This is a genomic window from Frigoribacterium sp. 2355 (assembly GCF_054060695.1).
Window position 1 is genome coordinate 110,577 of sequence record NZ_JBSSDL010000006.1, and the last position, 57,671, is coordinate 168,247.

Consider the following 57,671-nt stretch of genomic DNA (forward strand, 5'->3'; position numbering starts at 1 on the left):
GCGCGACCCCCGCATCTCCGGTGAGTTCCTCACCGCGGCCGTCTGTGCCGGGCTCGCCAGCTCGGGTGTCGACGTGCTCGACGCCGGAGTCATCCCGACCCCCGCCGCGGCCTTCCTGGTCGACGACATCGGCGCCGACTTCGGCGTGATGATCAGCGCCTCGCACAACGTCGCGCCCGACAACGGCATCAAGTTCTTCGCCTTCGGCGGAACCAAGCTCCCCGACGAGGTCGAAGACCGCATCGAGGCCGCCATGGCCGATCCGCAGCTGATGCCGATCGGTGGCGACGTGGGCCGCATCCGTCGGTTCGCCGACGCCGAGGACCGCTACGTGCTGCACCTGCTCGGCGCCCTGCCCAACCGACTCGACGGCATCCACGTCGTCCTCGACTGCGCCCACGGGGCCGCCTCGGCCGTCTCGCCCGAGGTGTTCACCGACGCCGGCGCGACGGTCACCCTGATCGGCGCCGATCCCGACGGCGTGAACATCAACGACGGCGTGGGGTCGACCCACCTCGACAACCTCGCGAAGGCCGTCCTCGAGCACGGGGCCGACGTCGGCATCGCGCACGACGGCGACGCCGACCGCTGCCTGGCCGTCGACGCCACCGGCGCCGTGGTCGACGGCGACCAGATCATGGCCATCATCGCCCTGGCGCAGAAAGAACGTGGCGCCCTCGTCGACGACACGCTCGTCGCCACGGTGATGAGCAACCTCGGCCTCATCCGCGCCATGGCCGAGCACGGCATCACGGTCCGCCAGACCAAGGTCGGCGACCGCTACGTGCTCGAGGACATGAACGAGCACGGCTTCACCCTCGGCGGCGAGCAGTCCGGCCACATCGTCTTCGCCGACTACGCCACCACCGGCGACGGCATCCTCACCGGTCTCTCGCTCGTGGCCCGCATGGCCGCGACCGGCAAGAGCCTGGCCGAGCTCGCCTCGGTCATGACGGTCTTCCCGCAGATCATGATCAACGTGCGGGACGTCGACCGCTCGCGAGCCGCGTCCGACGAGGGCGTGGCCGAGGCCGTCCGCCGGTTCGAGGCCGAGCTCGGCGACACCGGCCGCGTGCTGCTCCGCCCCTCGGGCACCGAGCCCGTGGTGCGCGTGATGGTCGAGGCCGCCGACCAACCGACCGCCGACCGCGTCGCCCACTCGCTGGCCGACGTCGTGCGCGAGCGACTCGCCCTCTGACCCGGGCGGCGGACGGGGCGCGACGTCCCGGTGACGTCACCCGCGCCTCCTGACCGGACGCGGTGCGCGACCGGCTGCGGCGCCTGAGCCGACCCGGCGCCTGACCGGACGCGTCGCCTGAGCCGGCCCGGCGTCGCCGCGGCTCAGATCTTGCGCAGCAGGACCGAACTGACCTTGTGGTCGGCCGCCTTCCGCAGGACGAGCGTCGCCCGTGACCGGGTCGGCAACACGTTCTCGATCAGGTTGGGCTCGTTGACCGACTTCCAGATGCCCGAGGCGAACGACCGCGCCTCGGGTTCGCTCATGTCGGCGAAGCGGTGGAAGAACGAGCGCTCCTGGGTGAACGCGCCCTTCTGCAGGGCGAGGAACCGTTCGACGAACCAGTTCTCGATGTCGCCGGTGCGGGCGTCGACGTAGACCGTGAAGTCGAACAGGTCGCTCAGGGCGAGCCGGCCGGCGACGGCGGGCTGCAGCACGTTCAAGCCCTCGACGATCAGGATGTCGGGCCGCCGCACGACGACCTCGGCGCTCGGCATGATGTCGTAGCTGGTGTGCGAGTAGAACGGCGCCCGCACTTCTTCGGCGCCGCTCTTGACCTGCGAGACGAACCGCAGCAGGTGGCGGCGGTCGTACGACTCGGGGAACCCCTTGCGGCTCATGATGCCGCGGCGTTCGAGTTCGGCGTTCGGGTAGAGGAACCCGTCGGTGGTCACCAACTCGACGCGGGGGGTGTCGTCCCAGCGGCTGAGCAGCTCCCGCAGGAGGCGCGCGACGGTCGACTTGCCGACGGCCACCGACCCGGCGACGCCGATCACGAAGGGCGTGCGCTGGGCCCGTTCGCCGAGGAAGTCGCTCGTGGCCCGGTGCAGGTTGCGGGCGCCGGCGGCGTAGAGGTTGAGGAGGCGGCTGAGCGGGACGTAGACGTCCTGCACCTCGCGCATGTCGAGGCGGTCGCCGAGGCCGCGCAGCTGGACGATCTCGGTCTCGGTCAGCGGCAGGCGCGTCGTCGGGGCCAGGTCGGCCCAGGCGTCGCGCCCGATCTCGACGAAGGGGCTCGCGTGCACGGCGGAGGGCGCGGTCGTCGGGTTGGCTTCGGCCATGCGCACGAGGCTACCGGTCCGGGGTCGACGCGAGTCGGCACGGCCCGCCGGGCTCTCGGACGGGAACCTCTAGGATCTACCCCATGTGTGGAATCGTGGGATACGTCGGAACGGGTGACAAGAGCATCGAGGTGCTGCTGGGCGGCCTCAAGCGACTCGAGTACCGCGGGTACGACTCGGCGGGAGTCGCCGTGATCGACGCCGCGGGCGACCTCGGCACCCGCAAGAAGGCCGGCAAGCTGCAGATGCTCGTCGACGACCTCGAGGCGACACCGCTGACCGACGGCACGACCGGCATCGGCCACACCCGGTGGGCGACCCACGGTGGCCCGACCGACGCGAACGCGCACCCCCACCTCGCGGACGACGGCAAGTTGGCCCTCATCCACAACGGCATCATCGAGAACTTCTCCGAGCTCAAGGCGGAGCTGCTCGCCGAGGGCGTCGAGTTCCTCAGCGAGACCGACTCCGAGGTCGCCGCGCTCCTGGTGGCCCGGGCCTACCGTTCCTCCGGCGACCTGACCGAGGCCCTGCGCACGGTCGTCAACACCCTCGACGGCGCCTTCACGCTGCTCGTCGTGCACGCCGACCAGCCGGGCGTCGTCGTCGGCGCCCGCCGCAACTCGCCCCTCGTCATCGGCCTGGGCGAGGGCGAGAACTTCCTCGGCAGCGACGTCGCGGCCTTCGTCGCCCACACCCGTCGGGCCATGTCGATCGGGCAGGACCAGCTCGTGACGATCCGTCCCGACTCGGTCGAGGTCGTCGACTTCTCCGGGGCTCCCGTCGAGACGACCGAGTTCGAGGTCGACTGGGACGCCTCGGCCGCCGAGAAGGGCGGCTGGTCCAGCTTCATGGCGAAAGAGATCAGCGAGGAGCCCGAGGCCGTCGCCAAGACGCTGCTCGGCCGCATCACCGCCGAGGGCGCCGTGACCCTGACCGAGCTCGACGGCGTGCGCGAGCGCCTCCTGACCGTCGACCGCGTCATCGTCATCGCCTGTGGCACCGCCGCCTACGCCGGCATCCTCGGCAAGTACGCCATCGAGCAGTGGGCCCGCATCCCCGTCGAGGTCGAGCTGGCGCACGAGTTCCGCTACCGCGACCCGGTCCTCGACGAGAAGACCCTCGTGGTGTCGATCAGCCAGTCGGGCGAGACGATGGACACCCTGATGGCCGTCAAGTACGCCCGAGAGCAGGGCGCCCAGGTGCTGTCGATCTGCAACACGCAGGGCTCGACGATCCCGCGCGAGTCCGACGCCGTGCTCTACACGCACGCGGGCCCCGAGGTCGCCGTCGCGTCGACCAAGGCGTTCGTCGCCCAGGGCACCGCGCTCTTCCTGCTGGGCCTGCACCTGGCGACCCTGCGCGGCACGCTCAGCGCCGAGGCCATCGCCGAGCAGGTCACCGACCTGCACGAGATCCCCGGCAAGATCGAGCAGGTGCTCGAGTCGTCCGAGCGCATCAAGACCCTCGCCGGCTGGATGGCCGACACCCGGTCGGTGCTGTTCCTCGGGCGTCACGTGGGCTACCCCATCGCCCTCGAGGGTGCGCTCAAGCTGAAAGAGCTGGCCTACATCCACGCCGAGGGCTTCGCCGCTGGCGAGCTCAAGCACGGCCCGATCGCCCTGATCGAGCCCGGTCAGATCGTCTTCGTCGTCGTCCCCAGCCCGCGCGACCCGCGGTCGCTGCACCCCAAGGTCGTCTCGAACATCCAAGAGATCCGCGCGCGCGGCGCCCGCGTCATCGCGATCGCCGAAGAGGGCGACGCCGCGGTGCTGCCCTTCGCCGACGAGGTGCTGCACATCCCGCTGGCGGCCCCGCTCTTCGAGCCCCTGCTGTCGGTCGTGCCGCTGCACATCTTCGGCATGGAGCTCGCCGCCGCCAAGGGCCTCGACGTCGACCAGCCGCGCAACCTGGCCAAGTCGGTCACCGTCGAGTAGCGGGTCGTGCAGCCGGGGCAGGGCGTCAGGCGGGTGAGGACGTGATCGTGGGCATCGGCGTCGACGTCGTCGACCTCGGGCGCTTCGACCGCTCGATCGAGCGCACACCGGCGCTCGCCACGCGTCTGTTCCGAGCTGACGAGCTCGTCCTCCGGGACGGCAGCCCCCGCGGGCGCCCGTCGCTCGCGGCCCGCTTCGCCGCCAAGGAGGCGCTGATCAAGTCCCTGGGCGGCTCCACCGGAGTCCGCTGGCACGACGTCGTGGTCGTCTCCGACGACCAGGGAGCCCCGTCGCTCGTGCTCAGCGGGGGAGCGCGGTCGCTCGCCGACTCGCGAGGCGTCTCGCGCCTCCATCTGTCGCTCAGCCACGACGGCGGGGTGGCGGTCGCCTACGTCGTCGCCGAGGGCGACGGCCGGGCCCCCGTCGAGCACGACGCACACCACGAAGGGGCGGACCGATGACCCACGACGTCACCATCACCGTCGACACGGCCGCGTTGCGCCACAACGTCGAGGTCCTCCGGGCCGCCGTCGCGCCGTCGGCCGTCATGGCCGTGGTCAAGGCGAACGCCTACGGCCACGGTGCCGTCGAGTGCGCCCGGGCCTTCGTCGAGGCCGGCGTCGACTGGCTCGGGGTGGCCGACCTGACCGAGGCCGTGGCCCTGCGTCGAGCCGGTGTCGAGGCGCCGGTGCTCGCGTGGCTGCACGCTCCCGACGAGGACTTCGTCGAGGCCGCGGCGCTCGGCATCACCCCCGCGGTGTCCAGCGTCGACCAGCTCGAGGCGGCCGTGGCGGCCGGCGTCCGCGCGGTCCACCTGGCGATCGACACGGGTCTGAGCCGCAACGGGGCCGTCGAGTCCGAGTGGCCCGAGCTGTTCGACCGCGCGGCCGGCCATGACGCCGTCGTGCCGGTCGAGGGCCTCATGACCCACGTGTCGAACGCGTCGTCCGAGGACGACGGCCTGCAGACGGCCCGCTTCGCCCGGGCGTCCGCGATGCTCGACGAGCGGGGGGTGCGGCCGCCCCTGCTGCACGTGGCCGCCTCGGCGGCGGCGCTCGACTACGTGGGGACACGAGCCACGATGGTGCGCTTCGGCCTCGCGAGCTACGGGCTGAGCCCGTACGCCGACCGCACGTCCGCCGAGCTCGGCCTGCGCCCGGCCATGACCGTCACGGCGCCGGTGACCACCGTCAAGCGCATCCCGGCGGGTGAGGGCGTGTCGTACGGCTACCTCTTCCGTCCCGAGCGCGACACGTCGATCGCCATCGTGCCGGTCGGGTACGCGGACGGCATCGACCGGGCCGCGAGCGAGCGCGCCTCCGTCACGATCGGTCGGCGCACCTACCGCGTCCGGGGGCGCATCGCCATGAACGCCCTGGTGATCGACGTGGGCGACGACCCCGTCGAGATCGGCGACGAGGTCGTGCTCTTCGGCGACCCGGCGCTGGGTCGGCAGTCCGCCGCCGACTGGGCCGAGGCGATGGGCGGCATCACCTACGAGGTCGTCGCCTGCCTGGCCGCCGGCCTCACCCGGAGGTACACCGCATGAGCGCCGCGACGTCCCTACGACGGGCCACGGTCGACCTGGCCGCGTACCGGGCGAACCTCGAGTCGTTGATCGCCCGTCTCGACCCGGTCGAGATCCTGGCCATCGTCAAGGCCGACGCCTACTCCCATGGCGCCCCCGTGCTCGTGCCCGAGGCCGTGGCGGCGGGCATCCGCTGGTTCGGCACGGTCGAACTCGCGCCGGCCCTCGAGATGCGACGGCTGGGCATCGGCGGCGACGCCTCGTTCTTCGCCTGGCAGCTCAGCCCGTCCGACGACCTCGAGGCGGCCGTCGACCTGCGGGTCGACCTGGGGGTGTCGACCTTCGACCAGCTCGACGCCGTCGCGGCGGTCGCACGGGCCCGCGGCGGTGTCGCCCTCGTCCACCTGACGATCGACACGGGCCTGCACCGTGAGGGGTGCCTGCCCTCGGACTGGCCGGCCTTCGTCGCCCGTGCCGTCGAGTTGCGCGACGAGGGGGTGGTCCGCCTGCGGGGCATCTTCTCGCACGTCAGCGAGACGAGCGAGGCCGACGACCAGGCCGCGGCCCGCGTGTTCGAGCAGGCCGTGGCCGAGGCCGAGGCGCTCGGGGCCACCGTCGAGAAGCGGCACATGTCGTCGAGCTCGGCCGCACTCGAACACCCCGAACGACGCTTCGACATGGTGCGCATGGGGTCGAACGGCCTGGGCATCCCCGTGACCGAGGGCGTCACCGCCGCCGACCGGGGACTGCGGCAGGTGCTCACGCTGAGCGCGTCCGTGGTCAAGGTCAAGCGCGTCGCCGCGGGCACCGGCGTCTCGTACGACTACACGTTCCGTGCTCCGTCCGACACGACGCTCGCGCTCGTGCCCCTGGGGTACGCCGACGGCGTCAGCCGGCGGGCACAGGGCACCGTGCACGTCGTCGTGAACGGCGCGCCCCGCCCGATCGTGGGCCGGGTCGCGATGGACCAGTTCCTGGTCGACATGGGCGACGACCCCGTGGCGGTCGGTGACGAGGTCGTGTTGTTCGGGCCGGGCGACCAGGGCGAGATGACCATCGGCGAGTGGGCCGACGCCACCGACACGATCCCCGAAGAGGTCGCCTGCCGCGTCGGAGCCCGGGTGCCCCGCGTCTACGTCGGCGGACGGCCGTGACCGTCCAGGGCGACCCCGTCGAGCTGATCGTCGCCGACGCCGACGCCATGGAGGCGCTGGGGCGTCGGATGGCCGGGTCGCTGCGGGCGGGTGACCTGCTGGTGCTGACCGGACCGCTCGGCGCCGGCAAGACGACCTTCACGCGCGGCCTCGGCGAAGGGCTCCAGGTGCGCGGCCAGGTGGCGAGCCCGACGTTCGTCCTGGCGCGCACGCACCCGACCGCGTCGGGTACGCCCCTGGTGCACGTGGACGCGTACCGGCTGTCGGGCGAGGCCGAGCTCGACGACCTGGACCTCGACTTCGAGGGCTCGATCGTCGTGGTCGAGTGGGGAGCCGGACTGCTGGACGGCGTCGCCGAGTCGTGGCTCGACATCGTCATCGAGCGTCCGACCGGGGCGGCCGAGGCGCCGGTCGTCGACGCGTCGGACGACGGGTCGGCGGGGCACGGGCCGGACGACGAGCAGGAGGCGCCCGCTCCCGAGGTGCTGGACGAGCCGAGACGCGTGACGATCACGCCGCACGGCACCCGCTGGGCCGACACGGCCCTGCTCGCCGACTGACCGTCGCGGGCACGGGCACCCCCTCCGGGGGTCGTGAGGACCTCTCTGCTCCGGGTATGCTCGCCAGGTTCCACCACCTCAACCCGGGAGTGTCCGTTGGATCCTCAGCACTACTGGCGCGCTCTCCTGAAGAGTTGGCCCCTCGTCGTCGTCCTCGCCCTCGTCGGCGGAGGCGCGGGTTACGCGTACGCCCAGACGCAGCCCGACTCGTTCCGGGCCACGAGCAGCGTGTTCGTCTCGGCGACCGAGGGCTCCGACCCCAACGAGCTGTTGCAGGGGTCGTCGTACACGCAGAACCTCGTGCAGAGCTACACGCGTCTCGCCACGTCGTCGGTCGTGCTCGAACCCGTCATCCAGCAGATGGGCCTCGACGTGACCCCGACGCAGCTGGCACGTCAGATCACCGCCGAGAACCCTCTGAACACCGTCATCATCGACGTCGCCGTGGTGGACGGCGACGCGCAACGGGCGGCCGACGTCGCGAACGCGGTCACCATCTCGTTGAGCCGGCAGGCCCGGGCGCTGTCGCCCGAGAACACCGCCGGCAACTCGACGCTGAGCGTCGCGCCGATCGCCGAGGCCACGCCCCCGACGTCGCCCATCAGCCCGAACCGCCGACTGATCGCCCTGAGCGGTCTCGCCGTCGGAACCGTCCTCGGCATCGCCCTGGCGCTGCTGCGATCGGTGGTCGACACCAGGCTCCGCACCGCCCGCGACGTCGAGGACCTGCACCTCGTGCCGTTGCTCGGCAGCGTCACGCGCCGCAACCGTGGTGTGCTGGCTCTCTCCGACGAACCCCAGGGCGCGGCGGCGGACGACTTCCGTCGCATCCGGGCCCAGCTGCAGTTCGCGGACGTCGACCGGGCCACCCGGACCATCGCCGTCTCGTCGGTCGCGGCCGACGAGCGCGAGGGTCGGGCTGCGGTCGCCCTCGACCTCGCGCTGGCCTTCGCCGAGCGGGGCCTCGAGGTGCTCGTGGTGGACGCCGACCTGCGCGGCAGCGGTCTCGCCGAGCTCGCCGCCGTCTCGGACGAGGTCGGCCTGACCGACGTCGTCGTCGGCCGACTCGAGTTCGCCGCCGCCGTGACGTCGTGGCGCGACGGCGTCGACATCCTCACGGCCGGCGACGTGCCGCCGAACCCGAGCCCACTGCTGAGCTCGCGATCGATGGCCCTGCTGCTCGAGACCGCCGGGGAGCGCTACGACGTCGTCGTGGTCGACGCCCCCGCGGTGCTCACGTCGTCCGACACGCTCGAGATCGGTCGCCTGACCGACGGCGTCGTCATCGTCGCCACGGCGGGCCGGTCGACCCGACCGCGGCTCGTGTCGGCCGTCCGCGCGCTGACGAACGTGAAGGTGCGCGTCATCGGCGTCGTGTTCGACGGGGTGGCCCCGGGCCGTCAGCGGGCGTCGCACGACCTGCCGCCGTCGGTGCTCGTGCCCGTCTCGACGTCGTCCGACGAGCAGACCTATCCCTTCGGCTCCACCACGACGGCCGACGCGGCCGCCCCGACGGCCGCCACGACCGACGCGGCGGCCCCGGGCAGGTCCCGCCGCACCGCGGGTCGCCAGGGCGACGCCACGTCGTGAGCCCCACCCGCCCGGCCCGCCCGTCCCGGGGGCGCACGCCGCGCCTCCCGGCGGTCCGCCTCTACGAGTCCGTGCGCACGGCCCACCTCGAGCGGGCGCACGAGCTGGCGCCCGCCAGCATCGTCTACCGCGTCACCCGCTACGACTTCGACGACTCGCTCGCCGCGGGGCTCGACCTCGTGCAGGCCGGTCCGCTCGCCTCGGCCTGGCTGATCGCGCGGTCACGGGTCGAGACGCTCGAGGTGAACGAGCCGCTCATGACGTCGAGCCTGCCGACCACGGCGCTGGTGCTGGCCGCCCTCGCGGTGCGACGCCGGCTGACCGGCCGCCGCACGGTCGTCGTCAGCTACCTGATCGGCAACGCCGACCCCTTCGACGCGGCCACGGCTCCGCGCCTCAGGACGCGACTGCGCCGACGAGGCGAACGCGTGCTGGCACGCGCGGTCTGGCGCCGTCTCGACCGGGTGGTCTTCGGGACGGACGCCGCACGCGAGACGTACGCGCGCCTCCTGGGGGCCGCCTCGCCCCGCGTCACCACGACCACGGTGCCGGCCCTGCCGACCCGGCACGCGGACGCCCGCGGTGGCGGCGTCCGCTCGCCCGCGGTGGCCTTCGTCGGCTCGTTCGTCGAGCGCAAGGGGCTGCGCGTCCTGGCGGCGGCCTGGCCGCTCGTCGTCGCCGCCCGCCCCGAGGCGACGCTGACGCTGCTCGGCAAGGGCGCGCTCGAGCAGGAGGCGCGGGCACTGTCGGTCGCGCAGCCCTCGGTCGCCGTCGAGGTCGACCCACCCCGTCCCCGCATCCACTCCGTGCTCGAGGAGGCGCGCGTGCTCGTGCTCTGGTCGCAGCCCAGCCCGACCTGGCGCGAACAGGTGGGGTTGCCGATCGTCGAGGGGCTGTCGCACGGCTGCACCGTCGTCACGACCACCGAGACGGGGCTCGCCGACTGGCTCGACGCCCACGGCCACGTGGTCGCGTCCGACCCCCGCGCACCACAGGTGCTGGCCGACGCGATCGTCGAGGCGCTCGACGCCGGACGCGCCGCCGACGACGTGCTGGCCGACCTGCCCGACCGGGACGGACGCCTCTCCGCGGACGACCGACTGTTCAGGAGCGCCTCGTGAGCCGGTCGACGACGGGCTCGGCCGGTCGTCCCCGCCGGGGCGGAGCGATGGCCGCCGTGGGCTCGACCGCGGCGACGAAGGTCATCGTGATGGGCCTGTCGGGCGTGCTCGGCATCATCACGAGCCGCATGATCATCCAGAACTTCGGCACCGACGCCTACGCGCAGTACGGGCTGCTCTCGACCTTCCCGACCCTGTTGCCGTTCGCCGACCTCGGCATCGCGGCCATCGTCATCAACGCGGTGGCCGGATCGTCGTCGGTCCGCACCGACGACTTCGTCAAGCGCTCGATCGTCACCGCCTTCCGCGTGCTGCTGGTGTCGGGCGGCATCATGGTCGCGGTCGCCCTGCTCATCACCCTCGCGGGCTGGTGGCCCGTTCTGCTCGGCGAGGGGTTGCTGCCCGACGGTGGCTCGCTCGCGGCGGGACTCTGCCTCGCGGTGTTCGGCCTCGTGATCCCGCTCACGGTCGGGCAGCGCATCCTCGTGGGGCTGAAGAAGACCAGCACGCAGGTCGCCAGCCAGGCCGTCGTGGCACCGTTCATGCTGCTCGCCATCGGTTCGGCCGTCATGTTCAGCGTGCCGGTCGGCAGCTACCTCGCGGTCATCTCGTACGTGGCCAACAGCCTCGTCTCGGTGATCTGCCTGATCGTGGCGGCGCGCGCGCTGTCGCCGCAGATCGGGTCGGCCGTCAAGCTCGTGCCCCGCATCCGCAGCTACCGCGGCGTGCCCGCGCTGGGCCTGGCCTGGCCGATGCTCGTGCAGATGATCGCCCTGCCGGTCGCGATGCAGACCGGCCGCCTGCTCCTCAGCCACCTGGCCGGGCCGGACGAACTCGCGCAGTACAACCTCGCCTCGCAGCTCTTCGGCATCGTGCTGCAGACCGTCGCGGCCGCGGGCATCGCCCTCTGGCCGGTCTACGCCGCGGCCCGCTCGGCCGGGCGGGTGGAGTCGCCGACCGTGCCGACGCTGTGGTTCCTGCTGGGGGGACTCGTGCTGGGCACGGCGCTCGCCGTGCTGAGCCCGTTCCTGGCGCGCTTCGTCTCGGGCGGGGCGATCACGCTCGACGGCTGGATGCTCGTCGGGTTCGTGGTGTTCGTCGGCCTGCAGGCGGCGAAGTACCCGGTCGGCATGTACATGACCGACAAGACCGGGCTGGTCTTCCAGGTGCTGCCGATCGTGCTGATGGTGCCGCTCAACCTGGGGTTGTCGTGGTGGTTCATCGGGCAGGTCGGGGCCGCCGGACCCGTGCTGGGGTCGGCGATCTCGGTGGCGCTCTGCCAGCTCGTGCCGAACCTCTGGTACGTGTCGCGCGACCTCGGTCGCCGTCGGGCGGAGGCGGCAGCGGGCGGAGCGGCCGGCGACGATGCCGACGACGACGGCACGGTAGGCCTCGACGTCGACGAGCAGCGTGGCGACGAGACGGCGACCGACCAGGCCATCGTCGAGCGGGCGGCGGCCGAACAGGCCTCCGACGCACGGTCCGGCGACGGGCGTGGCGACGGACCCGAGGAGGCGCGGTGATCGAGGTCCTGTTCGCGAGCGAACGCGACGTCCCCGGTTGGGCGGCCGACCACGCGGCGGGCCTCCGGCCCGGCCTCTGGCCGTACGGCCTCGAGGCGTTGCAAGACGCAGACCCGGAGGCGCGCATCGCGTCGGTCCCGGAACCCGGCCGCCTGCAGGTGCTGCGCGACCGGGTGGTGCCGCGCCGCGCCTCCTCGTCCGGGGTGCCGTCCGACGACGTCGGGGTGACCTGGGACGAGAACGTCGCGCGTCGGATGCTGCTGGCACGGCCGCACGAGCGCATGTACACGGGCGTCATCTGGGTGACGGACCGGGTCGAGCGCGGGCAGGACGTCGGGCGCATGCGTGACGTGCTGCGACGCATGAGCGGACTCTGGGTGATCAGCCGCGGGCAGGTCGAGCCGTTGCGACGGTTCGTCGGCGAGGACGGCCCACCGGTCGGGTTCTTCACCTTCGGGGTCGACGAGGACTTCTTCGCGGCGCGTCCGTGGCCCACGCGACCGATGGTGCTGAGCATCGGAGGCGACCGCGACCGCGACCCGGCGACCCTGTTCGCGACGCTCGAGCAGGTCCACGCCGAGCGACCGGACGTCGAGCTGGTCGTGCAGACGACGAGCGACGCGGCCCCGCCCGAGGGCGTCACCGTGGTGCCGCACGTCTCGCACCGCGAGCTGGCCGAGCTGTACGCCCGTGCCTCGCTCGTCGCCGTGGCGACGCGCGACAACCTGCACGCGTCCGGCATGACGGTCAGCCTCGAGGCGATGGCCACGGGTCGGCCCGTCGTGATGACGGACACGCCGGGCATCGAGGACTACGTGGTGCACGAACGCACCGGGCTGCTCGCGCCGGTGGGGGACTCGGCGGCCCTCGCCGGGCACGTGCTGCGGCTGCTCGGCGACGAGGCCGAGGCACGCGCGTTCGGCGCGGCGGGACGGGCCCTCGTCGAGGAACGGCTGACGACGCGGCACCTCGCGGCGTCGCTGGCGGAGTTCGTCGGCGCCTGAGGCGACCGCGCACGCATCCGACCGGAGCGGGGCCTGTCAACCCCCCGACGGTGAACGGCGGCTGTGATTTGCATGAACTGCAACCTTGTGATCGGCTATGAGTTCGCCCACACCGCCGTGGCTCAGGAAGGCCGAGATGACGACCGAACACCGCACCCCCACCGAGACACCGTCCCGACGAGGGCTGAGCGCCTTCCTCGCGGCTCCACCGCCCGCACCCCGGCTCGACGACGCGAGCGTCGCCCGGCGCTACCCGCGCCTCCGTCTGCAGGTCTTCATCGGGATCTTCATCGGGTACGCCGCCTACTACCTCATCCGCAACAACGTGCCGTTGGTGTCGACCATCCTCAAGGACGAGAACGGCTTCAGCACGCTCGGCCTCGGCGTCATCACGAACGGCGTCCTGCTGGCGTACGGGTTCAGCAAGTTCCTGAGCGCCATCGTGAGCGACAGGAGCAGCGCACGGTTCTTCCTGCCCATCGGCCTGGCGTTGTCGGCCCTCGCCAACCTCGTCATCGCCTTCGTGCCGGCGGTGGGCGCCTCGGTGGCCCTCTTCGCCGTCGTGATGATCGTCAACGGGTTCTTCCAGGGCATGGGCTGGCCGCCCAGCGGCCGCACCCTGGTGCACTGGTTCTCGACGTCCGAACGTGGTGGGAAGACCGCGATCTGGAACGTCGCCCACAACGTGGGAGGCGCGGGTGCCGGTGGCCTCGCGGGTGTCGCCCTCGCCTCGTTCGGCACCTGGCAGAGCGTGTTCTGGTTCCCCGCGATCGTCTGCCTCGTGATCGCCGTCGTGGCGCTCGTGCTCCTGCGCGACACCCCGGAGTCCGAAGGGCTCCCGCCCATCGAGGAGTACCGGAACGACCCGGCCCCCGTCGAGGCCGACGCCGCGGACGAAGGTGCCTCCACCTGGACCACCATCCGTCGCTACGTGCTGACGAACCGCACCATGGTGAACCTGGCGCTGGCCAACGTCTTCGTCTACACGCTCCGCTACGGCGTGCTCGTCTGGGCGCCCGTGTACCTGTCCGAGGTCCGCGGCGCGAGCCTCGGCGAGGGCATCGCCGGGTTCTCGCTGTTCGAGCTGGCGGGCATCCCCGGCACCCTGCTCTGCGGCTACATCAGCGACAAGGTGTTCCGGGGCCGCCGGTCGCCGACGGGCATCCTCTTCATGAGCGCCGTCGGAGTCGCCGTAGCGGTCTACTGGCTCTCGCCGGTCGAGGGCCCCCTGTGGATCTCGCTCGCCATGCTCGTCGCCATCGGTGGCCTGATCTACGGCCCGGTCATGCTGATCGGCCTGCAGGCCCTCGACCTCAGCCCGCGATCGGTCGCCGGCACCGCGGCCGGGTTCACCGGCCTCTTCGGTTACGTGCTCGGCGCCACGCTCGCCTCCACCGGCATCGGCCTGGCCGTGCACGCGTTCGGCTGGGACGTCACCTTCGTGCTCATCCTCGTCTGCGTCGTGCTCGCGATCGTCCTGCTCGCGATCGTCGGACGCGACGAGCGGGCCCTCAACGAGAGGAAGCGCGCCCGCGAGGCGCAGTCACCGACGGCACGGTGATCCGGTCGCTCCGGGCGGCCGGTCCGGCCATCGTCACGCGGTCGTGGTGGACACGGGCTGCGTGGCGTCGGGTCGGGCCGCCCGGACGACGAGCGCCAGCTGCACGCGGTTGCCGACGTCGAGCTTGTCGTACGCGTGGCCGACGTGGGTCTTCACGGTGGCGACGCTGACGAAGAGGTCGGCGGCGATCTCGGCGTTCGACGCCCCCTCGGCCACCGCGACGGCCACCTCCCTCTCGCGGTCGGTCAGCAGGGCCAGCCGGGCGCGGGCGTCGGCGGCCGAGCCCGCCTCGTCCGCCGCGGTGGTCCGGGTGGCGGCGGCGATGACGCGGTCGAGCACGCTCGGCGAGAGGATGGATCGCCCCCGCGCGACGGCGAGCACGGCCTCGACGAGTTCGTGCGGAGGGGTGTCCTTCACGAGGAACCCGCGGGCGCCGCGCTGAAGGGCCCCCAGCACGAGGTCGTCTGCCTCGAAGGTCGTCAGCACGATCACCCGCAGGTCGGGCCGTCGGACCAGTTCACGCTCGGTCGCCTCGAGCCCGTCGCAGCGCGGCATGCGGATGTCCATCAACACGACGTCCGGTTCCGTGCGGTCGATGACGTCCTCGGCGTCGAGCCCGTCCACGGCCTCGCCCACGACGTCGACGTCCGTGTGTCCGCCCAGGATGAGGCGCAGCCCCGACCGCACCAGGGCGTCGTCGTCGACCACGACGACCCGCACCGGACGCACGACGGTCATCGCGTCCACGGCAGATCGGCCTCGACGACGAAGTCGTCCCCGTCGGGGCCCGCCCGGAACCGGCCGCCCACCAGGCGGGCGCGTTCGGCCAGCCCGGCGAGGCCGTGGCCGTCCCTCGCGGCGTCGGACGGCCCGTGGGGCGCGGGGTTCGTCACGCGGATGCGGACGACGTCCGTCGGAGCCGCCTCGACCGACACCGTCACCCGGACCGGCTGTCCGGGAGCGTGACGTCGGGCGTTCGTGAGGGCTTCCTGGACGATGCGATAGGCGTGTCGTCCGACGGCGGTCGGCACCTCGGCCGAGCGGGCCGCGTCGTCGATCACCGACGTGACCGGTGAACCGGCCTCCCGCGCCTCCTCGACCAGGGCGTCGAGCTCGCGCAGCGTGGGTTGAGGAGGCGCGGTGACCGTGACCTCGGAGGCCCCGCCCGCCTCCGGGTCGCGCAGCACCCCCAGCACGTCCCGGAGGTCGGAGAGGGCCGCGTGGGCCTCGGCCCGGACGACGGCCGCGGCGGCGACGGTCTCGTCGGGGTCGAGGTCGCGGCCCCGGTACTCGAGCGCCCCGGCGTGGAGGGCGACGAGGGAGAGCCGGTGGCCGAGGACGTCGTGCATCTCGCGGGCCAGGTGTGCCCGCTCTCCGTCGCGGGCCCGCTCCTCGCGGAGCACCTGGTCGCGTTCGACGAGGAGGGCCCGTTCGCGCAGCGAGGCGATCAGGGCGCGTCGGGAGCCGACGACCACCCCGACGAGAGCGAGGAGAGCGTAGGCGAGGGCGACGACGGCCAGGGCGACCGCCGCCCACCCGGCGGACCACCCGTCCTCCCACGAACGGAACACGAGGAGTTCCGCGACCACCGTGGCCGCGACGAACACGACACCGGCGGCCACGATCTCGCCGGGCCGTCGGCGCGTGGCCAGCGACACGACGACCAGGACGGCGGCCCCGACCGCGAGCGTCGAGAACGATCCCAGGGCGAGGACCACGAGGCCGACGACGAGCGGTGCCCGGTGGCGGAAGGGGACGAGGGCGAGGGCGGTCAGCCCGGCGAGCACGTCTCCGACCAGGGAGGCCCCGAACCGGGCGTCGCTCCAGCCGCTCACGTCCGTCGACGGCCAGACCACGGCGAAGGAGACCAGCCCGACGAGGACGGCGACGGCGAGGCGCCACGAGCCCGCCCAGAGCCGGCGGGCCCGTGACGGCCCGGCACCACCCGCCGTCGGCGCTCGCCGGTGTCGCGGTCTCGGGTCGTGCGGTGGCTGTGCTCATGGGTCGAGCTTAGGAAGCGCCCAGCCACCGGGGATCGACCGATGGTCGGAGATCGTGGTGGCACCGGTCCCCACCGAGGCGCGACTCCTGGTCGGGGCTCAGGCGGTCCGGGGCCAGTCCGTCGTCAGGTACGCCTCGACGGCACGGTTGCGGAACGCGTACGGCTTGCCCCGGCTCACCACCCCGCGCACCGTGTCGAGCCGTTGCGAGGTGGGCCCGAGCTGGGCGCCCGAGGCCAGGCCCATCGCCTCGGCGATGGCGTTCAGGGTGCGCCCTGCCGGGGGCAGCGACGCCATCGCCCGGAGGAACTCGTGCTCTCGTGGGGGGAGGCGGTTCAGGATGCGCTCGACGTGGGCCGACGCTTCGCCCTCGGCTCCGCGCCAGCCCGCCACGACGTCGTCCTCGGACACGACGGGTGCCGTCCCGACGTTCCACGCCCGCTGCCCGGCGAGCTGGAACAGGAAGGGCTCTCCGCAGCTGAGGGCCGCGATGGCCCTGGCCGCCGCGGGGTCCATGCGGACGGTCTCGACGACGCCGTGTTCGCCCGGGGTCTCCCATCCGGCGATCACGAACGGCTGGAGTGCTTCGAGGATGTCGCCCTCGTCGAGGGGGCCCAGCGTGGTGGTCCGGAACCGCCGGGCGAAGGTCGCCCCCTTGCGGGCACCCGCCATGTCCTCGAAGTCGGGGAGGCCCGTCAGGTAGACGGCGACGGGCAGGTGCCGGGACACGGTGCCTCCACCGGGGACGGCGACCTCGACCTCGTGCGAGAGGGTGTCGCCGAGCGCGATGAGCAGTTGCGAGAGGGCGGCCTCGTCGCCGATGTTCTGCACCTCGTCGACGTGGATCACGACGACGGCGTCCTGCTCGATCGCCGCCTGGCCGAGTTCGACGAGGAGTTCGAAGAGCGCCGTGAACGGCTCGGGGCCGTCGGCGCCGCGCGTCGTCACCGAGAAGCCGGTCACGGCCACCTGCTCGACCCTGGCGAGCAGGTCGAGCACGCCCCGACGGGTCGAGGCACGGAGCCCGGCGCCGTCGGCCAGACGCAGGACGGCGGAGGCGATGATCTTGAGCGGATCGGCCCCGGTGGGCATGCGCAGCTGAGGCGTGACCCAGTCGCCGGCCTCGGCGGCGTCGCGGGCGATGCGTCGGACGAGGCTCGACTTGCCGGTGCCCGGTTCGCCGAGGATCGTCCGTCCGGTCTCGTACAGACCCGCACGTCGGCGGGGTCGCAGGACCTGGTGCCAGTCGCTCAGCTGCTCGGTTCGGCCGGCCCAGACGTCGGGGACGACGTCGGAGCCCGCCTGGAACGGGTTGGTGAGGGGAGATCGCACGGTGATAAATTTATCAGAGCCCGGGTCGACCGTTGATAAATTTATCAAACCCTCTCTCGGGCTCGTCGTCGACGCAGCTCGGTCGCCACGATCCGTCGCCCCTCGAGGACGGCCCGCAGTCCGACGAGCAGCGTGCCCGGTGACCGGACGAACTGGCGCCGCCCGCCCTGCAGCAGCACCTCCCACGCGATGCGGGGGGTCAGTCGGCGCCACCGGCGGAGGTCGTCGTCGCCGAGGTGCTTCGCGGCGAACAGCAGCCGGTTGCGGATGTTGTACCGGTAGTACCCCGCCGACTTCGCCTGCCCCGACCGGTCGGCCCCGCCGTCGGTCTGCGTGCCGCCCTCGGCGTGGACGACGGTGACGTCGTCGAGCAGCCGCAGCGCGCCTCCCGAACCGACGACGCGACGCGACAGGTCGACGTCCTCCCAGTACAGGAAGTAGTCGTCGTCGAAGCCGCCGCAGCGCTGCCAGAGGTCGTCGCTCAGCACGAGGCAGGCGCCGCTCAGCCACTCCTCGACGCGGACGCCGGGCAGCCGTCGTCGCCGCGAGCGGATGCGGCCGTCGTCGAGGTACAGGTCGCTGCCCGCCGACCAGACGCTGCCGTCGGGGCGCAGCACGGTCGGCGCGCTCATCGTCAGCGGGTCGGACGAGGAGGCGCGGTGCAGGGCGGTGAGGGCTCCCGCGTCCGCGACGGCGTCCGGGTTGAGCAGCACGTGGTGACGCGCCCCGGCCTCACGGGCCCGGGCGACGCCGAGGTTGACGCCGGTGCCGAAACCCTCGTTGCCGTCGGGCGCGACGAGGTGCCAGCCCTCGGCCGCGGCGAGCTCGCTCACGCGGGCGCGCTCGGCCGCTCCCGACCAGTTGTCGACGACGACCACGACGAGGCCCTCCGTCGCCCGTGAGACGGGCGCGAGGTTCTGGCGCAGCAGGTCGGTCGAACCGTAGTTGACGACGACCACCGAGAGGCCGGCGAACGACTCACCCACGGTTCGTCCCCCGTCCACCCGCAGGAGGCGCGGTGCAGGGCCCGTCGCCCCTCACCGACCTGACATGCTGGGGGCCGTGACGACTGACCCGACCACGCCGCGCCTCCTGACCATCGCCGTGCTGACCTTCCGCCGGCCGCGCGATCTCGACGCGGTGCTGCCGCTGCTCGTCGAGCAGGCCCGCAGCGTCCGCGGACTCGGCGTCGAGGCGCGCGTGCTCGTCGTCGACAACGACGCGAGCGGGTCGGGCCGTGGACGCGTCGAGGAGGCGGCGCTCGCGGCGGCCGACCCGGGCGACGGTGCCGGACCCGTGACGGTCGACTACGTCGTCGAGGCCACGCCGGGCATCGCCTCGGCCCGCAACCGTGCGCTCGCCGAGAGCGGCGACGGCGACGTGCTGGTCTTCATCGACGACGACGAGCGGCCGTCCGACGGGTGGCTGGGCGCCCTGGTCTCCCTGCAGGCCGAGACGGGTGCCGCGGCCGTCGTCGGTCCCGTGCGCAGCGAGTACGAGGTCGAGCCCGAGCCCTTCATCGTCGAAGGACGCTTCTTCGTGCGACGCCGACTCGCGACCGGCACGCCCGTCGACGTCGCCGCCACCAACAACCTGCTGCTCGACCTCGTCGAGGTGCGTCGCCAGGGCCTGGCCTTCGACGTGGCCCTCGGCCAGCTCGGTGGCGAGGACACCCTGTTCACCCGCAGCCTGGTCGCCGGTGGCGGCACGATCCTGTGGTGCGCCGAGGCGGTCGTCACGGACGTCGTCCCCGCCCACCGCGTCACGCGGCGATGGGTCGTGCAGCGTGCCTACAGCAGCGGCAACGGTTGGAGCCTCACCTCGGTGATGCTGTCCGCGCGAGGGCCCTCGCGACTGTCCACGCGCCTCCGGCTGTCGGCCAAGGGCGGCGTGCGCGTCGTCGGCGGGCTGGGCCGGTACGCGGTCGGCACGGTGACCCGCCCCCTCGGTCGACGGTCGCTGGGGCAGCGGGCTCGCGGCATCCGGACGATGGCCCGGGGCGCCGGCATGGTGGCGGGCGCGTGGGGCGCGGGGTACCGCGAGTACGGCCGCGTCGACGGCTGAGCTCACGGGCGCGCCCGGCGTCCGCCGACGGCACGTCGACCACGGGTCGCGGCGATCGCCCGACGGTAGGCCGCGACGTGTGCTTCGCCGGCGCGGTCCCAGTCGCGGGCCGACAGGTCGGGGCGCGCGTCGTCGTCGAGCCGCGAGGCCGCGTCGAGCGCGTCCTCGACGTCGTCGGGACCGAGTTCGTCGGCGTACTGCCGGACCCAGTCGGCTCCGACCTCGTCGGCCAGGCGGGCGTTGACCTCGTTGGCGGGCACGAGCACGGGCCGGCCGAGCGACAACGCCGTCAGCACCCCGCCCGAGTTGTGCATCTCGCGGTAGGGCAGCACGACCAGCTCGGCCCGGCGCACCACGTCGATGAGGTCCTCGTCGTCGAGGAAACGCAGGTCGAGGCTGACCCGGGGATCGTCGGCCGCGAGCTGCTCGAGCCCGTGGGCGAGCTCGGGCGTCGAGGGCTTGCCGGCGGCGTGCAGCCTCCGGTCGTCGCCCCGGACGCCTCGGAAGGCCCGGACGAGGCCGTCGACCCCCTTGTAGCGGCGGATGAAGCCGAAGTACGACACCCGGCCTGCCTCGCGCGACGGCCACGGCCAGCGGGCGAACCAGTCGACGTAGTGGCCGTGGGGGATGAGCGCGCCGAGTGCGTCGGCGTGCTCGGGCGTCTCGTCGTTCAGCCGCACCCAGAGCGCGGTGCGTCGCTCGATCCAGCGCAACAGGACGCGCTCGCGCCGGGAGATGCCGCTCGGCAGCTCGAGGTTGTGCTCGGTGCGGACGATCGGGGTGCGCGTCAGCCGCAGCTTCGTCACCAGGGCGACGGTCAACGCCTGACGCACGAGCGCCTTGAGCGGGCTCTGCCCCGAGACGAGGATCTCGGGCCAGTGCACGTGGAAGACGTCGTAGCGGCCCAGGAGGGCGCCCTTCCAGTCGAAGGTGCGCACCTCCACCCCGGGCACCGCGCCGACGGCGTCCCGGAGCATCACGAGGTAGGGGTTCGTCGTCGGTCGCGGTCGCGGGAACGACTGCTGGACGACGAGCCTGCTCGCGTGCTCCGGGGCGGCGTCGGTCACGGCTTGAAGACGCTCAGGTCGTCGAACGAGACCGTCTGCGGGGCGTTGGTGGTGCTTCCCGAGGTGTAGGCGCCGAGGGCGACCCAGCCGGGTGCCTGCAGGCCGGCGAAGGTGTCGGTGGCCGACACCGTCCAGGCCGTGGGCTCCGCGGTGCCGTCCGCCCAGACCTTGGCGCGGATCGTCGTCGTGCCCGAGCCGCTCACCTCGAGTCGGACGTTGAGCTTCGCACCGGGGGCGATCGTGCCGGGCACGAGCGTCTCGCCCACCAGGTTCACGCCGGAGGCCGATCCCTTGAAGGCGGTCAGGGCGACGACGGCGCGTCCGTCGGAGCGGTAGCGCAGGGTCGCGCGGTACTCCGAGTTCGTCGCGACCTTGCGGCCGGTCACGTAGACGAAGGTGCCGCCACCGGTGGCCGCCTTGTCGAGGCTCACGCTGGTGCGCAGGTCGGCGTCGGTCGTGCTGACGCCGGTGAGTGCCATGGAGGTGTTGTAGCCCGCTGCCCCGAGGAACTGCGTGCCGACCCCGCCGGTCACCGCGTACTGCGACGCGCTGCCGGTGCGGGCCCAGGTGCCGCCGACCTCCGCCGTGCCCCAGCCGCCCGTCACCGAGCGTCCGAAGCCGTCCTTGACCGCGGCCGTGACCACGGGAGGCGCGGTGACCGTCACCGTGGAGGTGCGGGTCGCGGTGGCTCCCTTGTCGTCGGTCACCGTGAGGGTCACGGTGTAGGTGCCGCCGACGGCGTAGTCGTGGGCCGCCGTGCTGCCGGTCGCCGTGCCTCCGTCGCCGAAGTCCCAGGCGTACGCCGTGACGGTGCCGTCGGAGTCGGTCGAGGCGCGTCCGTCGGTCGAGACCGAGAGGGCCTTGGCCGACGTCGTGAACGAGGCCGTCGGAGCAGCGTTCGGGATCGGCGCGACGGTCACGCTGCCGGTCGAGGTGCCCGTGGCGCCCTTGTCGTCGGTCACGGTGAGGGTCACCGTGTAGGTGCCGGCCGCCGCGTAGGTGTGCGCGGCCGTCCTGCCCGTGGCCGTGCCTCCGTCGCCGAACGTCCAGGCGTAGGCCGCGACGGTGCCGTCGGGGTCGGTCGACGCGGTGGCGTCGGTCGAGACGGCCAGTCCCGTGGCGGCGCTCGTGAACGAGGCCGTCGGGGCCACGTTCACCGGGGGAGCCGGGGCGACCGTGACCGTCCCCGTCGAGGTGCCGGTGGCACCCTCGGAGTCCGTCACGACGAGCGTCACCGTGTAGGTGCCGGCAGCGGCGTACGTGTGGTTCGCGGTCGGACCCGTTGCGGCGACGGTGCCGTCACCGAAGTCCCAACGGTACGACGCGACGGTCCCGTCGGAGTCGGTCGAGGTGCTCGCGTCCACGGCGACGGCCAGGTGGTCGACCACCGAGGTGAACGAGGCGGTCGGTGCCGCGTTCACCCGGGGCGCCGTCACGGTGACGGTGGCGGTCGACGTGCCGACGGCTCCCTGGTCGTCCGTCACGGTGAGGGTGACGGTGTAGGTGCCCCCCGCGGCGTAGGCGTGCGAGGGGGTGGCGCCGCTGGCCGGGGCGCTCCCGTCGCCGAAGTCCCAGCCGTACGAGGCGATCGTCCCGTCGCGGTCGACCGAGGTGCGGCCGTCGAAGGCGACGCCGAGACCGGTGGGCGTCGAGGTGAAGGCCGCCGTGGGCGCGGCGTTCGGCTTGTTCGCACCGAGCGCGTAGTGCTGCGCGACCGTGGTGGCGTCGAGGGGTCGGGCGTAGACCGCGGCCTCGTCGAGGCTCCCGGCCCAGTAGCCCGAACCAGAGTTCCACGAGCTGTCGCCGCCGAGGCGCCAGAACCCGCGGTAGCCGTCCGAGGCAGTGGTCGGGTTCGACCCGACCTGGGCGCCGTCGACGTAGAGCTTCATGCCGTCCGAGCCCTGCGTGGCGACCACGTGGTGCCAACGGCCGTCGTTGTAGCTCGCCGTGCTGCTCGCGAGGTTCATCCGACCGGTCCAGTTGCCGAACTGCAGGCGACCGTCCTGCTCCATGTACACGTGGCGGTCGTAGTTGCCGCTGTAGCCGGTCTGCTGGTTGCCGAAGCCGATCAGCTTGCCGCCCGAGGTCGTCGTCGTGTTGAACCAGGTCTCGAGCGTGTAGTTGTTCGGGGTGTCGTACGAGGTGGTGGTCGCGACGCCGGCGTCCTGGCCGTTGAACGTCGCCGACTGGCCGGAACCGCCGACGGCGGACGTGCCGCCGGTGGCCACGCCGCCGCTGACGACGCCGTTGGTGCCGACGGGCGACGAGTCGGCCGAGACGGTGGAGGCGTCCCCGTCGAGGCGGAAGTACGCCTCGGGGTCGTCCTGGAACACCCGGGCGCCGTAGGCGTCGGCCGGGGCCTTGGGCAGCTTGCTCGTGCGGCCCGAGGCGACCCACTGGCCGTCGACCTGCTTGGCGCTCAGGGCGGCCGGGTACACGGAGACGTCGTCGATGTCGCCCTGGAAGTACGGGGCGCCGTCCCAGTTGTTGTCACCGCCGATGCGCCAGTAGCCCGTGTAGTCCTGGCCACCCGTCGTGCCGGCGTCGGTCGCGACCTTCTTGCCGTCTACGAAGAACGACTGGCCGGCCGAGCTCAGCGTGCCCACGACCTGGTGCCACTCACCGTCGTTGAGGGCGGTCGGGCTGGTGATGATGCGGGACGAACCCGGGTAGACGCCGAAGGACACACGGCCCCGGGGGTCCATGTAGAGGTGCCGGTCGTACGAGTTCGAGGCGCCGGTGCGGTTGCTGCCGAAGCCGACGATCTTGCCACCGGTGGTCGACGTCGTGCGGAACCAGGCCTCGACCGAGAAGGTCTGCGGGCCGGCGATGGCCGAGGTCGTGGACGAGAGGCCCGTGTCGGTGCCGGAGAAGGTGCTGGCGCCGTCGGAGTCGGAGGCGGTCTGACCGGTGGTGCCACGCGTCACGCCGGCCTGGGCCTGCTGGTCGTCGTAGCCGACCCAGTCGTAGACGGTCGAGCCGCTCTTCTCGCCGAGGCGCCACAGCGAGGTGGCTCCGTCGGCGGTGACCTGCTTGACGTAGGGCGAGGCCTTGTCGGCGGTCACGGTGACGTCCACGCCGTCGCCCAGCACGGTGTTGCCGAGCGGGTCGGTGGCCCGGATGCGGTAGCTGTGCGTGCTGCCGGGCGCGAGGTCCTTGTCGACGAAGCCGAGGGCGGGACGCTTCCAGAAGGTCGAGGCCGAGGTCGTCGTGTACACGGGGTTGGTGAGGTCACCGTCGCGGTAGACGGCGTAACTCAGGTTCGCGTTGTCCTTGTCCCAGTTGGACGGCCAGCTGACCCGGACCGTGCCGGACGACAGCGAGACCAGGCTCGGGGTGAAGAGCGCGCCGGAGGCTTCCGGACCCGTCTTGTTCGGGGCGATGCTCGACACCGCGAAGCGCACGAGGCCGTTCTGCGCCTTGCTGTTGACGGACGGGAACTCCCCGCCGTAGACCACGTACTTGTCGTTGGCGGCGACGCTCCACGGGCCCTGGCTCAGGCCGGTGTAGGTGCCGGTGGCGAAGTCGGGGAACCAGTTCAGGATGCTGGGGGCGGGAGTGCCGGCGAAGTTGTAGTAACCCATCGGGTCGTTGGTGATGGTCTGCGTGGCCGAGTCGCTGAACGCCATGGCGCGCTGGAAGGTCCAGGGGTTGGTCTGCGGCTGTCCGCCGATGTTGCCGCAGTAGTGCGGGTGGCCGGCGACGTAGACGGCGGTGCTGTTGGCCGCGACCGAGTAGGTGTCACCGTGGCAGTCCTCGACCCACTGGAGGTCGCCGTTCCAGGTCGCCTTGAAGGCGCCTTCGAGTCGACCTCCGCCGCCGAACGTGTAGCCCGACCCGTAGAAGCCGTTGGCCGTGGCGCTCAAGCTGTAGATGGCCGCCTGGCCGCCACCGTTGCGGACGACGTCGTTGGCCTGGACGGGCAGGTTGGCCGCCGAGGTCGCGTCGACCATGGCGAGCCCGTACCCGGGCTGCGACGAGCCGTTCACCGAACTGAACGAACCGCCGAGGACGATCTTCGAGCCGTCGGGGCTGGCGACGAGGCCGAGCACGTCACCGCCGGCGATCTGCGGAGCCCACGGGAGGTTCGTGCCGTTCGAGGCGGTGACCGCGGCCGCCTTGGCACGCGTGTCCTTGCCGATGCTCGAGAAGACGCCGGCGATGTAGACGTTGGGGCCCACGGCGGCGATCGCGTTCACCGTGGCGTTCGTGCCGGGGTTCCAGCTGGTGACGAGGGCGCCGGTGGTCGGGTCGAGGGCCGCGAGGCGGTACTTGTTGACGCCGTTGACCTTCGTGAAGGCGCCGCCGATGTAGAGACGTTTGCCGTCGGGGGACGCGGCGAGGGCCTTGACCTGCCCGTCGATCACCGGCGCGAACGTCGTCGAGAGCGCTCCCGTGGTGATGTCGTACGCCAGCAGGTAGCTGCGGGGGACCTCGTCGACGCCCGCTGCCGAGCCCGCCGGGCGTGCCTTCGTGAACTTGCCCGCGGCGTAGACGGTGTTGCCCACGATCACCTGCGTGAAGACGGACCCGTCGATCTGGGGTGCGGGGAGCGCGTCGGCCGTGACGGTCGCCGGCGTCGACGGCGACGTCGGGTCGAGGGGGGCGGAGTCGGCCGCAGCGGGCTGGACTCCGACCAGGACGGACAACAGCACGGCGGACGCAGCGACGATCGCGGGGAGACGAAGGCGCGACGAGGTGGTTCTTCCCATGGGGGAGCCTCATTCGGGTCGGGTAGGCGTCATCGGCATTCGGGTACCGATGGCTTGACGACTATAAGGTCCCCCCAAGGGGGGGCAATGGCCCCCGTTGTGGGTACAGGGGTGTTACGAGGTCGATCCCTCGAAGACGACGACCGGCACGTCGACGGCGTAGTCGAAGGTCAGGCGGAGGTCGGAATGCCCGTCGACGGGCACGGCGAAGACGTAGACGCCATCGGCCGTGGCTCCCGCGGCCACGCTCGCCGGGAACGAAGAAGTCCCGGTCGAGAACGTGTTCGCGGGTGTGCGGCCGGCACCGTAGGCCAGGTTGACCACGACGGTCGAGAGGTCCACGGGAGCAGCCGACGAGTTGTACACCTCGAGTTCGGCACGGACGGCCGGGCCGGTCACCTCACCGGGCAGTGTGGCCTCGCCGTCGACCGCGTCGAGGCTTTTCACCCGGACCGTCACCCCGTCCACGACGGTGGGCGACTCGTCGAGGCCCACGGGTGGTGCCTCGGGTGTGTCCGGCCCCGCGGCGGGAGGCGCGGTGTCGGTCGGGGCCGTCGTCCCGTCGTCCGACGACTCGCCGGTCGTCGGCGAGCTCGAGCCCGACCCCGGTCCGGCGGCGCCGGGTTCGTCGGCGTCGCCGCCGGAGACGGCGGGCACGACCACGAAGGCGACGACGAGGGCGAGCGCCACGGCGACGGCCGCCAGCACGATCACCAGGCGCCGACGGGACCTCGTCGGTGTGGGGTCGGGCGTCTGGTCGTCTGACGACATGGTGGCTCCTCGGTCGGGTGGCCCGTCCCGCCGGACGCCGGTGGGGTCCAGGGCCGCTGCTAGCATGCCAGCACTCCGGGCCACCCGCACCCGACCCGTCGGTCCGGTCGCCCTCTCCCTCGTCCCCGAGGCGACGGCTCGCGGTCGGCACGCACGAGGACGGCCATGACGACCACCACCCCGACGACGACCCGGCCTGCCGGGTCCTCCGCGTCCTCGAGACGACCTCGCGCCTCCTCGATCGGCGTCCCGCTCGCGCTGGGTCTCGCCGGCACCGCCGTGGCGCTGGTCGGTTCGTCGACGGTGTCGCTGTGGACCGACGAGGCCGCGACGGTCTCGGCGGCCACCCGCAGCCTTCCCGAGCTCTGGGCCCTCGTCCAGCGCATCGACGCCGTGCACGCCGCCTACTACCTGCTGATGCACGTCTGGACGACCGTCGCCGGGACCTCCCCGGTGGCCCTCCGCCTCCCGAGCGCGGTCGCGGCCGGAGTCGCCGTCGTCGGCGTGCACCGGCTGCTGGTCGTGCTCGGACGCCGGGACGCCGCCGTCGCGGGTGCGGTGGTCGCCGTCGTGCTGCCGCGCATCACCTGGATGGGGATCGAGGCGCGTTCCTTCGGGCCCAGCGCGGCCGTGGCCGTGTGGGCGACCGTCGTGCTCGTCGTCGCGCTGAACCGAGGAGGCGCGGCGCGGTGGATCGGGTACGCCGCCCTCGTCGGGGTGGGCACCGCCCTCAACATCTACGTCGCCCTGCTGGCCGTCGCCCACGCCGTGACCGTGGCCGCCTGGCGTCGGGTCCCGGTGAGGCGCCGCCTGGCCTGGCTCGCCTCCGCCGCGGCGGGCGGTCTCGCGGCGTCGCCGGTGGTGCTGCTGGCAGCCGGACAGCAGGGGCAACTGGGCGACAACGACATGGGTCTCGTGCAGATCGCCCGGGGGATCGTGGTCAACCAGTGGTTCCTCGGGGGGACCCCCACGCGCGTGGACTCGACGGCGTCGCCCACCGAGCCCTGGGCGCTCGCCTCCGTGGCCCTGGCCCTCGTGGGGTGGATCGCGATGGCGGCTGCGATCGTCGCCGGGGTGCGCGGCCGTCGTGCCGGGCCGCTGTGGGTCCTCGTCCCCGTGCTCGTCGTGCCCACCGCCGTCGTGGTCGGATACAGCCTGCTGCTGAGCCCGCTCTACAACCCCCGCTACTTCACCTTCGCGGCGCCGGCGTGCGCGGCGCTCGTCGGAGTCGGCGTGACCGCACTCCGCCACCGTGGCGCCCGGGTGGTCGCCCTCGCCGTGATCGTCGCCCTGTGCGTCCCGGTCTGGCTGTCGCAACGTCAGGTCACGGGGAAGAGCGGCACCGACTGGTCCGAGGCGGCAGCGGTGGTCGAGCGGGGCGCGCGGCCCGGCGACGGGGTCTACTTCGCGCCTCTCGACGCCGATCCGCCTCGGGTCGTCGAGCGGTCGACGTCCAACGTCGCCGTCGTCTACCCGGATGCCTTCGACGGTCTCGTCGACGTCACGGTCCGCAGCCGGCCCGTCGACCAGGACAGCCTGCGGGGGACGGCCTGGCCCCTCGGCTCGCCGGAGGCGAGGCTCGACGCGGTCGACCGCCTCTGGGTCGTCGAGCCCGCCGACGAGCCCACGGCCCGCGCCGACGACGTCGTCCTCGAGACCGCCGGCTTCGAGGTCGTCAGCCGGTGGGCTGGCGGGATGACGGCAGTCGAGGAGTGGCGCCGACCCTGAACCGGTCGATCCCGTCGCGGGCCACCGGCACGAATGCCAGGGCCAAGGCGACGACCAGGGTCGGGAACGCGCTGTAGAACGGTGCGAAGAAGAGGTTCCAGCTGCTCTGCGCCGCGGTGTAGAGCAAGATGCCGCTGGCGGTGCCGTCCGCGATGCGACGGACGACGCCGACCCCGAGGATGCCGAGGACGACGGCGGACAGCACGAGCCCGACCACGCCCGACTGCGCCCAGAGGTCGCCGACGACCGAGTGCAGCTCGAAGTGCCCGCCGAACATGAACCGCTCGACGTAGCCGTTGTCGGGTTGGTACCCGATGCTGCTCATGCCTTCTTTGGCGATCTGGATGTCGCCCGCCGTCGGGACGACGCCGGCCCCGAAGCCCCAGGGGTGGTGCTCCATCAGGGCGGCGGTGGCCGCGAGCTCGGGGCGCCCGCCCAGGATGAGGGAGCCCGAGACCCTGAGCTGCTCCACGCTGCGCGACTGGGTCGCGAGGCCGAGGTAGCCGTCGAGGATGAGGGCCTGACCGAGCTGGAAGACCACGACCCCGAGGACGCCGAGCCCGATCAGGACGGCGGCGGCCGACGGACGCCGGTGCGGGCGGACGATCGCCAACTGGGCGAAGACCAGCAACGCCGCGAGGAGCAACAGGCCGAACGCCGAGCGGAAGTCGCTGAGCGCGGCGACGATCGTCAGGGCGAGCAGGACGGCCAGTTCCCACCGGCGTCCGTACCGGGCGGCGAGGGCGAGGGCGATGACCGTCACCGGCAGGGCGAACCCGAACTTCCAGGGGTTGCTCGCGAAGAGCGGTGTGCCCGTGCTGAAGCCCAACGCCAAGCCGATGCCGAACCACAGGACGGCCCGCTCGGGCGTCAGGACCTCCGTTCCCCACAAGAAGAGGCCGACGCCGAGGATGGTGCCGAGGAGGATGACCGTCATCGGCACCGTGGAGGGTGACGACGAGACGTGGTCCCCCGAGTTGGCGACGCCCAGCCAGAGCCCGAGCGCGACGGCCAGGAGGCCCGCCACCATGAACGCGACCCCCCAGTGGTGGCGCCGCAGCGAGCCCCACCACACGGGCAGCAGCAGGGCGGCCACGACGAAACCCGCCTGCATGCCCTGCGGCAGGGTGAAGCGCATGCCGAGCACGACGAGCGCGGCGGCGGCGATCGCCCGGACCCAGGCGCGCGCGTCGCCGGGGGAGGCGCGGGACCGCTCGGGACGGCCGGCCGCCGGCGCCGACGGGGCGGCTCGGAGCAGCGTCATGGGACGAACTCTAGGCGACGCCCGCGACCTCGACGACCCCCGTCCTGGTGTCCCCCACAGTGCCGACACCCGAGGGGGAGCCACCTTGTTGGGGGCTGACGCCCCCTTGCGGAGTACGCGTGAATGTAACAAGATCACCTCTTGTCCTGACCGGGTGAGATTCCGTCCCCTCAGATCCATTCCGCGCAAGCCCCCGTCCTGGGGGCACGGCGTGGTGTTCTCCCTCTCGCACGAGCCTCCGTCCCCGAGGCATGTCGCGGGATCGCCCACACCTTCCCTTGATGAAAGCAGTGACGATGCCCAGCGCCCCCGAGCACCGCCTCTCTCCGCCCGTCCGCGTCCGCACCGCCGTGGGTGCCCTGGCGACGGCCCTCGCGGTCGTGGCCGGGGTCCTCGTCCCGGTCACCAGCGCCTCCGCGGCCCCGACCACGGTCGCCACCGACTCGTCGGCGCGCACGTCGACCACCGGTTGGGGGTCCGCCGACAAGGGAGGGGCCTGGTCGACCTGGTCCGGTCCGTCGAAGGCGTCCTTCACGGTCGGGTCCGGCACCTCCACCATCTCGGACCTCGCTCCCGGTTCGACCGCGACGGCGACCCTCGCGAGCGTGTCGGTCAAGGACGTCGAGGTCGAGGGCACGGTCGCCCTGCCGAAGACCAAGGCCGGCTTCTACCAGGGCTGGGAGCTCCGTCGCCAGGGTGACGGCTCCGCCTACCGAGGCCGACTGGAGTCCGGCAGCTCGGGCAAGGTGGCCCTCGCGGTGACCAAGGTGAAGAAGTCCGGCGAGACCCTGCTCGGCCGCGTCGCCCTTCCCGCCAGCGTGACTCCGGGTTTGACCCTGGCCGTCTCGTTCCGGGCCGAGGGCACGACCGCCGTCGCCCTCAAGGGCAAGGCCTGGGTCGACGGTTCCGCCGAGCCGGGTTGGCAGCTCGCCGTCTCGGACTCCGCAGCGGACCGCGTCTCGCAGGGCGGGTCCGTGGGCCTCTGGCAGTACGCCAGCGCCGGCAACACGGCCCGCTCGAGCACGTCGTTCGACGACCTCGTCGTCATCGGCAGCCCGTCGGAGGCCACGCCGGCACCCACGCCGACGCCGACGCCGACGCCCACGCCCACGCCGACGCCGACGCCTGCTCCTGCACCTGCTCCTGCTCCGGCACCCGCGCCCGAGGTCGCTCCCGCCGGCTCGCGGGGTTCGCTCCCGGTCGGCTCGGCCTCCTACCCCGTTCCCTCGGGCGCGATCGTCGTGTCGCCGTCGGGCGACGACGGCGCGGCCGGAACGCAGGCGGCGCCGCTGCGCACCCTCGCGGCAGCCGTCGCCAAGGCGAAGTCCGGGGCGACGATCGTCCTCCGTGCCGGCACCTACAACGAGAGCGTCGTCGTGCCCTTCCAGAAGAAGGTCACGATCCAGTCCTACCCCCGCGAGGCCGTCTGGCTCGACGGCTCCGTCCCGGTCACGTCGTGGTCGCGGTCGGGTTCGGGGTGGAGCACCCCGTGGTCGGCGTTCCCGTCGTCGGTCATGGACAACGTGGCGGACAACCCCCGCTTCGTGTCGCCGTCCTTCCCGCTCGCCGCTCGTCCCGACCAGGTCTTCCTCGACGGGGTGCAGCTCACCCAGGTGACTCCCGACCGTCTCGTCCCGGGCACCTTCGCGGCCGACCCGGGCTCCGGCCGCATGCTGATCGGCAGCGACCCGGCCGGTCACTCGATCCGCATCAGCAACAAGGCCCAGGCCATCTGGGTGCAGTCGCCCGACACGACGGTTCGTGGCTTCGGCGTCCGCGGATACGCGACTCCCTACGCCGAGCGAGGCGCCATCCGCCTGGGCAACACCGGGGCGACGGCCGAGAACCTCGTGATCCAGGACAACGCCATGATCGGCATCAACCTCGAGAACAACGGTGGCACCCTGTCGAAGCTGACGGTCGAGCGCAGCGGCCTGCTCGGCATCGGCACCAACGCCTCGTACGACCTGAGCATCACCGACTCGGTGATCCGTCAGAACAACTGGCAGCGCTTCAAGGAGGCGCCGGTCTCGGGCGGCATCAAGATCACGCGATCACGCGGCGTCACCGTGTCGAACAACGACATCAGCCGCAACTACAGCTCGGGTCTCTGGCTCGACGAGTCCGTCTACGACAGCAAGGTCATCGGCAACACGGCCGAGGGCAACGAGTGGACGGGCATCCAGCTCGAGCTCTCGAGCAAGGCCGTCGTCGCCGGCAACACCATCACGGGCGGCAAGGCCGGACTGCAGATCTTCAACACCGACGACGTCCGCGTCTACAACAACTCGATCGGCGGCTTCAGCCAGTTCGGCATCAAGGTCACGCAGGACGAACGTCGGCAGGCCACGGCCTCCACCGGCCAGGACCGTCGCCGTCCGTTGCCCGACCCGACGGTGACCTGGGTCACGGGCAAGATCACCATCGCCAACAACGCCTTCGGCAGTGGTGGTTCGTACCAGATCTTCGTCCTCGACGGCAAGACGAACCGGTCGGCCGACTCCATGGGCATCACGGTGACGGGCAACGCCTTCAACCAGCGACGCACCACGGCGCAGGCGACGCTCGTCGGCTGGGGAGCCGGGGACAACAAGACCGTGACCCGCCTCGACTCGGTCGCCGCCCTGTCGGCCAAGAACGGATCGTGGCGCAACGTCGAGACGTCCGGGGTGCTCGACCTCGGCGGCATGGGCAGCCTGCTGGCCTCGTCGCTCGGCATCGTGTCCACCCTGCCGGCGGACGTCGCGGCGCTCCTCGGGCAACCCGGGACCGCCCGCCGCATCGGCGCCTTCTGATCGACCGACGACGCCCGGCACCTCGTGGTGCCGGGCGTCGTCGCGTCCGGTCCGGGGGCGACGAGGCATCGGTCGAGGAGGCGCGGGTCGCCTCGTCGACACCGCCTACGATTGACCCCGTGATCCTGGCCATCGACACCTCCGCCGGCTCGTCCGTCGCCGTCGTCGACCGCGACGGCGGCGTCCTCGCCGAGCACACGGTCGCCGACACCCGGCGACACGCCGAGGTGATCGGCCGTCTGATCGACGACGCCCTGCGCGAGGCCGGCGTGACCCCGTCCGAGCTCTCGGCCGTGGTGGCCGGTCGGGGCCCGGGCCCCTTCACCGGCCTGCGCGTCGGCATCGCCGCCGCCCGGGCCTTCGCCTTCGGTGCCGGGGTGCCGTGCCTCTCGGTCGGCAGCCACGACGCCGTCGCGTTCGAACGACTCTCGGCGGCGGCGGGCCGTTCCGTCGGCACCGGCGGCGGGTCCGTCGACTCGCCGCTCGTCGTCGTCACGGACGCCCGTCGCCGCGAGGTGGCACACAGTTCGTGGTCGGGGCTCGACGACGACGGCCTGCCCGTGCTGGTGGCCGGCCCCGCCCTCGTGAGGCCGGCCGACCTCGACGAGGCGACCGGCGCCTCCTCGTCCTGGCCGCGCACCGACCCCGACGCGACGACGGTCTCGGCGGCCGCGCTGGGAATGCTCGCCGAGCGGCTCTTCGAGCACGGCCGCGCCTTCGCCGCCGCCGAGCCGCTGTACCTGCGCGAACCCGACGTCACCCCGTCGGCCGGCCCGAAGCCGGTCACGCAGTGAGCGTGCTGCTGCGCACGGCCACCCTCGACGACCTCGACGGCATCATGGCCATCGAGACGTCGACCTTCCTCACCGACGCCTGGTCGCGGGCGAGCATGACGCACGAGCTCACCGCCCCCGGCGGTCGCTACCTGGTCGCCACGGCCGAGGGCGACGACACCACCGTCATCGGTTACGCGGGCATGCTGGCGCTGAAGGGGGCTCCTGAGGCCGACATCCAGACCATCGCCGTCCTCGCCGAGCACCAGGGGCGCGGGCTCGGACGGGCGATGCTGACCCAGCTGCTCACCGAGGCCCGTCACGGCGGGGTGCGCGAGGTGTTCCTCGAGGTGCGGGCCGACAACCCCGGGGCGCAGCACCTCTACGAGACGCTCGGCTTCGAGCGGATCGCCGTCCGTGCCCGGTACTACATGCCCGACGGGGTCGACGCGGTCGTCATGCGACTGCGCGTCCCGCCGGCCGTCACCGAGACCACGGCGGGCCCCCTCGAGCCGATCGACGACGTGCCCCTCGACGAACAGGACGTCCGCCCGTGACCGCGACCCGCGCCTCCTCGTCCGCCGCCTCCTCGTCCGCCGCCGAGCAGGCGGCCGCCGAGCCCGCCGTCCGCGAGCCCCTCGTGCTCGGCATCGAGACCAGCTGCGACGAGACCGGCATCGGCATCGTCCGCGGACGCACCCTCCTCGCCAACGTCATCTCGTCGTCGATGGACGAGCACGCCCGCTACGGCGGCGTCGTGCCCGAGGTCGCCGCGCGCGCACACCTCGAGGCGCTTGAGCCCGCCCTCGCCGCGGCGCTCGCCGAGGCCGGCGTGACGACGGCCGAGCTCGACGCGATCGCCGTGACGAGCGGACCCGGGCTGGCCGGGGCGCTCATGGTCGGCGTCGGTGCCGCCAAGGCACTCGCCCTGGCGACGGGCAAGCCCCTCTACGCCGTGAACCACCTCGTCGGCCACGTCGGGGCGGACGTGCTCCGCGCCGACGGCAGCGAGCTCGAGTTGCCGACCATCGCGCTGCTCGTCTCGGGCGGTCACACCTCGTTGTTGCACGTGCGCGACCTCGTCGACGACGTCGAACTGCTCGGCGAGACGATCGACGACGCCGCGGGTGAAGCGTTCGACAAGGTGGCCCGCCTGCTCGGCCTGCCCTACCCCGGCGGACCGCAGATCGACCGCGTCGCCGAAGGCGGCGACCCGAGGGCCGTCCGCTTCCCGCGCGGGTTGACCCTCCCGAAGGACCTCGCGAAGCACCGGTACGACTTCTCGTTCTCGGGGCTGAAGACGGCCGTCGCCCGGTGGGTCGAACAGCGTCGGAGCGAAGGAGGCGCGGTGCCCGTCGCCGACGTCGCCGCCAGCTTCCGCGAGGCCGTCGCCGACGTCCTGCTCACCAAGGCCATCGCGGCCTGCGCCGACCGGGGCGTCCCCCGCCTGCTGCTCGGCGGGGGAGTCGTCGCCAACGCCCGCGTGCGCGAGCTCGCGGCCGAACGCTGCGCGGCGGCCGGGGTCGAGCTGCGCGTGCCGCCCCTCTCGCTCTGCACCGACAACGGCGCCATGATCGCGGCACTCGGTGCCGAGCTCGTGTCGCGGGGTCGGGCGCCCTCGCCTCTCGACTTCGGGGCCGACTCGACGCTGCCCGTGACGACGGTCCAGGCCGTCTGAACCCCGCTGCGGGGCCCGGGCGACCGGCCCCCGGTCGCAGGCCATGGGTCGCCGATAGCATGGGCGCTCGACCGACCGCGGCCGTCACCGGCCGACCCTCAGCAGAAGGACGTCTCCGATGACCGACCAGAACCCCACGCCGCACGGCCAGCCCTCGCCGCAGAACCCCTACCAGGGCCAGCAGCCGGCCTACCCGGGGCAGCCCTCCGGTGGTCAGCCCTCTTACCAGGGGCAGAACGGCGCTCGTCCCGGTCAGCGCAACACCCTCGCCCTCGTGTCGATGATCCTCGGCATCGCGGGCTTCGTGACCTCGATCACGGCCATCGGTGCCATCGTCACCGGCCACATGGCGTTGAGCCAGATCAAGAAGCGGGGCGAAGAGGGCCGGGGGATGGCGCTGACGGGGCTCATCCTCGGCTACGTCGTCGTGGCGCTGACGATCCTGACGATCATCCTGCTCTTCGTCGTCTTCGGTGCGATCGCCAGCAACCCCGACCTCTACGACGGCAGCTACAACTCCTGAGGCCGCGGGCGCGCCCCCGTGGGCGACGCCTCCCAGGGGCCGCTCATCGGCGGCCTCGCTAGCATGACGGGGTCCGCACCGGACGGTGCGGGCCCTTTCGTGTCCCGGGACGCGACCGTCACGGGTGTGACCGGCCGCTCCGATGGCACGACCGACGCACCGCTCGCGAAAGGCAGCTGATGGCCACCGACGACACCACCCCCGAGAAGCCGTCCTCGGCACCGACCGCGCCCTCGGCTCCGACGCCGCCCGCGGCACCCGCCGCGCCCCCGACGCGCCCGACCGAGGGTGGCGACGCGGCCACCGCCTCACCGCCACTGCCTCCCACCGCCTTCCCGGGGGCCGCGTCCCAGCAGCCGTCGTCCCAGCCGCCCGCGTCGTCGCCCTACGCCGGCGCCGGCGTGCCGCCGACGGGGTCGGCGCCGTACGGGGCACCCCAGGGCGCCCCGGCGCCGCAGTCCCGACCGGGTCAGGTCCCGCCGGGTGCTCCTCAGCCGCCCCGGCCGCCCTACGGCCAGCCGGGTGCACAGCCGCCGGCGGGGTACGGTCAGCAGGGCTACGGGCAGCAGGCTCAGAACCGGCCGCAGGGCTACGGGCAGCAGCCCGGGTACGTCCAGCAGCCGGGGCACGGCCAGCAGTCGGGGTACGGCCAGCAGTCTCAGGGTCAGCGACCTGGCTACGGGCAGCCACAGGGGCAGACCTCGGGCCAAGGCCAGCCTCAGGGCCAGCAGTCGGGGTACGGCCAGCCTCAGGGCTACGGCCAACAGCCCCAGGGGCAGCAGCCCTCCGGGCAGTCCGGTGCGCCGTACGGTCAGCAGCCGTTCGGCCAGCAGGGTCAGCCCGTCGGTCAGTACGGTCAGCAGCCCTACGGCCAGCAGGGCCAGCCCGTCGGACAGTACGGTCAGCAGCCCTACGGCCAGCAGGGCCAGCCCGGCGGAGCGTACGGCCAGCAGGGCCAGCCCGGCGGAGCGTACGGCCAGCAGGCCTACGGCTCGCCCTACCCGCCGTACGCCTCGGCCGGCGCCGCACAGCCCCCGCGCCTCCTCAGCCTCCTGGCGATGATCGGCTCGATCGCCGGTCTCGTGCTCGCGCCCTTCACCTTCGGGCTCTCGATCGTGGCGTCCATCGCGGGCATCGTGCTCGGGCACCTGGGCATGTCGCGTGAGCGTCACGCGAGGGGGTTCTGGCTCACCGGGCTCATCGTCGGCTACGCCGGCGTCGTGCTCATCGTGATCGGCTGGATCGCCTTCGGCCTCTTCATCGCCGGCTTCTCGTCGGGTTCCGACTACTACGGCGGGTACTGAGCCCGGCCCCACCTCGGTGGGGCACGAGTGGGCAGGAGGCGTCGCCGCAGGGGCGAGAAGCGTCTCCTGCCCACTCGCGCGTCACCACGAGGGCGCGACGGCAGGGGTCGGGCAGCAGCGAGACCCGCCGCTCTCGCGTCCCGCCCGGCGTCAGACCAGGCGCTCGCAGAGCAGGGCGGTGTGCCGCCCCGCGACCCGGGTGAGGACGAGGGTCGCCGACCCGGTCCCCTGCAACGAGAGTCGCTTGCGGAACGTCGCGGGGTCGACGTCGACTCCGCGCTTCTTGATCTCGAGTCGCCCGATGCCCCGGGCCCGCAGCTCGCGCTTCAGCGTCCGCTCGTCGAGCGGGAACGTCTCGAGCACGCGGAATCCCTGTGCGAAGGGGGTCTCGACCCGCGCCTCCGTCGTCAACCAGGCGATGTCGCGACTGATCATCCGGGCGTCGATCGAGCGGGCCAGGTCGCCGATGAGGCGTGCCCGGATCACGGCGCCGTCCGGTTCGTAGAGGTACTCGCCGAGGTCGCCCGGGTCGACGTCGTCCGAGTCGGCGGCGGCCGTCAGCTCCGACGCCCCGGAGGCGCCGATCACCAGGGCGGACCGGCCCACTCCCGGCCGCGCGAGCGGCCCGAACCACACGCCCACCTCGACCACGTCGCGGTCGACCGAGATCCACTGGCATTCGGCGTCCGTCGGCAGCAGCTCGCGGTCGACGCCCGGACCGAGCTTGACCCCGGTGGGCAGGCGGTCGGCGAAGCCGAAGGCGACGTCGAGGCCGGGGGACCAGTCGGCCGGATCGGCGAGGCGCTTGGTGGCGGTGTGGCCGGACGTCCGTCGCGCCGGGTCGAGGAAGACCCCCTCGACGCCTGCGAGGTCGGTCGTGGCGGCGTCCCCCTGTTCGACCCGTGACGACGGCCACGGCGCGAGGTTGTACGAGGCGACGGCCGCGGTCACCTCGTCGCGGTCGACGGCGAGCACGTCGAGGTCGAGTGCGGCGAAGGCCAGGGCGTCGCCCCCGATGCCGCAGCCCAGGTCGGCGACGCTGCCGATCCCCGCCGCAGCGTAGCGTCCGGCGTGGCGGGCGGCGACCGGGAGGCGCGTGGCCTGTTCGAGGCCCGCCTCGGTGAACAGCATGCGGCTCGCGAACTCGCCGAACTTGGCCACCGCCCGGCCGCGGAGCCGGGCCTGCGTGAGCACCGCCGACACGAGGGCGGGGGAATGGCCTTGCTTGCGCAACGCGGCCACCGTGCCGACGACGTCGTCACCGGAGGCGCCGCCCGCCGGCAGCGAGTCGAGCAGCCGCAGCCCCTCAGGCGAGAGGACTTCGAGCAGCTCGGAGGAATCCATGTCGTCCAGTGTGACGCACGCGGGCAGACGCGTTGGCACTCGGATTGACCGAGTGCCAGTCTCGTCCTACAGTTGTTCTGGCACTCGCCCCCGGCAAGTGCCAGCCCCCATGTTTTCGTAGCACCGAGAAAGAAGAGGTCACCCGTGTCGGTCAGCATCAAGCCGCTCGAAGATCGCATCGTCATTCGTCAGGTCGAAGCCGAGCAGACCACTGCTTCGGGTCTCGTGATCCCCGACACCGCCAAGGAGAAGCCCCAAGAGGGTGAAGTGGTGGCGGTCGGCCCGGGCCGCATCGACGACAACGGCAACCGCGTGCCGCTCGACGTCGCCACCGGCGACAAGGTCATCTACAGCAAGTACGGCGGAACCGAGGTGAAGTACGGCGGAGAAGACCTCCTCGTGCTCTCGGCTCGCGACGTCCTGGCGGTCATCGTCCGCTAGCACCACGGCACGGCTCCGGCCGTGCTCCGCGACCCCGGTCGCCGTCCCGAAGGCCCCTGCTCCGGCAGGGGCCTTCGCCGTGTCGGCACCATGCCGGCCGACGATGGTCCGTCCCCAGGCGTCGTCGTCCGTCGATCGATCCACGGTGGCAGGAGTGGCCGTTCCGGCGGCGGGCGCAGCCACCTAGAGTCGCCTGGTGACCTCGACCCGCGCCTCCTCGTCCCCCTCCGCCCCGACCTCGGGGCTCGGCGTCGACGGGGCCGGCGGGGCGGGCCTCGCCTACGCCCTGGGGGCCTACGGGCTCTGGGGCGTCCTGCCGGTGTACTTCCTGCTGCTGGCCCCGGCCGGCCCGTTCGAGATCGTCGCCTGGCGGGTGCTCTTCTCGCTCGTCTTCTGCGCGGTGCTGCTCGTCGTGACGGGGGCGCTGCGCTCGTTCCTGGCCCTGCTGCGACAGCCGCGCCTGGTGGCCACCATGGGGGTGGCCGGCGCATTCATCGTCGTGAACTGGACGGTCTTCATCTCGGCGACGCTCAGCGGGCACGTGGTCGAGGCGGCGCTCGGGTACTTCATCAACCCGATCGTCACCGTCCTGCTCGGCGTGGTCGTGCTGCGCGAGCGTCTCCGCACGACCCAGTGGGTGGCCGTCGGGCTGAGCGCCGTCGCCGTCCTCGTGATCGCCGTCGGGGCGGGCCGGCCGCCGTTCATCTCGCTCGTCCTCGCGTTCTCGTTCGGGCTCTACGGCCTGGTCAAGAAGCAGGTCGGCGGTCGGGTCGACGCGGTCGGCGGGCTCACGCTCGAGACCCTCTGGATCGCCCCCTTCGCGGCCGTGACCCTGATCGTGCTGCACGTGACGGGCCTCGGCGGCGGCGTCGTGCTCGGCACCGTGAGCGTCGGGCACACCCTCGCCACGATCGGCACGGGCGTGATCACGGCCGTGCCCCTGCTGCTCTTCGCCTCGGCGACGCGTCGGTTGCCCCTGACGACCGTGGGGTTGACCCAGTACGTCGCTCCCGTGCTGCAGTTCGTCGTGGGTGTCGTCGTGCTCGGCGAGCACATGTCGACCGCGCGGTGGGTCGGCTTCGCCATCGTCTGGGTCGCGTCGATCGTGCTGACCGTCGACATGGTCCGTGCGGGGCGACGATCACGCCGGCCCCTCGCCGTGGCCCCGACCGCCTAGAAGCGACCATCCCTCGCAAAGTCACGAATGGCTAACGAAACGTCACTTTGACGTCGAGAACACACGCCAGAAACATTCGACCCCTAGTTTCGGACCAATCGCGGCAGGTTCGACCGCCACCGGTCGGGCTGCACTGCCGCTGTCCACGAAAGGGTTCCACGGATGATCCGATCCAGCACCGCCCTCCGAGCACTGGCTCTCGCCGGCGCAGCCTCCGTGCTGCTCGCTGCCTGTTCGACGGCATCTCCCTCTGACGACGCCTCGTCGTCGTCGTCGGCCAAGGCCGATCCCGCCGCCAAGTGCGAGGTCGGGACGCCCAGCACCGATCCCTTCGCGATCGGCACCATGCTGCCGCTGACCGGAACCCTGGCCTACCTCGGCCCGCCCGCCATCGCGGGCGCCAACCTGGCCATCAGCGACATCAACGCCGCCGGCGGCGTGCTCGACCAGCCGGCCGAGATCTCGACCAGCACCGACTCGGGCGACAGCAACGACATGACCGTGTCGAGCAACGCCGCGACGCAGCTGATCGACGCCAAGGTGCCCGTCGTGCTCGGTGCCGAGTCGTCGAGCGTCACGCTCAACGTGGTCGACCAGCTCACCAGCAACTGCATCATCGAGATCTCGCCCGCCAACACGGCGAGCTCGCTCAGCGGCTACTCGTCCTACTACTACCGCACCGCTCCGCCGGACTCGGTGCAGGGCTCGGCGCTCGGCCAGCAGATCACGGCCGACGGCAACGCCAACGTCGCGTTCCTCGTCTTCAACGACACCTACGGCACGGGTCTGCGCGACTCGACGCAGAAGTCGATCGAGAGCTCGGGCGGCACCGTCGTCTACGGCGGCACCGGCAAGGGCGAAGAGTTCCCTCCCGGTCAGACCACCTTCTCGTCCGAGGTGTCGGCGGCCATCGCCGCCGAGCCCGACGCGATCGTCATCCTGGCCTTCGACGAGACCAAGTCGATCGTGCCCGAGCTGAAGAGCCAGGGCTGGGACATGAGCAAGGTCTACATGTCCGACGGCAACACGGCCGACTACAGCGCCGACTTCGAGCCCGGCACCCTCGCGGGCGCCAAGGGCACGATCCCCGGTGCCGACGCGAGCGCCGACTTCAAGTCGAAGCTCGTGGCCGGCTACAAGGCGAGCGAGGGCGGCGACCTGGCCGACTTCTCGTACGCGGCCGAGTCGTACGACGCCGTCATCCTGACCGCTCTCGCGGCACAGGCCGGTGGCGGCACCGACGCCGGGACGATCCAGGCCAACATGGCCGCGGTCTCCGGAGCGGACGGCGGCACCGAGTGCACGACGTACGCGGACTGCAAGACCGCGCTCGACGCCGGTGACGACATCCACTACACCGGCCCCTCGGGCATCGGAGCGTTCAACGACAACAACGACCCGTCGTCCGCCTCGATCGGCGTCTACACGTTCGACGCCGACAACAAGCCCGTCTACCAGACCGGCATCGAGGGCAAGGTCGAATAACGGCACCTCGCACCACCCAGGGCCCGGCGCGAGTCATCGTGCCGGGCCCTTCGGCGTGCCGAGGAGGTGCCGTGTCGGGTCTCGGCCCCGGCCCCGGCCCCGCACCTGTCCGCCCCGCCCCACACCTCGTCACACCGCGTTTCGTGCACCGCACCGCGTCGAGACGGGGTGCGCTGCACGAAACGCGGTGTGCACGACGGCACGTCCCGGCGCCAAGGCCCTTCTGCGTGCCGGGGAGGCGCGGAGGCGGGCCGCAGGACGGTCGCGACGTCCGCGCCCTCCGGGGCCGCGCCTCCTCGTCCCCTGGCCCACCGGGCGTGGCGTCGCACTCCCTCCGCACCGCGTTTCGTGCACCGCACCGCGTCGAGACCGGGTGCGCTGCACGAAAGGCGGCGCGCAGCACCCGCGTCCCCGACGCCGGCGCCCGACGCCGGCGCCCGACGCCGGCGCCCGACGCCGGCGCCCGACGCCGGCGCCCGACGCCGGCGCCCGGTGCCGGACGCACGCACGAGGCCCCGACCACGCCGGGGCGTGATCGGGGCCTCAGGGCGCCACCGGGGGCGTCAGGACGCGTCGACGTCCTTCGCCAGGGTGCCGAGGTAGAGCTCGATGACCTTGGGGTCGTCGGCCAGCTCGCGGCCGGTGCCCGAGTAGGCGTTGCGGCCCTGGTCGAGGACGTAGCCGCGGTCGCAGATCTGCAGGCAGCGGCGGGCGTTCTGTTCGACCATGATCACCGAGACGCCCGCCTTGTTGATGCGGCGGGTGCGGATGAACGTCTCGTCCTGGCGCACGGGCGACAGGCCGGCGGACGGCTCGTCGAGCAGCAGCACCTTCGGGTCCATCATCAGGGCCCTGGCCATGGCGACGGACTGCCGTTCGCCGCCCGAGAGCGAGCCGGCACGCTGGCCGCGACGGTCGGCGAGCACCGGGAACAGGTCGTAGATGACCTCGAGGCGTTCGGCGAACTTCTTGGGCCGCAGGAACATGCCCATCTGCAGGTTCTCCTCGATGGTGAGCGAGGGGAACACGTTGTTGGTCTGCGGGACGAAGCCGACGCCCGCCTCGACCAGCTTGTTGGCCTTGAGGTTCGTGATGTCGGTGCCGCCGAGCGTGACCGATCCCGAGTGGATCTTGACCTGGCCGAAGAGCGCCTTGAGAAGCGTCGACTTGCCGGCGCCGTTCGGGCCGATGATGCCGATCAGTTCGCCGGGGTAGCAGACGAGGTCGCACCCGTTGAGGATGTTGACGCCGGGCAGGTAGCCCGCGACGAGGTCCGTCGCGTTCATCACCGGCTCGACGCCCGCGAACTTCTCGGTGCCCGGGTGCTTGGCCGCGGTGGTGGCGCCCGCGCCGTCCTGTGCCGTGCTCATCGCTTGTCTCCGCTCTGCCGTCCGTCGGACAGCTGGTCGTCGGCCGCGTTCGTGGCCTGCGGGGTCGAGGGGTCGGGGTGGCCGGGCAGGTCGCGTCCGGCGACGCCGCCCGTCGACGAGGAGGCGCTGGTCGCCTCGGCCGCGCGGGCCGCGTCCTCGCGTGCCACCTCTTCTTCGAGCTGTTCGAGGGTGGCGTCGTCGAGCAGCGAGTCGTCGCCCAGGTCGGTGTCGTGGTGCGCACCCAGGTAGGCGTCGATGACGGCCTGGTCGTCCATGACCGTGTCGGCCGGGCCCTCGGCCACGATGCGTCCCTCGGCCATGACGATCACCCAGTCCGAGATGTGGCGGACCATGTGCATGTCGTGCTCGACGAAGAGCACCGTGGTGCCGTCGTCGCGCAGGCTCTGGATGTGCCCCAGCAGCGACTGCGTCAGCGCCGGGTTCACGCCGGCCATCGGCTCGTCGAGCATGATCATGGCCGGGTCGCTCATCAGGGCACGGGCCATCTCGAGCAGCTTGCGCTGGCCGCCCGAGAGGCTGCCGGCGAAGTCGTCCTTCTTCTCGAGCAGCTTGAACCGGGCGAGGAGGTCCTCGGCCTTGGCCTCGATCTCGCGCTCGCGCTTGCGCCAGAGCGGCGCGACGATCGCGACGAAGAAGTTCTCCCCGGGCTGGTCCTTCGCGCCCAGCAGCATGTTCTGCATGACCGTGAGCCGCGAGAGCGCCTTGGTGAGCTGGAACGTGCGCACCATGCCCGAGCGGGCGACCTTGGCGGCGCCGACGTTGCCCATGGCCTTGCCCTCGAACACCCACTTCGCGACGCCCGGGCCGCTGCGCTTGAACGCCGTGGGGGCGGACGAGGCCTTGTCGAAGCCGGTCAGCAGGTTGAAGAAGGTCGTCTTGCCGGCGCCGTTGGGGCCGATCAGCGCCGTGATGGCACCGCGCTGCACCTCGACGTGGCCGACGTCGACGGCGGTCATGCCGCCGAAGCGTCGGACGACGTTGTCGACCGTGAGGATCGGGTCGGGCTTGGCCGACCCGGGGGTCCGCTCGACCGTGGTGAGCTTCGAACGCAGGACGCTGCGGTCGTAGTCGTAGCCCTCGCGGCGGGGCAGCGTGCTGCCGCTCGAGGCCGGTCCGTTGGTGGTGCTCGAGGTGTCAGACACTGAACGCCAACTCCTTCTTCTTTCCGAGGATGCCCTGTGGCCTGAAGATGATCAGCAGCATGAGGGCGATGCCGACGAGGATGTACGAGAACTGCTCGGCCTGCTGGCCGTTCATGATGCTCGACGGGATGAAGTCGCCGGCGAGGGTCCGAACCAGCAGGCGGGTGACGAAGAACAGGATCGCTCCGAGCACCGGGCCGAAGACGGTGGCGGCACCACCGAGCAGCAGGGCCGTCCAGATGAAGAAGGTCATCGACCGTCCCATGCTGTCGGGCTGCACCGAGCTCGGCAGCACGTAGATGATGCCGGCGAGCGACCCCATCAGCGCACCGAGCACGAGCGCCTGCATCTTGTACGAGTAGACGTTCTTGCCGAGGCTGCGCACGGCGTCCTCGTCCTCGCGGATGCCCTTGAGCACGCGGCCCCACGGGCTGCGGCTGAGCAGGAAGACCAGGAGGCTGAGGAGGGCGACGATGCTCCAGCCGGCGATGCGGATCCACCAGCCGTTGACGCCGTTGTTCTCGTAGGTGAACCACAGGATCGTCGTCTGGCCGTCGGGCAGCGGCGAGAGGGCGGTGAAGGCCTCGCGGTACGAGGCCCCGGGGATGCCGTTCGATCCACCCGTCGTGGTCGTCAGGATGCTCGACCGTCCCACGTACCGGATGATCTCGGCCGAACAGATGGTGACGATGGCCAGGTAGTCGCCCCTCAGCTTCAGCGTCGGCACGCCGAGGATGAGCGCGAAGACCAACGAGCAGAGCAGGGCGATGATGACGGCGAGCCCGAGGGGCAGGCCGTTGCTGATCGAGATGGCGAAACCGTAGGCACCGAGCAGCAGGAACGCCGCCTGGCCCATGTTGATCAGGCCGGTGAAGCCGAAGTGGATGTTCAGGCCGATCGCCGCGATGGCGAAGGCGGCCGTCGTGGGCGCGAGGGCCTCGGCGCTCAGCGCCCGCAGGAGTTCGATGAAGTACATGGTCGTGTCCCCTTAGCCCACTCGTTCTTTTCGCCCGAAGATGCCCTGTGGTCTGAACACGAGGATCAGGATCAGGATCAGCAGCGCCGTCGCGTACTTGAAGTCGCCGGGCAGCCAGATGTTGGTCAGCTCGACGATGATGCCGATGATCAGCGAACCGACCAGGGCCCCGAAGGCCGTGCCGAGGCCGCCCAGGGTGACGGCGGCGAAGATCAGCAGCAGGATCTGCAGGCCGGTCATCCAGTTGACGCCGTTGAGCACGAGGCCGAGCATGACGCCCGAGAGGCCGGCCAGGCCGGCGGCCAGCGTCCAGACCAGGCGGATGATGCGGTCGACGTCGATGCCCGAGGCCGCGGCGAGGGCCGGGTTGTCCGACACGGCGCGGGTGGCGCGGCCGGTGCGGGTCTTCAGCAGGAACAGTCCCGTGCCGACCAGCACGACCACCGAGATCGCCATGGCGACGTACGACTGGACGGTGAGGGTCACGCCGAGGAAGTCGACGGTGGTCGGGTTGTCGCGGTCGATGCGCACGGTGCCGGCGCCGTAGAAGTACTGGAAGGCGTACTGCAGGGCGATCGAGAGGCCGATGGTCACGATCATCAGCTGCGTGAGGCTGAGTCGGCGCTTCCGCAGCGGTTTCCAGATCGCGAGGTCCTGCAGGTAGCCCGTCGCCGCACAGATCACCGTGCTGAGCACCGCGGCCAGGATCAGCGGCACCCCGATCGAGGTGAACGAGTAGGCCAGCAGACCGCCGAGGGTCACCTGCTCGCCGTGCGAGAAGCTGCTGAGGCCCGTCGTGCCGTAGATCAGCGACAGGCCGATGGCGGCGAGGGCGAGCAGCAGGCCGAGCCGGATTCCCGAGGCGAACTGCTGCGCGAAGCGGTCCCAGTTGAAGCTCGACGCGGTCGCGGCGCCGCTCGTGGCGCCTTCCTCGGCGGTGAGGGCGAACAGGGCGCTCGCCGTGGCGCCGAGGTTCACGGTCACGGTGCGCTCGGCGTTGTCGGCGTTCACCAGGAACTGGCCGTCGGGCAGGGTGTCCTGGTCGACCGTCACGGTGTAGCTGCCGGCCTCGGTCACCGCGATGCTCCACCGACCGGTGTCGTCGGTGGTCGCGGTCTGCTCGTCGCCGGTCGCGTTCGTCGCGGTCACGTCGACGCCCGAGGCGGGTTCCCGCTCGCTGTCGTTGATCGTTCCCTGGATGCAGCCGGTCGTCGCGTCGGTGGTGCAGGCGGCGGCCGCGGCGTGGGCGGCCGTCGGGGCGAAGGCCCCCATGAAGGTCGCCAGGAGTCCGAGCAGTACGGCGGAGGCCGTCACGATCAGGGACTGCCGCAGCCGTGGCCGCGACGCGATGGTCGTCGAGAGTCTCACAAAACCTCCTGGTGGGAAGCGCCCCGTCGAGATTCGGGCGGTCTCGTTCTGCTCCCGGGGCGTCGTCGTCGCTGACAGTAACTCCGCTGTGTGTCGAGCATGTTTCAGGTGCGCGACGGAGTGGAGTCGGTACAGAATCCCCCATGTCGAGCGAGAATCACGAATCTTCCGTGTGTCGGATCGGTAACGGTGCCGTTCCGTTGCGTCCCGGGGGGCCGCGCGCGCCTCCTCGGCGATGCGGCGGGTGCGCCGCCGAGAGGAATGCAGGAGGCGCGGGCTGGGTTAATATCGACTACCGGGCTCGACGGCGATCCGGTGCCAACCCACCCACCCTCATCTCGCTCCTTCGAAGGGGACTCATGGACCAGCCGGACCCGTTCGGATTCATCGGACTCACCTACGACGACGTCATGCTGCTTCCGGGCCGCACCGACGTCATCCCGAGCGAGACCGACACCTCGTCCCAGCTCACCAAGCGCATCCGGGTCGCGGTGCCGCTGCTCTCGGCCGCGATGGACACCGTGACCGAGTCGCGCATGGCCATCGCGATGGCGCGCCAGGGCGGCATCGGCATCATCCATCGCAACCTCTCGATCGCCGACCAGGCCGCGCACGTCGACAAGGTCAAGCGCAGCGAGTCGGGCATGATCACCAACCCCGTCACGACGACGCCCGACGCCACGGTGGCCGAGGTCGACGCGCTCTGCGGGCAGTTCCGCGTCTCGGGCCTGCCGGTCGTCGAGGGCGACGGCACGCTGGTCGGCATCATCACCAACCGCGACATGCGATTCGTCTCGCCGTTCGAGATGTCGACGACGTTCGTCCGCGACGTCATGACGAAGGCGCCGCTGATCACCGCGCCCGAGGGCGTCGACCCCGACTCGGCGATCGCCATCTTCGCGCAGCACAAGATCGAGAAGCTTCCCCTGGTCGACGAGGCCGGGCACCTGCGCGGCCTCATCACCGTCAAGGACTTCGACAAGAGCGAGAAGTACCCCGACGCCACGAAGGACGACGAGGGCCGCCTGCGGGTCGGCGCCGCGATCGGCTTCTTCGGCGACGCGTGGGAGCGCGCCAGCGCCCTGCGTGACGCGGGGGTCGACGTGCTCGTGGTCGACACCGCCAACGGCGAGAGCTCGGGCGAGCTCGACATGATCCGTCGCATCAAGGCCGACCCGAGCTTCGCGCACATCGACGTCATCGGCGGCAACGTGGCCACGCGCAGCGGCGCCCAGGCCCTGATCGAGGCCGGCGCCGACGCCATCAAGGTCGGCGTGGGCCCGGGTTCCATCTGCACCACCCGCGTCGTCGCGGGCGTCGGCGTGCCCCAGGTCACGGCCGTCTACGAGGCGTCCCTCGCCGCTCGCGAGGCCGGGGTCCCGGTCATCGCCGACGGCGGGCTGCAGTACTCGGGCGACATCGCCAAGGCCCTGGTGGCCGGCGCCGACACGGTCATGCTGGGTTCGCTGCTCGCCGGCTGCGACGAGAGCCCGGGCGACCTGGTCTTCGTCAACGGCAAGCAGTTCAAGAACTACCGCGGCATGGGCTCGCTGGGTGCGATGCAGACGCGCGGCAAGAACACGTCGTACTCGAAGGACCGTTACTTCCAGGCCGACGTGCCGAGCGACGACAAGCTCATCCCCGAGGGCGTCGAGGGTCAGGTGCCCTACCGCGGCGCGCTCAACAACGTCGTCTACCAGCTCAGCGGTGGTCTCCGTCAGTCGATGTTCTACGTCGGGGGCCGCACCGTGGCCGAGCTCAAGGCGAACGGCAAGTTCGTCCGGATCACCGCCGCCGGCCTGAAGGAGAGCCACCCGCACGATCTGCAGATGGTCGTCGAGGCCCCCAACTACCGCCGGTGATGTCGCCGGGCCGGGGGCGCGACCCCCGGCTCCGGTAGGGTGGCACGGTGACTGAGGTAGAGATCGGCGTCTCCAAGCGAGCCCGCCGCGCGTACGCGTTCGACGACATCGCCATCGTTCCGAGCCGGCGTACGCGCGACCCGCGCGACGTCTCGGTCGGGTGGTCGATCGACGCGTTCCAGTTCGAGTCGCCGGTCATCGCCGCGCCCATGGACTCGGTGGTCAGTCCGGCCACGGCCATCCGCATCGGCCAGCTTGGCGGCCTCGGCGTCCTCGACCTCGAGGGCGTCTGGACGCGCTACGACGACCCCGAGCAGGTGCTGGCCGAGATCCGCGAGCTCTCCGAAGACGACTCGGTCGCCCGTATGCAAGAGATCTACAGCGAGCCGATCAAGCCCGAGCTTGTCCGCGACCGCCTCGCCGAGATCCGCGCCGCCGGGGTCACCGTCGCCGGCGCCCTCAGCCCGCAGCGCACCCAAGACCTGTACCAGACGGTCGTCGACGCCGGCGTCGACCTCTTCGTCATCCGGGGCACGACGGTCAGCGCCGAGCACGTCGCGAAGAACAGCGAACCGCTGAACCTCAAGAAGTTCATCTACGAGCTCGACGTCCCCGTCATCGTCGGTGGCGCCTCGACCTACACGGCCGCCCTGCACCTGATGCGCACCGGTGCCGCCGGCGTCCTCGTCGGGTTCGGGGGCGGCGCAGCCAGCACGACCCGCGCCTCCTTGGGCATCCACGCTCCCATGGCGAGCGCCGTGGCCGACGTGGCGGGCGCGCGCCGCGACTACCTCGACGAGTCGGGCGGGCGCTACGTGCACGTCATCGCCGACGGGGGCCTGGGCACCTCGGGCGACCTGGTCAAGGCCATCGCCTGCGGCGCGGACGCCGTCATGCTGGGTGCCGCGCTGGCCCGGGCCGACGACGTGCCCGGCGGTGGCTACCACTGGGGCGCCGAGGCGCACCACCCCGAACTGCCCCGCGGCCGACGCATGCACGTGGGCACCATCGGCTCGCTCGAGAAGATCCTCTACGGTCCCGCCACGACGGTCGACGGCACGTCGAACATCATGGGCGCGCTGCGTCGTTCCATGGCGACCACCGGCTACAGCGACCTGAAGGAGTTCCAGCGCGTCGAGGTGGTTGTGGCCCCCTACCAGCCTCACTAGCGTTTGATGGGGTGGTCCGGTCGAGAGACCGGGCCGACCGAATCCAACGATGGAGGCTCGCATGGCCAAGTCCGCGTCCGTTTCGCTCTCCACGAAGCTCGGCCCCGACGAACGGGCCGCAGCCGTCGAGGCGTTGAAGACGAAAGAACTCGACATTCTCGTGATCGGGGGTGGCATCGTCGGTGCGGGTTCCGCGCTCGACGCCGTGACCCGTGGGTTGAGCGTCGGCATCGTCGAGGCCCGTGACTGGGGCTCCGGCACGTCGAGTCGCTCGTCGAAGCTCGTGCACGGTGGCATCCGCTACCTCGAGCAACTGAACTTCCGTCTCGTGCGCGAGGCGCTGATCGAGCGTGGCCTGCTGCTGCAGCGCCTGGCACCGCACCTGGTGAAGCCCGTGCGGTTCCTCTACCCGCTCAGCAAGCCGGTCTACGAGCGGTTCTACATCGGTGCCGGCATGGCGCTCTACGACATCTTCAGCTGGACCGGTGGTCGCCCGCCCGGCGTCCCCCACCACCGTCACCTCACCAAGACGCAGGTGCTCCGCGCCATCCCGAGCCTGTCGAAGGACGCGGTCGTCGGCGGCCTCACCTACTACGACGCCCAGGTCGACGACGCCCGGTACGTCTCGTCGCTGGTGCGCACCGCGTCGAGCTACGGCGCCCACGCGGCGAGCCGCATCCGGGTCGAGGGCTTCGTCAAGGTGGGCGAGCGGGTCGTCGGCGTGAAGGCGCACGACTACCAGACCGGCGGGCACTTCGAGATCCGCGCCAAGCAGGTCGTCAACGCGACCGGCGTCTGGACGGACGACACGCAGGCCATGGTCGGCGAGCGGGGTCAGTTCAAGGTGCGGGCGTCGAAGGGCGTGCACCTCGTGGTGCCGCGCGACCGCATCCACTCCGACATGGGCATGATCTTCCGCACCGAGAAGAGCGTCCTGTTCGTCATCCCGTGGGGCCGTCACTGGCTCGTGGGCACGACCGACACCGACTGGGACCTCGACAAGGCCCACCCCGCGGCGACGGCGGCCGACATCGACTACATCCTCGAGCACGTCAACAAGGTCATGGCCGTGCCGCTCACCCGGGCCGACGTCGAGGGCGTCTACGCCGGTCTGCGTCCGCTGCTGGCGGGCGAGTCCGACCAGACGTCGAAGCTGTCGCGCGAGCACATCGTCGCCCACACCGTGCCGGGCCTCGTCGTCGTGGCCGGCGGCAAGTGGACGACCTACCGGGTCATGGCCGAGGACGCGATCGACGAGGCCGTCGCGGCCCTCGACGGCCGCATCCCGTCGAGCACCACGATGGAGATCCCGTTGATCGGCGCCGAGGGGTACCACGCGGCGTGGAACAAGCGCGGCAAGATCGCGAAGGCGTTCGGCGTGCACAAGGTCCGCATCGAGCACCTTCTCAACCGGTACGGCACCACGACCGACGAGATCCTCGACCTCATCCGCGACGACCCCTCGCTCGCCGAGCCCCTCCCCGGGGCCGACGACTACATCCGCGCCGAGGTCGTCTACGCCGCGAGCCACGAGAGCGCCCTGCACCTCGAGGACGTCCTCGCCCGCCGCACCCGCATCTCGATCGAGGCGTGGGACCGGGGCGAGTCCGCCGCTCCCGTCGCCGCCAAGCTGATGGCCGGCGTGCTCGGCTGGAGCGACGACGAGGCCGAGGCCGAGGTGGCGAACTACCTCAAGCGGGTCGCCGCCGAGCGGGCGAGCCAGCTCGAGCCCGACGACGAGTCGGCCGACCGCGTCCGCCTCGAGGCGCCCGACATCACCTTCGGCTTCGACGAGGACGACATGGTCGTCGCCGGTGCCGACCAAGGAGGCGCGCCCAAGCCGGGCGAGGAGGTCACAGAGCCCGCGGGCACGCCGGGCGACGACACCTCGGCGGGCAGCCCGGGCGGTCGCCAGGGCTGATGCCCGGTCGCTCGCGCGACCACCTGCAGGAGGCGCGGTGCCCGTTCGTCGGGCACCGCGCCTCCCGCGGTTCCTCCGTCCGCGGACGCGGGAACACCTGTGGAGGGTGACGGGTTGTCCCCACCGTGAGCAGCCCGGCTGCTGCGGCCGAACCCGCCGCTAGGCTGAGACGACTGCCCCCGAGTCCACTGGAGACGAACCATGGTTGACGTGCGTCGAGTCAAGCTCCCCGGCGTGGGTGTGCTGCACACCTTCATCACCGACGACGGCGGCAAATGCGGTGTCATCACGCACCGCTCGGGTCACAGCGACCTCATCACGTTCAGCGACGACGTCGACGGCGACCACGTCAAGAAGGTCTCGCTGCGCCTCAGCGAAGACGAGGCGCACACGCTCGCCGAACTGCTCGGCGGCACGCGCATCACCGAGTCGCTCTCGGCCCTCGACCAGATCCCCGGCCTCAGCATCGACTGGTTCACGGTCGACTACGACGACCACATCGCCGGTCAGCCGCTCGGCGACCTCGGCGCCAAGGGCGTCGTCGGCCTGACCGTCGTGGCGGTCGTCCGGGGCGACGCGGCCAACCCGGCGCCGTCGGGCGACTTCAAGGTGTTCCCCGGCGACACGCTCGTCGTGGCCGGTTCACCCGAGAAGGTCGCCAAGGCGTTCTCGTTCTACCGCACGGGCGAGCTCAAGCACCGCTCGCCGGTCGACGCCCCGCCCGGGGGCTAGGCCGATGCACCTGGGTGAAGAGCTGATCGTCCTCGGCATCCTGCTGCTGATCGCGTACGTGCTCGGCCGTGCCGGCAAGCTGATCGGCCTGCCGTCGATCCCGATCTACATGATCGTCGGCCTGCTCGCCAGCACGAACACGGGGTGGTTCCCGCTCAGCTTCGAGTCCGACAACATCGAGTTGATCGCCATCTTCGGGTTGATCCTGTTGCTGTTCAACCTCGGCCTCGAGTTCGACCAAGACGAATTCTTCTCGAACGCGGGGCGGCTCATCGTCTCGGGCGGCAGCTACATCGCCATCAACATGGGCGTCGGGCTGATCTTCGGCTTCATGCTCGGGTGGGGCACGCGCGAGGCGCTGATCATCGCGGGCATGACGGCGACGTCGTCGAGCGCGATCGTCACCAAGCTGCTGATCGAGTTGAACCGCCTGGCGAACCGCGAGACGCCGATGATCCTCGGCGTCACGGTCGTCGAAGACATCTTCATCGCCATCTACCTCGCGATCGTGTCCGTCGTGCTCAGCGGCGAGACCGACCCGGGGCCGGTGATCCTGAAGCTCGGCATCGCGTTCGCGTTCCTCGTCGTGATGTTCGGCGTGGCCCGATGGGGTGGTCGCGTCGTCTCCCGGCTCATGCGCACGCGCGACGACGAACTCTTCACCGTGCTGTTCTTCGGGCTCGCCGTGCTCTTCGCCGGCCTCGGCGAGGTGCTCGGGGTGACCGACGCGATCGGCGCCTTCCTCATCGGCCTGATCATCGGGGCCACGAAGTTCCGCAACCGGGTCGAGCAGTTCGCCCTGCCCATGCGCGACGTCTTCGGGGCGTTCTTCTTCCTGAACTTCGGCCTCGGGCTCAACCCGGCCCTGTTCCCGAGCGTGCTCGGCCCCGTGGCCATCGCCGTGGGCATGACCGTGCTGCTCAACGTGGGTGCCGGGCAGTTCGTCGCGTGGCTCAACAAGCTGGGGCCGCAGGCGGGCATCAACACCACGGTCATCCTGGTCAACCGGGGCGAGTTCGCGTTGATCCTGGCGACGCTGTCCGCGGGGGCGGGTCTCGACGAGCGGTTGCAGCCCTTCGCCGGTCTGTACGTGCTGATCATGGCGGTGCTCGGGCCGGTCCTCGCCTCGAACAGCGAGCGCATCGGCTCGGTGCTGTTGCGGTCGCGCAAGAAGGCCGAGCGTGCCGAGGCCGAGGCCCGTCGTCTCGAACGTGAGGCGCGCAGCGGTGACGAGATCGCCCTGATGGAGGCCGCCCTCGCCGGTGACGACCTCGACCAGGCCGAGGTCACCGAGGACGACGACGAGCGCGAGACCGAGCGGGTCCGGGCCGGTGCCGCCCGGGCCGCTGCGGGCCGGGTCGACACCACGCGACGCGGGGCCGACGGCGATGCCGACGACGACCTGGACGACCTCGACGCGATGGACGCCGACGAGGCCCGCATCTGGGCCGAGCAGGCGGGCCAACAGAGCGACCAGCGGGCCACGCGCCGACGCGACCCCGAGTACTGAACTGCAGGCCGTCGTCCCAGCGGGTTCGTGGGCGACGCGAGGTACGATCGCCTCCGTGACCCAGACCGAGCAGCGCCCCGCCCTCCTCGGCGTCGACGGCGAACCGCTGCCCGCGACGATGTGGCACGTCGCCCGTCGACCCCGCTGGATCGCCCTGCTCGGCCTCGCCCTCGTCGTGGCGGCGATCTTCGCCTGGCTCGGCCACTGGCAGATCGAGCGCAGCGTCGAGAGCGTGCAGGTCGTCAACCCCGAGACCGAGACCAGCAAGGTGCTGTCGTCGGTCGCGACCCCGCAGACGCCCTTCGCCGACTCGCTCGGTGCCCAGCGCGTGTCCGTCACCGGTGAGTTCGACCCGGACGACTTCGCCGTCATCGGTGACCGCGTCAACGGCGGCGAGACCGGCTACTGGCTGATCGGCCGTTTCGTCGACGACGCCAACGGCGCCTCGCTTCCCGTGGGGCTCGGCTGGTCCCCGACCCGCGAGGGTGCCGAGGCCGCCGAGCCGTCCGTGGCCGCGACCTCGACCGTCACGGTCGAGGGCCGTTACTTCCCGTCCGAGTCGCCGACCGAGAGCGACTTCGAGAGCGGTGCGCAGACCGTCGTGTCCGTGGCCGCGCTGATCAACGAGTGGCCCGGCTTCGACGGCCAGGTCTACGGCGGCTATGTCGTCTCCGACTCCGCACCAGCGTCGCTGAGCGAGATCGACTCCGCGCCTCCGGCGTCCGACGTGCAGTTCAACTGGCTCAACGTCTTCTACGCGATCGAATGGGTCGTCTTCGCCGGCTTCGCCGTCTTCCTCTGGTTCCGGCTCGTGCGCGACGCGTTCGAGCGCGAGCACGAAGAAGCCGAGGAGGCGCGGGCCGAGGCGGACGCGCGCGGCGCGACCCAGCCGACCCGCGCCTCCTGACCCCGCGCCTCCCGACCTTTCGACGTCGACAGGTGCCGTCCTGGCGCAGGGGTGGGCGCGGCTAGAATCGTCCCCATGCCTCTGAAGCCCCGGCAACGCGACATCCCGAAGATCCCGGGTGCCGTCAGGTTCTACAAGATCTCGGCGTACGTCACCGGCGTGATGCTGCTGCTGCTCATCTTCGAGATGCTGTTCAAGTACACGCCCCTGCAGCTCGAGATGCAGCTCGGCGGTCAGGGCGGGTTCCTCGTGCCGGTCGACTCGACCACGGGCTTCAACCTGTCGACCGCGATCCTCATCGCGCACGGTTGGCTCTACGTCGTCTACCTCTTCGCCGACTTCCGTCTCTGGAGCTTGATGCGGTGGCCGTTCTCGCGGTTCTTCCTCATCGCGCTCGGCGGCGTCGTGCCCCTGCTCTCGTTCTTCGTCGAGAGCCACATGACCAAGCTCGCGACGCGGCAGTACGAAGCCCTGACCGCCGAGACCACCCCCACGACCGAGGGAGCCCCCGCGTGACCGACGCACCCGAGACCGCCGAGGCGTCGGCGACGACCGCCGCCACGGCCCCCGCACCGGCCGACCGCGCGCCCGAGACCGCGCAGAGCCCCGTGCTCGTCGTCGACTTCGGCGCCCAGTACGCGCAGCTGATCGCCCGGCGCGTGCGTGAGGCCAACGTCTACAGCGAGATCGTGCCGCACACGATCACCGCAGCCGAGATCGCCGAGAAGAACCCCGTGGGCATCGTCCTCAGCGGTGGTCCGTCGAGCGTCTACGAAGAAGGCGCGCCGAGCATCGACGCGGGCATCTTCGACCTCGACATCCCCGTGCTGGGCATCTGCTACGGCTTCCAGGCGATGGCCAAGGCGCTCGGCGGCGAGGTCTCGCAGACCGGCCAACGTGAGTACGGCGCCACCGACGTCACGCTCGCCGAGGGCGACAGCACGCTGCTGTCGGGCCAGCCGGCCTCGCAGACGACGTGGATGAGCCACGGCGACTCGGTGTCGAAGGCCCCCGAGGGCTTCGACGTGCTGGCCTCGAGCGCCTCGACCCCCGTCGCCGCGTTCTCGAGCGACGCCCGCAAGCTCTACGGCGTCCAGTGGCACCCCGAGGTCAAGCACTCGTCGTACGGCCAGGCCGTGCTCGAGAACTTCCTGCACCGCGCCGCTGGCATCCCCGCCGACTGGAACAGCGGCAACGTCATCGCCGAGCAGGTCGCCCGCATCCGCGAGCAGGTCGGTGACGCACGCGTCATCTGCGGACTCTCGGGCGGGGTCGACTCGGCCGTCGCGGCCGCCATCGTGCACGAGGCCGTCGGCGACCAGCTGATCTGCGTCTTCGTCGACCACGGTCTGCTGCGCGCCGACGAGCGTCGTCAGGTCGAAGAGGACTACGTCGCCTCGACCGGTGTGCGACTCGTCACGATCGATGCCGAGCAGCAGTTCCTCGACGCCCTCGCCGGGGTGACCGACCCCGAGCAGAAGCGCAAGATCATCGGCCGCGAGTTCATCCGCAGCTTCGAGGCCGCCGCCGAGGCGCTGGTGCTCGAGGCCGCGGCCGAGGGCGACTCGGCCGTGAAGTTCCTCGTGCAGGGCACCCTCTACCCCGACGTCGTCGAGAGCGGTGGCGGTACGGGCACGGCGAACATCAAGAGCCACCACAACGTGGGCGGCCTGCCCGAAGACCTGCAGTTCGAGCTCGTCGAGCCGCTCCGCACCCTCTTCAAGGACGAGGTTCGGGCGATCGGGCGCGAGCTCGGTCTGCCCGAGGTCATCGTCGGGCGTCAGCCGTTCCCCGGCCCCGGTCTCGGCATCCGCATCGTGGGCGAGGTGACGCACGAGCGACTCGAGTTGCTGCGTGCGGCCGACGCGATCGCGCGGGCCGAGTTGACCGCGGCCGGCCTGGACGACGAGATCTGGCAGTGCCCCGTGGTGTTGCTCGCCGACGTCCGCTCGGTGGGTGTGCAGGGCGACGGTCGTACGTACGGTCACCCGATCGTGCTGCGTCCGGTGTCGTCCGAGGACGCCATGACGGCCGACTGGACGCGTCTGCCCTATGACGTGCTGGCCCGCATCTCGAACCGCATCACGAACGAGGTGGACGGCGTCAACCGCGTCGTGCTCGACGTCACCTCCAAGCCCCCGGGAACGATCGAATGGGAATGACCGGGCTGTTTTCGATGCGAAACATCGAGCCCGGTCATTCCGGGGGAGCCTGCGACCCCGGTGCCCACCAGTAGCCGCGAACGCGGAGTGAGGGAGACCTCCCGCGAAGCGCAGTGACGACGAAACCCCCTCCGGCAGACACCTGCCCGAGGGGGTTTCGTCGTCTCCGTGGGATGTCGTCGTTCCTGGATCTTGGCGTGGTCTCGGGCCAGGGCACGAACGAGCGGGCAGAACGTGCTCTTCATCCGCCCACGAACAGCACCTTCTGCCCACTCGGCCGTCGACCCCCACCCCCTCGGCCATCGACCCCCACCCACACAGAAGCGGGGCCCGTCCCGGTCGGAACGAGCCCCGCTTCGGGGTGGTGCGGGTGATGCCGCGTTGGCTAGTCGCTGCCGCGCAGGATGGCGAGCATGCGCAGGATCTCGACGTAGAGCCAGATCACGGTCATGACGATGCCGAAGGCGGCCGACCAGGCGTAGATGCGGGGTGCGCCGCGCTCGACGCCGGTCTTGACCTGGTCGAAGTCGAGGACCAGCGAGTACGCGGCCATGATCACGACGAGGATGCCCAGGATGAAGCCGAGCGGGATGCCGAAGATCTCCATGCCGCGGAGGCCCCAGGGGTTGCTGTTGGCACCGAAGATCATCAGACCGAAGTTGATCAGCGAGAAGACGCCGTAGCCGATCATCGCGATCATGAAGACCTTGGTGGCCTTGGCCGACGCGCGGATCTTGCCACTCTTGAAGAGCAGCAGGGTCGTGGCGAACACCGCGACGGTGCCGATCAGGGCCTGGGTGACGATGCCGTCCCACTGGCTCTCGAAGATCGACGAGATGCCACCGACGAAGAGACCCTGTGCCGCCGAGTAGGCGAGCACGAGCCCGGGGGAGGGCTTCTTCTTGAAGATGTTGACGAGCGCCAGCACGAAGCCGGCGATGGCCCCGACGAAGGCGAGGGCCGGGATGAACCATCCGATGGCCGCACCGACGAGCACCACGCCGAACGCGAGCAGCGTCTTGGTGATGGTGTCTTCGTAGGTCATGCGGTCGGTCTGCGTGGGGCCGGCGGCGGGCTGTGAGTAGAGCTGCTGCAGCTGTTCGGCGGTCATGCCGTTGTACTCGACCGGCTGGGCTGCGCCCTGCTGCTGACGGATGACGGGCCCGCCGTTCTTCGAGAAGGCCGGCGACTGACTGAAGCCGGGATTCGAGAATGCCAAGGGGTTCCTCTTCTGATCGCTAGGGATGTGTGGATCGCCCGCGCAGGTACACGAAGGCGTTTCCGTACAGATGAGGCTAACGCCTGTCGTGCAACGAATGGCTGAAGATCTGCCTGATGAGAGCCGCATTCTCGCAGGGCGAACGTGCGTGCCGTGCATCTTTTGCGTCTGCGGGGGGCGAGACGCCTCGTCCCCAGGGGCCGCGCCTCCTCGTCTCTCCACCGACGGTCTTTCCACAGCCGTCCTCTCGCCGGGAGGTCGGGCGGCTCGGGCTGCGCACGGGGACGCCGGTTAGCGTGACCGGGTGTCCACCTCGCCTCTCGTCATCGCCCATCGCGGCGCCAGCGGTCACCGACCCGAGCACGGCGAGGACGCCTACCGTCTCGCGATCGAGCTCGGGGCCGACGCCATCGAGCCCGACCTGGTCGCGTCGAGCGACGGCGTGCTCGTCCTGCGGCACGAGAACGAGATCTCGGGCACGACCGACGTCGCCGACCACGTCGAGTTCCGGCACCGCCGCACGACCAAGACCATCGACGGCGCAAAGGTCACGGGCTGGTTCACCGAGGACTTCACCT

The 57,671-nt window shown here is 71.6% G+C and carries 46 protein-coding genes (2 of these 46 cut by a window edge); 31 read left to right on the forward strand and 15 right to left on the reverse strand.

All coding sequences use genetic code 11. From position 1 onward, the window contains the following. A protein-coding gene (gene glmM / locus ACVJ1F_RS09455; RefSeq protein WP_456885762.1) for a phosphoglucosamine mutase crosses the window boundary here: on the forward strand, positions 1–1,198 show its 3' portion. It extends 164 nt beyond the left edge of the window; only the last 1,198 of its 1,362 coding nucleotides appear in the window; the start codon falls outside the window, past its left edge; it ends in the stop codon at positions 1,196–1,198. Positions 1,199–1,341: 143 nt separating this feature from the next. Here glmM and coaA read toward each other — a convergent pair whose 3' ends face one another. After that, the gene (gene coaA / locus ACVJ1F_RS09460) at positions 1,342–2,298 is read right to left on the reverse strand and encodes a type I pantothenate kinase (RefSeq protein WP_123571284.1); all 957 of its coding nucleotides are present in this window, start codon (positions 2,296–2,298) and stop codon (positions 1,342–1,344) included. Between the two features lie 83 nt (positions 2,299–2,381). On the opposite strand from coaA, the gene glmS reads away from it, so the two are divergent. The 10 genes from glmS to ACVJ1F_RS09510 all read left to right on the forward strand — a co-directional run bounded on the left by glmS (position 2,382) and on the right by ACVJ1F_RS09510 (position 14,276). Next, positions 2,382–4,235, forward strand: a complete 1,854-nt coding sequence (gene glmS / locus ACVJ1F_RS09465; protein ID WP_456885764.1) for a glutamine--fructose-6-phosphate transaminase (isomerizing) — start codon at positions 2,382–2,384, stop codon at positions 4,233–4,235. A gap of 41 nt (positions 4,236–4,276) precedes the next feature. After that, complete coding sequence (locus ACVJ1F_RS09470) at positions 4,277–4,696, forward strand: holo-ACP synthase (protein WP_456885766.1); 420 nt, start codon at positions 4,277–4,279, stop codon at positions 4,694–4,696. Continuing rightward, a complete protein-coding gene (alr, locus tag ACVJ1F_RS09475; protein ID WP_285062378.1) occupies positions 4,693–5,784 on the forward strand; it encodes an alanine racemase in 1,092 nt (363 codons plus the stop codon). Before ACVJ1F_RS09470 ends, alr (ACVJ1F_RS09475) begins: the two co-directional genes overlap by 4 nt. Beyond that, the gene (alr, locus tag ACVJ1F_RS09480; protein ID WP_056043518.1) at positions 5,781–6,917 is read left to right on the forward strand and encodes an alanine racemase; all 1,137 of its coding nucleotides are present in this window, start codon (positions 5,781–5,783) and stop codon (positions 6,915–6,917) included. Before alr (ACVJ1F_RS09475) ends, alr (ACVJ1F_RS09480) begins: the two co-directional genes overlap by 4 nt. 47 nt (positions 6,918–6,964) lie before the next feature. Next, entirely contained in the window at positions 6,965–7,477 is a 513-nt protein-coding gene (gene tsaE / locus ACVJ1F_RS09485; RefSeq protein ID WP_456885909.1) for a tRNA (adenosine(37)-N6)-threonylcarbamoyltransferase complex ATPase subunit type 1 TsaE, read from the forward strand. Positions 7,478–7,573: 96 nt separating this feature from the next. After that, complete coding sequence (locus tag ACVJ1F_RS09490) at positions 7,574–9,067, forward strand: polysaccharide biosynthesis tyrosine autokinase (RefSeq protein WP_456885768.1); 1,494 nt, start codon at positions 7,574–7,576, stop codon at positions 9,065–9,067. Beyond that, a complete protein-coding gene (locus ACVJ1F_RS09495) occupies positions 9,064–10,188 on the forward strand; it encodes a glycosyltransferase family 4 protein (RefSeq protein WP_456885770.1) in 1,125 nt (374 codons plus the stop codon). The genes ACVJ1F_RS09490 and ACVJ1F_RS09495 overlap by 4 nt, the downstream gene beginning before the upstream one ends. Further along, the gene (locus ACVJ1F_RS09500) at positions 10,185–11,711 is read left to right on the forward strand and encodes a lipopolysaccharide biosynthesis protein (RefSeq protein ID WP_199736336.1); all 1,527 of its coding nucleotides are present in this window, start codon (positions 10,185–10,187) and stop codon (positions 11,709–11,711) included. The genes ACVJ1F_RS09495 and ACVJ1F_RS09500 overlap by 4 nt, the downstream gene beginning before the upstream one ends. Beyond that, positions 11,708–12,715 carry a glycosyltransferase family 4 protein gene (locus ACVJ1F_RS09505; RefSeq protein ID WP_456885773.1) on the forward strand — a complete coding sequence of 336 codons (1,008 nt, stop codon included), beginning with the start codon at positions 11,708–11,710 and terminating at the stop codon, positions 12,713–12,715. The genes ACVJ1F_RS09500 and ACVJ1F_RS09505 overlap by 4 nt, the downstream gene beginning before the upstream one ends. Positions 12,716–12,851: 136 nt before the next feature. Then, a complete protein-coding gene (locus tag ACVJ1F_RS09510) occupies positions 12,852–14,276 on the forward strand; it encodes an MFS transporter (RefSeq protein WP_456885775.1) in 1,425 nt (474 codons plus the stop codon). 33 nt (positions 14,277–14,309) lie between these two features. Here the strand turns inward: ACVJ1F_RS09510 and ACVJ1F_RS09515 are convergent, their stop codons facing one another. From ACVJ1F_RS09515 to ACVJ1F_RS09530, 4 genes are all read right to left on the reverse strand, one after another. Further along, positions 14,310–15,014, reverse strand: a complete 705-nt coding sequence (locus ACVJ1F_RS09515; protein ID WP_123571478.1) for a response regulator — start codon at positions 15,012–15,014, stop codon at positions 14,310–14,312. Continuing rightward, positions 15,011–16,111, reverse strand: a complete 1,101-nt coding sequence (locus ACVJ1F_RS09520) for a sensor histidine kinase (protein ID WP_456885777.1) — start codon at positions 16,109–16,111, stop codon at positions 15,011–15,013. Before ACVJ1F_RS09520 ends, ACVJ1F_RS09515 begins: the two co-directional genes overlap by 4 nt. A gap of 264 nt (positions 16,112–16,375) precedes the next feature. Beyond that, on the reverse strand, positions 16,376–17,608 hold the full coding sequence (locus ACVJ1F_RS09525; protein ID WP_200412377.1) for an ATP-binding protein: 1,233 nt from the start codon (positions 17,606–17,608) through the stop codon (positions 16,376–16,378). A gap of 44 nt (positions 17,609–17,652) precedes the next feature. Continuing rightward, on the reverse strand, positions 17,653–18,594 hold the full coding sequence (locus ACVJ1F_RS09530) for a glycosyltransferase family 2 protein (protein ID WP_456885780.1): 942 nt from the start codon (positions 18,592–18,594) through the stop codon (positions 17,653–17,655). 76 nt (positions 18,595–18,670) lie between these two features. Here ACVJ1F_RS09530 and ACVJ1F_RS09535 point away from each other — a divergent pair, with 76 nt between their 5' ends. After that, positions 18,671–19,672: a glycosyltransferase family 2 protein gene (locus ACVJ1F_RS09535; RefSeq protein WP_456885782.1), complete on the forward strand. Its 1,002-nt coding sequence runs from the start codon at positions 18,671–18,673 to the stop codon at positions 19,670–19,672. Between the two features lie 2 nt (positions 19,673–19,674). Here the strand turns inward: ACVJ1F_RS09535 and ACVJ1F_RS09540 are convergent, their stop codons facing one another. The 3 genes from ACVJ1F_RS09540 to ACVJ1F_RS09550 all read right to left on the reverse strand — a co-directional run bounded on the left by ACVJ1F_RS09540 (position 19,675) and on the right by ACVJ1F_RS09550 (position 26,222). Further along, positions 19,675–20,739 carry a glycosyltransferase gene (locus tag ACVJ1F_RS09540; RefSeq protein WP_456885784.1) on the reverse strand — a complete coding sequence of 355 codons (1,065 nt, stop codon included), beginning with the start codon at positions 20,737–20,739 and terminating at the stop codon, positions 19,675–19,677. After that, positions 20,736–25,451, reverse strand: a complete 4,716-nt coding sequence (locus ACVJ1F_RS09545) for a PKD domain-containing protein (protein WP_456885785.1) — start codon at positions 25,449–25,451, stop codon at positions 20,736–20,738. The genes ACVJ1F_RS09540 and ACVJ1F_RS09545 overlap by 4 nt, the downstream gene beginning before the upstream one ends. 114 nt (positions 25,452–25,565) lie before the next feature. Then, on the reverse strand, positions 25,566–26,222 hold the full coding sequence (locus ACVJ1F_RS09550; RefSeq protein WP_456885787.1) for a hypothetical protein: 657 nt from the start codon (positions 26,220–26,222) through the stop codon (positions 25,566–25,568). A 165-nt stretch (positions 26,223–26,387) separates the two neighbouring features. Between ACVJ1F_RS09550 and ACVJ1F_RS09555 the strand changes: the two genes are divergently transcribed. Next, a complete protein-coding gene (locus ACVJ1F_RS09555) occupies positions 26,388–27,950 on the forward strand; it encodes a glycosyltransferase family 39 protein (protein WP_456885789.1) in 1,563 nt (520 codons plus the stop codon). Here ACVJ1F_RS09555 and ACVJ1F_RS09560 read toward each other — a convergent pair. Beyond that, positions 27,898–29,214 carry a hypothetical protein gene (locus tag ACVJ1F_RS09560; protein WP_456885791.1) on the reverse strand — a complete coding sequence of 439 codons (1,317 nt, stop codon included), beginning with the start codon at positions 29,212–29,214 and terminating at the stop codon, positions 27,898–27,900. The genes ACVJ1F_RS09555 and ACVJ1F_RS09560 overlap by 53 nt on opposite strands. Positions 29,215–29,510: 296 nt before the next feature. Between ACVJ1F_RS09560 and ACVJ1F_RS09565 the strand changes: the two genes are divergently transcribed. The 6 genes from ACVJ1F_RS09565 (at position 29,511) to ACVJ1F_RS09590 (ending at position 36,287) form a co-directional block, all read left to right on the forward strand. Then, positions 29,511–32,009 carry a right-handed parallel beta-helix repeat-containing protein gene (locus ACVJ1F_RS09565; RefSeq protein WP_456885793.1) on the forward strand — a complete coding sequence of 833 codons (2,499 nt, stop codon included), beginning with the start codon at positions 29,511–29,513 and terminating at the stop codon, positions 32,007–32,009. Between the two features lie 119 nt (positions 32,010–32,128). Then, positions 32,129–32,803, forward strand: a complete 675-nt coding sequence (gene tsaB / locus ACVJ1F_RS09570) for a tRNA (adenosine(37)-N6)-threonylcarbamoyltransferase complex dimerization subunit type 1 TsaB (protein ID WP_456885795.1) — start codon at positions 32,129–32,131, stop codon at positions 32,801–32,803. A gap of 2 nt (positions 32,804–32,805) precedes the next feature. Next, a complete protein-coding gene (rimI, locus tag ACVJ1F_RS09575; protein ID WP_173153387.1) occupies positions 32,806–33,339 on the forward strand; it encodes a ribosomal protein S18-alanine N-acetyltransferase in 534 nt (177 codons plus the stop codon). An 83-nt stretch (positions 33,340–33,422) separates the two neighbouring features. Further along, positions 33,423–34,460 carry a tRNA (adenosine(37)-N6)-threonylcarbamoyltransferase complex transferase subunit TsaD gene (gene tsaD, locus ACVJ1F_RS09580; protein ID WP_456885911.1) on the forward strand — a complete coding sequence of 346 codons (1,038 nt, stop codon included), beginning with the start codon at positions 33,423–33,425 and terminating at the stop codon, positions 34,458–34,460. A 118-nt stretch (positions 34,461–34,578) separates the two neighbouring features. Next, entirely contained in the window at positions 34,579–34,983 is a 405-nt protein-coding gene (locus tag ACVJ1F_RS09585) for a DUF4190 domain-containing protein (protein WP_192122952.1), read from the forward strand. Positions 34,984–35,162: 179 nt separating this feature from the next. Further along, complete coding sequence (locus ACVJ1F_RS09590; RefSeq protein ID WP_456885798.1) at positions 35,163–36,287, forward strand: DUF4190 domain-containing protein; 1,125 nt, start codon at positions 35,163–35,165, stop codon at positions 36,285–36,287. Positions 36,288–36,437: 150 nt separating this feature from the next. Here ACVJ1F_RS09590 and ACVJ1F_RS09595 read toward each other — a convergent pair whose 3' ends face one another. Beyond that, positions 36,438–37,631, reverse strand: coding sequence for a THUMP-like domain-containing protein (locus tag ACVJ1F_RS09595; protein ID WP_456885800.1), 1,194 nt, complete (start codon positions 37,629–37,631; stop codon positions 36,438–36,440). Positions 37,632–37,775: 144 nt separating this feature from the next. Between ACVJ1F_RS09595 and groES the strand changes: the two genes are divergently transcribed. From groES to ACVJ1F_RS09610, 3 genes are all read left to right on the forward strand, one after another. Further along, positions 37,776–38,072, forward strand: coding sequence for a co-chaperone GroES (gene groES / locus ACVJ1F_RS09600; protein WP_043595988.1), 297 nt, complete (start codon positions 37,776–37,778; stop codon positions 38,070–38,072). A gap of 196 nt (positions 38,073–38,268) precedes the next feature. Further along, the gene (rarD, locus tag ACVJ1F_RS09605) at positions 38,269–39,249 is read left to right on the forward strand and encodes an EamA family transporter RarD (protein ID WP_082460051.1); all 981 of its coding nucleotides are present in this window, start codon (positions 38,269–38,271) and stop codon (positions 39,247–39,249) included. Positions 39,250–39,411: 162 nt separating this feature from the next. After that, positions 39,412–40,734, forward strand: a complete 1,323-nt coding sequence (locus ACVJ1F_RS09610; protein ID WP_277959814.1) for an ABC transporter substrate-binding protein — start codon at positions 39,412–39,414, stop codon at positions 40,732–40,734. A gap of 563 nt (positions 40,735–41,297) precedes the next feature. Here the strand turns inward: ACVJ1F_RS09610 and ACVJ1F_RS09615 are convergent. The 4 genes from ACVJ1F_RS09615 to ACVJ1F_RS09630 form a co-directional block, all read right to left on the reverse strand. Further along, positions 41,298–42,020: an ABC transporter ATP-binding protein gene (locus ACVJ1F_RS09615; protein ID WP_043595993.1), complete on the reverse strand. Its 723-nt coding sequence runs from the start codon at positions 42,018–42,020 to the stop codon at positions 41,298–41,300. Between the two features lie 80 nt (positions 42,021–42,100). Continuing rightward, entirely contained in the window at positions 42,101–43,216 is a 1,116-nt protein-coding gene (locus ACVJ1F_RS09620; protein ID WP_123571475.1) for an ABC transporter ATP-binding protein, read from the reverse strand. 43 nt (positions 43,217–43,259) lie between these two features. Further along, the gene (locus ACVJ1F_RS09625) at positions 43,260–44,243 is read right to left on the reverse strand and encodes a branched-chain amino acid ABC transporter permease (RefSeq protein ID WP_056043448.1); all 984 of its coding nucleotides are present in this window, start codon (positions 44,241–44,243) and stop codon (positions 43,260–43,262) included. A gap of 12 nt (positions 44,244–44,255) precedes the next feature. Continuing rightward, the gene (locus ACVJ1F_RS09630; protein ID WP_056043445.1) at positions 44,256–45,611 is read right to left on the reverse strand and encodes a branched-chain amino acid ABC transporter permease; all 1,356 of its coding nucleotides are present in this window, start codon (positions 45,609–45,611) and stop codon (positions 44,256–44,258) included. Between the two features lie 359 nt (positions 45,612–45,970). On the opposite strand from ACVJ1F_RS09630, the gene guaB reads away from it, so the two are divergent. The 8 genes from guaB (at position 45,971) to guaA (ending at position 55,874) form a co-directional block, all read left to right on the forward strand. Beyond that, complete coding sequence (guaB, locus tag ACVJ1F_RS09635; protein ID WP_456885803.1) at positions 45,971–47,473, forward strand: IMP dehydrogenase; 1,503 nt, start codon at positions 45,971–45,973, stop codon at positions 47,471–47,473. A 47-nt stretch (positions 47,474–47,520) separates the two neighbouring features. Beyond that, entirely contained in the window at positions 47,521–48,642 is a 1,122-nt protein-coding gene (locus ACVJ1F_RS09640) for a GuaB3 family IMP dehydrogenase-related protein (RefSeq protein WP_123571261.1), read from the forward strand. 61 nt (positions 48,643–48,703) lie between these two features. Then, positions 48,704–50,563, forward strand: a complete 1,860-nt coding sequence (locus tag ACVJ1F_RS09645; RefSeq protein WP_456885806.1) for a glycerol-3-phosphate dehydrogenase/oxidase — start codon at positions 48,704–48,706, stop codon at positions 50,561–50,563. Between the two features lie 201 nt (positions 50,564–50,764). Continuing rightward, positions 50,765–51,295 (forward strand): cation:proton antiporter regulatory subunit, encoded by a 531-nt coding sequence (locus ACVJ1F_RS09650; RefSeq protein WP_043595745.1) that lies wholly within the window; start codon positions 50,765–50,767, stop codon positions 51,293–51,295. Positions 51,296–51,299: 4 nt separating this feature from the next. Next, positions 51,300–52,805, forward strand: a complete 1,506-nt coding sequence (locus ACVJ1F_RS09655) for a cation:proton antiporter (RefSeq protein ID WP_456885808.1) — start codon at positions 51,300–51,302, stop codon at positions 52,803–52,805. A 55-nt stretch (positions 52,806–52,860) separates the two neighbouring features. Beyond that, positions 52,861–53,712: an SURF1 family protein gene (locus ACVJ1F_RS09660; RefSeq protein ID WP_456885810.1), complete on the forward strand. Its 852-nt coding sequence runs from the start codon at positions 52,861–52,863 to the stop codon at positions 53,710–53,712. A 75-nt stretch (positions 53,713–53,787) separates the two neighbouring features. Then, entirely contained in the window at positions 53,788–54,228 is a 441-nt protein-coding gene (locus ACVJ1F_RS09665; RefSeq protein WP_043595742.1) for a DUF3817 domain-containing protein, read from the forward strand. A 92-nt stretch (positions 54,229–54,320) separates the two neighbouring features. Then, entirely contained in the window at positions 54,321–55,874 is a 1,554-nt protein-coding gene (gene guaA, locus ACVJ1F_RS09670) for a glutamine-hydrolyzing GMP synthase (RefSeq protein WP_056044511.1), read from the forward strand. A gap of 385 nt (positions 55,875–56,259) precedes the next feature. Here guaA and ACVJ1F_RS09675 read toward each other — a convergent pair whose 3' ends face one another. After that, positions 56,260–57,093 carry a Bax inhibitor-1/YccA family protein gene (locus ACVJ1F_RS09675; RefSeq protein ID WP_123571259.1) on the reverse strand — a complete coding sequence of 278 codons (834 nt, stop codon included), beginning with the start codon at positions 57,091–57,093 and terminating at the stop codon, positions 56,260–56,262. Between the two features lie 304 nt (positions 57,094–57,397). Here ACVJ1F_RS09675 and ACVJ1F_RS09680 point away from each other — a divergent pair, with 304 nt between their 5' ends. Beyond that, positions 57,398–57,671: the start of a glycerophosphodiester phosphodiesterase family protein gene (locus ACVJ1F_RS09680; protein ID WP_456885812.1), read on the forward strand. It continues 719 nt past the right edge of the window; the window shows 274 of its 993 coding nt (coding positions 1–274); the start codon lies at positions 57,398–57,400; its stop codon lies beyond the right edge, outside the window.

Coding starts and splice junctions, on each gene's coding strand:
- ACVJ1F_RS09510 (WP_456885775.1), top strand. CDS start 12,852: ATGACGACCGAACACCGCACCCCCACCGAGACACCGTCCCGACGAGGG.
- ACVJ1F_RS09550 (WP_456885787.1), bottom strand. CDS start 26,222: ATGTCGTCAGACGACCAGACGCCCGACCCCACACCGACGAGGTCCCGT.
- ACVJ1F_RS09655 (WP_456885808.1), top strand. CDS start 51,300: ATGCACCTGGGTGAAGAGCTGATCGTCCTCGGCATCCTGCTGCTGATC.
- guaB (WP_456885803.1), top strand. CDS start 45,971: ATGGACCAGCCGGACCCGTTCGGATTCATCGGACTCACCTACGACGAC.
- ACVJ1F_RS09545 (WP_456885785.1), bottom strand. CDS start 25,451: ATGGGAAGAACCACCTCGTCGCGCCTTCGTCTCCCCGCGATCGTCGCT.
- ACVJ1F_RS09610 (WP_277959814.1), top strand. CDS start 39,412: ATGATCCGATCCAGCACCGCCCTCCGAGCACTGGCTCTCGCCGGCGCA.
- ACVJ1F_RS09665 (WP_043595742.1), top strand. CDS start 53,788: ATGCCTCTGAAGCCCCGGCAACGCGACATCCCGAAGATCCCGGGTGCC.
- ACVJ1F_RS09650 (WP_043595745.1), top strand. CDS start 50,765: ATGGTTGACGTGCGTCGAGTCAAGCTCCCCGGCGTGGGTGTGCTGCAC.
- tsaE (WP_456885909.1), top strand. CDS start 6,965: ATGGAGGCGCTGGGGCGTCGGATGGCCGGGTCGCTGCGGGCGGGTGAC.
- ACVJ1F_RS09590 (WP_456885798.1), top strand. CDS start 35,163: ATGGCCACCGACGACACCACCCCCGAGAAGCCGTCCTCGGCACCGACC.
- ACVJ1F_RS09625 (WP_056043448.1), bottom strand. CDS start 44,243: ATGTACTTCATCGAACTCCTGCGGGCGCTGAGCGCCGAGGCCCTCGCG.
- ACVJ1F_RS09560 (WP_456885791.1), bottom strand. CDS start 29,214: ATGACGCTGCTCCGAGCCGCCCCGTCGGCGCCGGCGGCCGGCCGTCCC.
- alr (WP_285062378.1), top strand. CDS start 4,693: ATGACCCACGACGTCACCATCACCGTCGACACGGCCGCGTTGCGCCAC.
- glmS (WP_456885764.1), top strand. CDS start 2,382: ATGTGTGGAATCGTGGGATACGTCGGAACGGGTGACAAGAGCATCGAG.
- ACVJ1F_RS09595 (WP_456885800.1), bottom strand. CDS start 37,631: ATGGATTCCTCCGAGCTGCTCGAAGTCCTCTCGCCTGAGGGGCTGCGG.
- ACVJ1F_RS09615 (WP_043595993.1), bottom strand. CDS start 42,020: ATGAACGCGACGGACCTCGTCGCGGGCTACCTGCCCGGCGTCAACATC.
- ACVJ1F_RS09565 (WP_456885793.1), top strand. CDS start 29,511: ATGCCCAGCGCCCCCGAGCACCGCCTCTCTCCGCCCGTCCGCGTCCGC.
- alr (WP_056043518.1), top strand. CDS start 5,781: ATGAGCGCCGCGACGTCCCTACGACGGGCCACGGTCGACCTGGCCGCG.
- coaA (WP_123571284.1), bottom strand. CDS start 2,298: ATGGCCGAAGCCAACCCGACGACCGCGCCCTCCGCCGTGCACGCGAGC.
- ACVJ1F_RS09515 (WP_123571478.1), bottom strand. CDS start 15,014: ATGACCGTCGTGCGTCCGGTGCGGGTCGTCGTGGTCGACGACGACGCC.
- ACVJ1F_RS09585 (WP_192122952.1), top strand. CDS start 34,579: ATGACCGACCAGAACCCCACGCCGCACGGCCAGCCCTCGCCGCAGAAC.
- ACVJ1F_RS09555 (WP_456885789.1), top strand. CDS start 26,388: ATGACGACCACCACCCCGACGACGACCCGGCCTGCCGGGTCCTCCGCG.
- ACVJ1F_RS09645 (WP_456885806.1), top strand. CDS start 48,704: ATGGCCAAGTCCGCGTCCGTTTCGCTCTCCACGAAGCTCGGCCCCGAC.